We start from the raw sequence: 57,671 nt of genomic DNA on the forward strand, positions 1-57,671 counted from the left end.
AAACTCTAACTTCCGGGGGTCACATCATTCTCATGGCCCATTTTTTAGAAAAGTTAAGAATAAATAATGAGGAGGAACTACTATGATGCCAACTAATTTAAAAGATACTGTTACCTTACATAATGGAGTGGAAATGCCATGGATGGGTTTAGGTGTTTTTAAAGTAACCGACGGGGAAGAGGTTATACAGTCTGTTAAGGCTGCAATAAGAAATGGATACATTAGTATCGACACCGCTTCTTTTTATAAGAATGAAGAAGGTGTTGGACAAGCGATTCGGGAATCTGGTGTTCCACGTGAAGATTTGTTTATTACAACCAAACTTTGGAATTCTGATCAAGGCTATGAATCAACCTTAAAGGCCTTTGAAACAAGTCTCGACAAGCTAGGGCTAGATTACTTGGATCTTTATTTAATTCACTGGCCAGGGAAAGATAAATACAAAGAGACTTGGAAAGCCTTTGAAGAGCTTTATAAACAGGGGCGTGTACGTGCCATCGGTGTATGCAACTTCCAGGTTCACCATTTAGAGGATTTAATCGCCTCTGCCGAAATTAAACCGATGGTCAATCAGGTAGAGTTCCATCCACATTTAACACAAAAAGAGCTTCTAGCGTATTGTAAAGCACATGGGATTCAACTTGAGGCATGGTCACCGTTGAAACAAGGACAACTTCTAAATCATCCTGTCCTTGAAGAGATTGCTCAAAAGTATAATAAATCCGTCGCTCAAGTTATCTTGCGCTGGGATCTTCAACATGGGGTCATTACGATTCCAAAGTCTGTTAAAGAACAACGAATTATTGATAACGCAAATGTTTTTGATTTTGAATTATCCGCAGAAGATATGGAAAAAATTGATGGACTCAATCAAGATAGTCGTGCAGGTTCACATCCAGACACAATGAGCGTTGGTTTTTAATGAAATGAAGCACGGGTATGGCTCCCGTGCTTCATTTTTACAAATCGATTAGTCTTTGCCTATGTTTTATTTGAAATACTTTGGAAAGTTCCCCAATTCTCCTGTCTAGCGAATTGTGGATAGGCGGAGTTAAAGTTAACGATTATTGCTGCATGATTCAAATGAGGATAAGTGTTGAACAGAAACCTATCACCATAGTGAATAGCTTTTAATGCTAGAGGTAATTCACGTTTAAAGACTTCGACGCGTTTTGCTGCGGCATCATGGCTATATTCTCCCTGGTCAATATATAAATAGACTTTATAGTATAGGGAATTCATATATATATTCCACTCCCCTAATACCTCATCTCTTTTAGGATTGATTTTATCCCATGCATAATGAAATCCAATACTTAAAAATAATTGTCCTGTTAAATCAGAGTGAGTAAGAGTGTAACATCTTGGAAAAACAGGCTCATTAGCCGTAACACCGTCCATATATTCTACAGATAGTTTTTCTGGAATAAAATTGCTCAAGCAATCAACTCCAATCAGCTTTTTTTATCATTATGCTGATTTGATTTTATTCATTCTTAATATAAAAATAGTACTGTAAACCTTCATATAATAATCTTTAGAAAGCTAAGGCTTTAAACCATTTGAACAAGACCAAAGACAACCCAATACGCTGCAATGCCAGTGACCTTCCATGCCGATTTTCTGCTAATAATGGCAATTGCCAAACAGAGTAAAGTGAATAAGAAGAAGCCGACTGTTCTAAATTGACCTTCAAGCGGACCCGCCGAATTTAACATAAGAATAATGACTGAAACAATAAAGAATAGAATAAACCATTTTTTGGTTTTGTCTGAATGCTTCAAAGTTTGGCCCCCTCATATTTTCCTAATATGAATATTATAACTATTTAGAATTTAAAAATACACACAAGAAGCAGTCGTTATAGAGGATAATAATGATAATGGACAATTGATAACCTTTGAAAATGTGGTTTTACCACCCTGCATTCGAAGAGGCCATATAGAACATGAATATACTTATTCGTAAATATGATTATATAAAAGGAGGCGAAGTATGAAGCAGCTTTATATTAAACAGAAGGTATTCAGTCTTAGTGGCAAATTTACGGTAAAGGATCAGGAGGAGAAGGATGTATATTACGTGGAGGGCAGTTTTATGCAAGTTCCTAAGACTTTCTCCATTATGAATACAAAAAGAGATGAAGTAGCACTTGTTACGAAAAAGGTGTTCAGCTTTTTACCGAAGTTTTTTGTCGAGGTGAATGGTCGAGAAGTACTGACGATTAAGAAAGAGTTTTCTTTCTTTAAAGCCCGCTATACGATTGATGGTGCAGGCATTGAGGTACATGGTAATTGGTGGGATATGGATTTTCAGGTATTACAGCATGGTGAAATCGTGGGTAAAGTGAGCAAGGAATGGTTCACTTGGGGTGATAGCTACAAGGTCGAAATATTGAATGAAGAGATGGAGACCATAATTATTGCACTTGTTGTAGCAATTGATTGTGTGAAGGCTGACCAAGCAGCTGCCTCCTCAGGAGCGACTACGTAACAACAAAGGTGCAGATTAATTTCTGCGCCTCTTCCGAATTTCAAGCGAATATTTCCTCCAAAGGAAATTAAAAATCTAGGAAAATAAAAAATCCTCAATCCTTAATTTCCATTTAATTATTATGTTGCCATAATAATGGATATGGTATAGTTGTCAGGGTGTAAAGTTTCAAGATTAGAGGGGAAATTATGAGAAGAGAATGGATTCTTCGCTGGTCGTTTTTTGTTTTTGGACTTATTATTCTAGCATTTGGTGCAGCTTTAACAATTGAAGGAGAGTTATTGGGAATAGGTCCTTGGGATGTGCTGCATTATGGACTATTTTTGCAGCTGGGACTGACGATTGGTACATGGTCAATCATTATGGGATTTCTATTGCTGACTATTGCCTCCATTGTAACGAAAAAGTTACCTAAAATCGGCGCTTTTTTAAATATGTTGTTAATTGGTCTATTTATGGACTTCTTTTTGTGGCTATTACCAAGTATCGATAGTTTAATAGGATCCGTATTATTCTTTATTTTAGGTGTTATTCTAATGGGGTATGGAGTTGGACTCTATGTTTCGGCAGATTTGGGTTCTGGACCACGAGATAGTATTATGCTCCTGATTGTGGACAAAACCGGATGGAGTATACAATGGGTTCGTAACGGAATGGAAATTCTCGTACTCATTCTAGGTTGGGCGTTAGGCGGCCCGGTTGGGATTGGAACAGTAATCATTGCCTTTTTATTAGGTCCAATCGTAGGCCTTTCCTTGCCGCAATGTAAAAAACTACTAATATATTTTCTTGCAAAAAAAGAACAGCAAACACTGGCAGCATAAATGTACTGTGGGGATGGTTCTCATGGAGAACCTTCTTCTATGGGAATCTGGAGATTTTTTAAGGGTAAGTAATATACGCATAAGTACACAAATGAGTATCCAGGTTTTGGATTGTATTTTGCAAATTAGAGTAGTGCACATTTTATTCAGTAAAGTTAACTCAATGGTCATTCTTTTTTTTTAGTGTTTTTATCTTATTAGCGATAATGTCTGTTGCTTTTTTCGGATTTAAGCGATATAAAAAGTCCATTATTTTTGCATCGTTTCCGGCTAATACTCGGTATTTTTTATTTTCCATACCTTTAATAATGGCTGCAGCTGCTTCATTAGGGCTGAGCATTTTATATGAATGGCTTTCAACCCCTACTATTTCAATTCCAGCATTTTGAACGATGTTCGTGTCGACACCTCCAGGGAAGACGACGGTAACCCCTACATTGGTATCTCTAAGCTCTAAATGAAGACCTTCAGTTAACATTTTTACGGCTCCTTTCGAAGCTGCATAAATCGATTGAAGCGGCACGGGAAGAAACCCACCCATACTTGATACATTCGTAATATGAGCTTCTGGTCGATTTAAAAGGTGTGGTAAAAAGGATTTGCACATATAGAGCGTACCGTAAAAGTTTACATCCATGACCTTTTGAATTTGTTCATAATCAAGGTCATTCACGCTTTGGAAATGTTGAATGATTCCTGCATTATTAATAATTCCATCTATGCAGCCGTGAACAGCGATGATTTCTTCTGGAAGCTTTTCTACATCATCTCTGTTAGCTAAATTAGCAAAGTGTGTTGAAATCTTGTCACCATAGACTGTTGCTAATGATTTTATTTCCTCAAGCCCAGATTTGTGGAGGATGGCTGCGACTATAGCTCCTTTTTCTAAAAGTTGACCCACAAGCTCTCTCCCAATCCCGCCGCCAGCACCTGTTACCACAATGACTTTATTGCATACTTTCATACTATTCCCCCACATTTTAGTAATAAAAAGCAACTGATTAAATATACATATGAGAGTTAAGTATATATAAGTCTACTTTTGTAAACTTCTGTGGCAGTACGCATTTGGATATATGGTGGAGACCTTATGATAAAAAGTGGCGATTTAAAAAAACATATGGATCTATAGAAGAAAGAAGAAAACATTTCTGAGTGAATAAAAGTGTTTTCTTCTTCTTTTTTTTTGTGAAATATCCTAACACTGTAATATTAGTTATTTTAGGATTACATCGATCAGTGTAAATTCATTGGTCTGGTTTAGCGCATCCTCTAAGGCTTGTTCAAACTCATTTATTTGATTGGGTCTTACTCCTTTTATTCCAAAGCTTTCAGCAAGCTGCACAAAGTCAGGGTTTCCAAAGTCCGTACCAAACTTATGTCCGAATTTTTCCTGCATCATTTGTTCTTCTAGATTTAAGGCAGAATTGTTTAGAACGATGACGATAAGCGATAGGCCTAATCGTTTTGCTGTCTCTAATTCGGAAATATTCATTAGTGCCCCGCCGTCCCCAGTGATACAAATAACCGGAGCGTCAGGACAAGCTAATTTAGCGCCAATGGCACCAGGTAAAGCAATTCCCATTGAGGCTAATCCATTTGAGATGATGAGCCGCCCTGCTTGTTTTGGTTGATAGGTACGGGCAATGGATACCTTGTGGGCACCAACATCAGAAACCACGATGGTCTGTTCTGTTGAAAGTTTTTCAATAACACTTAAGATATTTTCTGTCGTGAATGTTTGAGTTCCCTGTTGACCAGAATTAATTTGATAAGAGGTCTCAATCTGTTCTTTTAGCTTCCCACTCGGAACCCATGGTTTAGGTGAAATAGCCACTTTATTAAGGGCCTGCAATGTTTCATTCAGATCACCGACTAATTCACCCTGAACAGGATAGTATTCGTCCATTTCGGCTGGAAGTGGATCAGTATGTAAGATAGGACGCATCTTTTTATTCCAGTCCTTAGGGAGTTTTTCAACAAAATCAAACCCAACGACAATTAATAAATCAGCATCCTCGATAATCGGCAATACCTCATCCTCTTTGTTAAAACCAAATGTAAAATAATTAAGGTGATGGTCCTTAGGCAAAATTCCCTTTGCCATAAAACTATGGATCACAGGTGATTGAAGGTTCTCAACAAATGTGAGAAGCTCTCCTGCAGCTTTTTGCCTTATTACCCCGTTTCCGACAACGACAACTGGTTTTTGGCTCTGATTAATCAGAGAACGCGCATCCTCAATAGCTTGAAAACTAGGTAAACTTTTTGGAATAGGTGTTACCGGTAATGGGCGGGCTGGAATCATTTGAGATGCTAAGTTCTCTGGCAGTTCAATTAAAACAGCACCCGGCTTTTCCATTTGTGCAACCCTAAATGCCTTGCGAATAATGGTCGAAATAGTTTGGGTATCTTTTATTTGAGCACTCCACTTTGTTGCTGGTTCAAATACTTTAACGATATCTAAATATTGGTGAGATTCTAGGTGCTGCCTTTCAAGTCCAGCTTGTCCTGTAATGGCAACAACCGGGGAGTGGTCCAAATTTGCACTTGCTATCCCGGTCAAAAGGTTAGAGGCTCCAGGTCCTAATGTTGCCAAGCAAACGCCAACTTTCGTGGATAACCTCCCGTAAACATCTGCCATAAAAGCGGCTCCTTGTTCATGACGAACATTCACAAACTTGATTTGTTTAGATTTAGACAATGAGTCCATAAGATCAAGAGTTTCCTTCCCCATAATCCCAAAAATAAACTCAACACCCTCATTTTCTAAGCACTGAACAAGTACATCTGTTGCCTTCATAATACATCCCTTTCAAATTGCATTTTTTCCTATTTTCCCCAAATACTAATGAATCATGTGCCGTGGGTGTGCCGTGGGGACGGTTCTCTTGGTCATAAAAGCCATCAGAACCGTCCCCACGGTCTTACCCACGGTCTTAGTAATCGTAAGATAAGTTCAATCCAGAACCAACAATATAGTAGTGAAAGTGAGTAAATAAGGATGATATTCCATACTTTAAATTCTATTAAAAATGGGCCTAATACAGGAAATTGAAAGATATAGAGTAAGAGAAAAATTCCTAAAGATAAAAACAAACTTGAAAAGGTTATTACTTTCCAACCCTTGTTAAACAGTATTAACCCTAGACCAATTCCAATCGCCATTGAACCGGTTGTAAATGGAAAGATAATAAGTTCAGAAGGCTGAATAAGCAACAGTAGGAAAATCGTAAGGAGATAGCTCAAGAATCCAAACAATGGCGAGATCAACATGCTTATGATGATTGGAGCGGTGGAAAAGGGGCTTATAACCATCCCGATTCCTGGGATGACTCCGCCTGCCGCCTGCAATATAGCAGCGATTAAACCCATTAATGCGGCAGCAACTAATTTAAAGGGAAAACCTTTCCGAGTGCTTACTACAGTGATGACGGGTATGATGAGTTCTTTTAAATCCTTATTCCAAATCATATAGAATCATCCTTTTTGTACAGAAAATTAGGGAAAACAGCGACTGTTCCATAGTGGAACAGGGCTCGGATATTCAGCCGCAAGTTCGCAATGTATTAGAGGGTTGGACAATAGTGCCTACTTGGATATATTTATAATATAATAATAGTAAAAATCGAAAAATTTAGAATAATAGAGGCAAAAAAACTAGGTGCAATTTAGATTATAGTTAGAGGGGGTTAAAGGTACGTGGATTTTAAAAACTTTGAATTAGCTAAACAACTGCGTCGTGAATTACACCAGCATCCTGAACTTTCTAATGAAGAGGTTTGGACTAAACAGCACATAATCAGTTTTCTAACAAAACATACAACATTAGAAATCGTTGATAAAGGCCGATGGTTCTATGCGATTTATCGAGCAGGTGATGGCAAAAAGAATATTGCGTACCGTGCAGATTTTGATGCACTTCCAATGCCGGAAGTGATTGACATTCCACACGCTTCCAAGAATCCAGGGGTATCCCACAAATGTGGACATGACGGGCATGCTGCAAGTCTGGCCGGTTTTGCACTGGAAGTCGACCAAAAGGGTGCTGACAAAAATATCTTTTTCCTATTCCAGCATGCGGAGGAAACCGGAGATGGTGCTATCCAATGTGCCACATTGATTAAGGAACATAACATTGAAGAAATATTCGCCTTTCATAATATGAGTGGAATGGCCTTTAATTCCATCAATGTTATCGACGGAACTGCTCATTGTGCATCTAAGGGTATAACCGTTCATATGGAAGGTTCTCCTGCTCATGCCAGCCAGCCTGAGAATGGAGTAAATCCTTCCTTTGCGATTGCAAATATTATTGATGCTATTCCTAAGCTAATCTCTCCTGAAAAAAATGAAGGTTTGGTGCTTTGTACGATTGTCCATGTAAACATAGGGGAAAGAGCATTTGGGTTAGCAGCAAGCAAAGGTGAACTTCTTTTAACCATCCGTGCTCTGTATGAAGTAGAATTGGATAAACTTCAAAAAAGTCTTGAAGACCTTGCGCGAGAGCAAGCAGAAAAGTACGGACTCAAAGTGAGATTTTCCTTCAACGATGAATTCCCAGAAACAGTAAACCACAGGGGAAGTTCTGACAAAATCCGTAAGGTTAGCCGGGAAAAAGGATATCAGCTGATTGAAATGAAGGAAGCCTTCCGTGCCTCAGAGGATTTCGGACACTACACGAAGCTGACAAAGGGTGCGATGTGCTACATCGGAAACGGAGAAAATTATCCGCATATCCACACCTATGAATATGATTTTCGTGATGAAATTATTGAAACCGCTGTTGAGCTTTTCAAGGGACTTGCGGAAATATAGTTCTCTTCTTAGCAAACGGTGCCCCGCAGCGCACAGTGACAGCTAAAGGCCTGCATTATAATACAACAACTTTTATCTTGGGTCAGCTGTAATCTTATTCGCTGAATAGTGGAAGCTGGCTGAGATGAGAGCTTCACGTCCGGTCCTGAGAGAGGCGTATGAATTTTTCACGCGCCTGCTCTATTTGTTTTAATTATGGAATTTTTATTTTAAGTCAACAAGAATAAAGGTTTCGTCATCGCTCTTATAATCTACATTTTTTTCATGATTTAGGCACTGTAAAATTTCCTCTTTCAATTTAAATAAAGATAATGAGACCGTTTTCCTTACTAATGGAGCGAGATAGTTTGAGATAAGGGGATCAATACCATCTGTATAAAGGAGCAGTCTGCCTCCTTTTCTATAGGTAAACGTATTTGTTTTAAATACAACACCCTCAAATGTTCCAAGTGGCGGGGCTGAAGAACATAATTCATATTGTGTTCCATCAGGGTCCTGCCATATAGCAGGCGGATGACCTGCATTGACATACTCAACTTTTTGTCTTTCTGTATCAATTAATAGATAGATAGCGGTAGAATAATGCCTGGCTTCCTCATTGCTATTAAACAATTTGTGAAGGTGGCTATCTAATTCTTTCATTACAAGATCAACAGGGTATCCTGCTGAAATTAATCTTTGAAACAGAGAATGAAGAGTCATCGTAATTAAAGCAGAAGAAATTCCATGGCCCATCACATCAAGCAGAATGATTCCATACCGATACGGGTCGATTTGGTAAATCCCGTAGATATCACCGGATAATTCACCAGAGGCATTATAGTAAACTTCCATTTGAACTTTATCATTGTTAATCGGATTGGTTAATGATGTTTCTTGAATGATTCTAGCCAGCTCTAACTCTTTCTTTGTTTCTATTTTATATTTTTGATTTTGTTGGTTCAGTTCAAGTAACTCTTGTTTTTGGAATTCCAGCTTTTTTAGGGTAGTTTTTAATTCCATAATCGCTTTATGTTTTGCTTTTAACGCTTCTTCGGTGTCCTTCTTTGCTAGAAGTAGTTCGTTTTCATACTCGTTTCGTTTACGCATTGGTATTAGAATACACTCTAGTACAGTTCTCTCTTTTTCCCTCCTTAGGAGAGCGTTAATAAGAACGGGAATTTCTTCACCCTTACTGGTCTCGAGTGAAATATACATTTCCTCTACCCGATGTTCAAGTTTAATAAGCGGGAAAAAATAAAGTTGTGAAAACAGACGGGCAGGGACAGTGAGGATAAAATTGACATGTTGTCCTATTAATGAATCTTGGCTGTAATTGAGTAATTTGAGAAAGGTTTGATTACTATCTAAAATAAAACCATCTTCTGATAGAGTAAGAAATCCACAAGGTGCATGATTCAATTGTTCGTCCATTAAAGATTAACTCCTCTACCCGCTGGGCTGCCTTCTACTGATACAGATTCCTCATTCAGGTATTGGCTAATCAGGCGAATAGTCTCCTCGGGATGACTCATATGCGGGCAATGACCCGTTGCATCCATTATTTTTAGCAGACTATTAGGAAGATGATGATGAATATACTCTCCCACTGCTAATGGAGCAATAATATCATTTGAACACTGTAAAATAAGTGCTGGTACCGTTACTTTTTTTAAATCAGAGCGGTTATCGGCAAAAAATGCAGCCTCTGCAAATTCGCGGGCAATAATAGGGTCAGTGGAACAAAAACGTTCTTCCAGTTGACGTTTAACCTCGTGTCTCTCCGGATTATTGGTTACCGTAGAAGCAAAAACATTCGCCCATCCTATGTAATTTTTATCCATCATATCAATTAAGCCTAAAAGCTCTTCTTTTTCAAAGCCGCCGTAATAATGCGGAGGGTCATTTAGGTAGTATGGAGATGGACCAATCATTACGAGACGTGAGAAGTACTCAGGATGACTCAATGAGGCTAGTGCACCAATCATACTGCCAACAGAGTGGCCAACAAATATAGTATCTTTTAAATCTAGTGCTTCACAAACATCAAGTACATCTTGTGCGTAGCCAAGAAGACTACTATATCGTTTCGAGTCATATGCATGTATGTCTGAACGACCCAAACCTACGTAATCAAATAAAATAACTTGGTAATCTTTCTCGAATGCTTCGGCAACTGACTTCCAAACACTTTGGTCACAGCCAAAGCCAGGAGCAAAAATGATAGATTGTGTACCTTTACCGTTAATCTTCACATTATTTCGAAATAGAATGTTCTGATCCATCCTGATGCTCCTTCCTATTATTAGTTAATATCTATATCATATCACTTACATCCAATAAATGGGGTTTTCTGATGTAGTGCTTAAGACCTCACTTTAAAAAGTGTTATATTAAACTACTCAATTAAAAATCCTCATAGACCTGATAGATTGATAATTATTTTTGTAATAGTAGTCAGGTATGTGAAAAAGACCCTGTACCAGCAGCAAGTTGTATAATAAAAATAGACGGAGGAATTCCGCCTAATTCGAAAATAGTATTAAAACTAGCCTAAATAGACGGAGTGATTCCGCCTATTAACTTTAAAAACGGGGAAAATGAGGGGTTTTGCTTTGTATAAGCGGAAACGCTCCGCTTATTTACCCCGCAAATGAACTCTATTCTGCAAATAACCGGAAAGTCTCCTCTTATTATATTCGCGGATTACTCAATAAGATTTCATATTTAGTAGCATTAAGTTGTTCTTCGGCATAACTTCTTATGTCAGCTTGAGGTTTGCCAGCAATTAGTTAAAATAGATAATACTAGGCAGCAGAAATGAAAGTATCATAATAACCACTCCAAGTATCATCACCAGGCTATACTTTTTCCATATCCCCAGATGTAAGACAGCTAAACCAAGGAGAAAACCAATAAAAATAATGGTGCCGCTTGCTCTTATAATGATGTATCCTCCGAGTAAAGAAAACACCAAAAAACTTATGATAATCAACAATTTCATACGCCCTTTCGGATAGGAATCATGTTAGACCTTTTTACCATCTATATAATACCATTGATAAAGTTAAGATAATGTAACTCAGATTCGAGGGAGGTATACCTATGAAGCAACTATATATAAAGCAGAAGGTATTCAGTCTTAGTGGTAAGTTTACAGTAAAGGACCAGCAGGAGAAGGATGTATATTACGTAGAAGGCAGTTTTATGCAGATTCCCAAGACATTTTCCATTATGAATACAACCAGAGATGAAGTTGCACGTGTGACGAAAAAGACGTTCAGTATTTACCGAAGTTTTTTGTTGAGGTCAATGGACGAGAGGTGGTAACGATTAAGAAGAAGTTTTCCTTCCTTAAAGCACAGTATACCCTTGAGGGTGCTGTAGGCTCATTAACCATTACTCCTACATAATAGTAACCTTCCAGGTGGCCGGCATCCCTTTTAGGTTCGAAAAGTGCTATTTCAGTACCTGAATGTTTATCAATTTCATCTAAACGATTTAGAAATTGTTGGGCAAGTTTTGGAATCTCAGTGCCAAAATTAGAAAATGCTCCACTACCCTTTATGCCCACAACTCTGAATGTCTTCTTAACTGTTTTACAATCCATCAACGATCCTCCCAATGTTAAAAATCACTTGTATTCTAGTTTTCTTCCATTTTCTATTAAACTAGCCTAATTTGTTCGTTACTATCTTGGTCTAACGATGATAAATAGACGGATGAATTCCGCTTAATTTGAAAAAGGCATGGAAATTAGCCAAAATAGACGGAGAGATTCCGCCTATTGACTCAATAAACGGGAAAAATGGGCAATTTTGCTTTGCATAAGCGGAATTCCTCCGCTTATTTACCTCGAAACGAGCTCCATTCTGAACTTAACCGGAAAGTCTCCGCTTATTTACTTCTCTGGTTACTCAATAGAGGGCTAATTTAAATGTTTTTTTTATTAAACAGCCTTTTCCAAAGAGAAACTCATTTTGATACGTCACGGTGAACCGTACTATATCGAAACAACAAAAAAGGGGACTGTCACAAAGTTTTGTGTCAGCCCCAGACTTACGTACGTAAGAACCTCTTATTGATTGCTATTGCAACCCGTAAGGCTGCAAACCTTTCTTTTTGACCTTGATTCGCCAGACTTCGTTTTTCAATGACTCTGTTACATAAAGGTATCCATTATGAAAAGTGAGATTGGTCGTAAAAGTCCCTGCATCCTCAGGCAGGCGAATGGTGCCGTATTTAAATCCATTAGCATCGAGTACGACAACTTCACCAGCCTGGAAATGGGCTACATAAAGATTACCCTCTGTATCGACGGCCAAGCCATCTGGACCAATTCCGCCTTCAAATTGACCGAAGACAAAACGGTGTTTCACGCGCGTCCTTCGCCTCTTTTGAAGGTACAGAGATAATTCGATTTGTAGCGAATTCAGAGATATAAACACGTTGACCGTTCGCTGAAATCGCAATTCCATTAGGATAAGCAATACCTTCTAGGAAGAGGATTGGTTCTCTATTATTCGGCGGCAGGTAGAAGACACGGCCCACTGGTTTCGTTGCACTGGATCCCATTGGCTCAGTAAAGTAAAGTCCGCCAGATTGGTCAAATATGAGGTCATTTAGTCCATTTAAAGGTTTGCCATCGTAAGAATCAACAATAGTCGTGCGCTCTCTCGTCACAGGGTCATAGGACCGTGGGGACGGTTCTCATGGTTTTTTTTGCTAGATTTACCGTTATGAACCGTGAGAACCGTCCCTGTGGATATACCTGCGGATAGTTGATTAATGAGCGGAATATAGTTTATAGTTTATTTGTTATTAAAATTGAGCAGTTCAATAGTTTATTTTAAAGGTGTGTAAGAGAATGAATATTAAACCGGAGGATCTTCAAAAAACCAAGCGGCCATTGTTTGCGGTTGTTTATGATAAATTGTATAAACTTATTACGGATGGAACTTTTCCTCCTGACAGCAGGCTCCCGACAGAACCGGAATTGGCCAAGCTTTTTGGCGTCAGTCGGATGACACTGCGGCATGCATTATCACGATTGCAGGAAGATGGTTTGGTTAAGAATATCCATGGAAAAGGAAATTTTATTACCAAATTTCATGATAATAAAAACATGACTGGCTTAGAAAAGCTCGGAAACCCCATATATAAATGCCTTTCAGGAAAAATTGATGATGTCGAAATGCAATTTCGAATTGAACTCATAACCGATTACGCTAAGCAGGTTCTAAATCGGAATATGACCGCCGTCGTTGCGATTGAACGTTGGTATAAAAGAAATGATCAAGCCGTAGCCTTTGCTTTTACAGTCATGGCCATTGAAGCGGTATCGGAATTACATTTAGATTTACAAGATGAACAACAATTATTAGATATGATAGACAAAAGGGTATACGAGCTGGCAAACTCTGCGACCATTGAACTGAAACGTTCCGATTCCATCCCTTCACTGAAATATAAGATAGCTAACGATAAAGATTGTGATTTAATCGTTGAAAGTGTCTATATAAGTGATAAATATCCCGTTGTTTATAATAAATTCTACATTCCAACAGAATCTAGCCAAATAACCATTAATGCAGCCAGATAGAGACAGTGGTACGGTTTCATTAAATAAGAAGCAATTTCTCATCAAAATAAGGATGAGAAATTGCTTTTTTTTGTTACAAAAAAGACAAATTTAGTAATTGTGAACCAAATGATAGTGTGCTATTCTTTTATTGTTGATATATAGACAAGTTTTTATACAACTATACAATGTTATGTAATTTTTAGATGAGTTTTGTACAATAGGTTGTAAGCGGAAACAAGTGGGAGTTTTTTCGCTATTCCGTGGACGGACCAAGAAAAAAGGAGAGAATACAGATGAATACAAACGGACATAAAGAAACCGCGCATATCAAACCAAATGGAGTAGAGATTGCTGAAACGATACTTTTACCAGGGGATCCATTAAGAGCAAAATTTATTGCTGAAACCTATTTAGAGGATGCAGTCCAATTCAATTCTGTCCGCAATATGTTTGGGTACACAGGTACGTATAAAGGAAAGAAAATATCCGTTATGGGAACAGGAATGGGTATGCCGAGTATGAGCCTTTATTCTTGGGAACTGATCCATGTGTTTGGTGTGAAAAACTTGATTCGCATTGGTACCTGCGGTGCGATGCAGGATCATATGAACTTATATGATATTGTTTTTGCTATGGGGGCTTCGACGGATTCACGGTACGTACATCAATACAATCTCCCTGGACAATTTTCTAACATTGCCTCTTTTGCATTATTGGAAAAAGCGAAAAAGGTAGCGGATCAAAAGGAACTTCCCGTTCATGTTGGAAATGTTCTGACAAGCGACATTTTTTATAACGCCGATGAAACAGCGGTGGAAAAGTGGCGTAATATGGGGATTCTATGTGCGGAAATGGAGACAGCTGGTCTTTATATGAATGCAGCTCATGCAGGGGTTAATGCGCTTACAATTTTAACAGTAAGTGACCATATGATTCGTCATGAACAAACCACACCGGAAGAACGACAAGTTGCCTTCACGAATATGATGGAAATCGCTTTGGAACTGGCTTAAGCACGACATCAAGTAATTGAGTACGACACGAGGCAAGAATAATGCCAGACGTATACGATATAGACATTGATCAAAAGAGAGGGAAGCGGCAATGACAACCATTAGCGCAAATGCGAGCATGACAGATACTCAGGAATATAGTGTTAAGAAAGCTGTGCCTGTGATGCTTCTGTTATTTCTATTATGTTTAATCATTGATAATTCATTTAAAATTATTTCTATCGATATGGCGAAAGATTTTAACATTTCTGCAACAACCGTGAGCTGGCAGGCAACCTTAGCCGGGCTAGTCATTGGAATAGGAGCAGTGGTATACGCTGCTTTGGCGGATTCTATTAGTATTCGAAAGCTATTAAGTATCGGAATTATATTAATTTGTGTTGGCTCCGTAATGGGTTATCTTTTTCAACATTCATTTTTACTCGTAGTTGTTTCACGAATCATCCAAACAGCAGGTTTGGCTTCAGCCGAAACCTTATATGTAATCTTTGTAACCAAACATTTACCTGTACATGAACAAAAGAAGTTCTTGGGGTTAAGTACAAGCAGTTTTGCTTTATCACAGGTGATTGGTGCCTTAACGGGGGGCTATGTTTCTACGTATTTTCATTGGACAACTCTTTTTCTAGTTCCATTGGTCACTCTCTTCACCCTTCCGTTTATTTTGAAATACCTTCCTAAGGAAGAGACGAAAAACAGTCATGTGGATGTAGTAGGATTATTTCTAGTTGCAGGCATTGCCGCATCCCTGCTGTTATATATTACCGATTTCAACTGGGTTTATCTTCTAGCTTTTGTTGCCGCGTTTGCTTTATTTCTTACTTATATCAGCAAGAATTCAAGAGCATTCATTGGTATAGCATTCTTTAAAAATAAGCAGTTTATCTCTTTGCTGGGTGTCGCTTTCGTGATTTATTCTGTCCAATTAGCTTATATTTTCTTGTTTCCGTTTTTGCTTGAAAAGCTATATGGCTTAAAGTTGGATACGATTTCACTACTATTGATTCCAGCGTATCTATTGGCTGCGATCGTAGGAGCGCTTTCTGGAAAAATTGCAAAGGTACTGGGAAGCAAACAATGTATCACGATTGCCATGACTGGAATTATCGGCAGTCTGTTGTTGGGCGGTTTCTTTGTAAAAACCTCCGTCATTATCTTTGTCCTATCCATGATTATTTTTTCAAGTTCGTTCGCATTCATGTATGCACCAATGCTAGATTCCTGCATTGGCACAATTGGAAAAGATAAATCAGGGACAGCCATTGGATTTTATAATTTAACACTAAATGTCGCGATGTCAATTGGAATTGCCTATACTGCGGCGATGATGGACCATTCCGCAATGAGGTCTAACATTCTTGGTTATGTAAGCCAACCGGATGCTTCCATGTTTAGTAATATCCTATTTGTTCTCGTACTCATTACTGCTTTCAGCTTATTCCTGTACTGGATATTGGTTGGGCGAAAAGTGAAAATGACTGCTCGTGGTATGTAGAAAAATCACCGGGTGTAATGCTTTATTCAAATGAATACCATTTGAGCCTCTCATTAAAGAGAGGCTCTTTTATATACTTCTGATTTCCTATCTTCGACAACTTCCTCTCCAGAAAATATGTGAAAACGCTAATAACAATGGGGTTTAAACACTAGTTAATCAAACGTTTGATTAGTAGAAATGGAGTTAACTAATCGATTGATTAGATTTCCCTTACATGCTTGTAAATGCTGCATTTTCTACTCCGTTTGAGTAAGAAAACTGTCGAAAAAATGGGGCCCTTAAACTAGTGGATAGGAAGAGGGTGAGTTCTGCATCTGGGGTCATAAGGGGACGCTCTTATCGGTTGGGGGATCAGGTTAGTCTGAAAAATAGACGGAGGAATTCCGCTTATTTTTTAAATAGCATGGAAACTAGCTTAAATAGGCGGAGGGATTCCGCCTATTGACTTGAAAAATGGGAAAATGGGGGGTTTTGCTTTGCATAAGCGGAATATCTCCGCCTATATACCCCGAAACGATCTCCATTTTGGAAATAAGCGGAAAACTTCCGCTTATTTTTTTTCGCTGGTTACTCAATTGAGTCAAAGACTTCTTAATTAATAGGATGATTTATCGGTAAATCAGTTCCGTGGAAACTTTTAACAAGGGCATTGTCGAAAATGAATTGACAAATTTAAGGACTCTATTAAACTGAAACTAGTTCTATCTTTATATTAGCTGCGCCCCTCTTCCTTTCTCCTGTTTAAACCACAAGTAAACCTCTTATTTCAATCGCATTCCATTATTTATTCATTTAAACGTCAACTTTTTTATTACGCCAAATCTATTGAGAAATATACCAGAGAAGAGTGAAGGGCATATTGGGAAGCAAAGAATATAATTGAGCTGTGAAAGACTAGAACCATTAGATAGGAGTAGGATGCTATGGGATTTGAAGAAGAATACCAGGTCTTTATGGATGCTCACTTGGGAGCAAGAACCGGTGAACGGCTCCGGCGCTTACAAGAAGGTCACAACGAGGCAGAAATGTTGTTTTTGAAGCAAGTGTGGTGGCCCTCATTTTCCCACTTTCGTTATCTCCATCCGGAGTATGAAGTTGATGATTTCAAAGATGGAAAAAGGTATTTGGACTTTGCTTATATTCGTCCCGCCATCCGGATTTGTCTGGAAGTCGACGGGTACGGCCCTCATCTAAGGAACATAAGCAGATGGCAATTTTCAGACAACCTGGAACGTCAAAACCAGCTGGTGATTGATGGATGGACTGTGATTCGTTTTTCTTATGATCAAGTTAATGAAAAGCCTCGTCGCTGCCAACAGGTTGTTCAGCAAGTGATTGGCCGGTGGCTGGGTGATGAATGGGACCAGACCTCTTTGTCCTTTCACGAAAAGGAAGTGCTTCGGCTGGCAATTCGAAAAGGGGAAGCCATCTCCCCTATAGAAATCGAGAAATATTTACAGCTAACTGACAAGACGGTAAAAAAGGTACTATCTCAACTAGTCGATAAGAAAATGCTGATTCCGGCATCTGGGAACATGAGGGTCCGCTCCTATCGATTGGGAGATCAGGTTAAGCATCCGATCTGAAAAATAGACGGAGGAATTCCGCCTAATTAGAAAATAGCATGGAAACCAGCCTAAATAGGCGGAGAGATTCCGCCTATCGCCTCGAATAAACGGAAAAATAGTGGATTTTGCTTTGCATAAGCGGAAAAACTCCGCTTATTTACCCCGAAACGAGCTCCAATCTGCAAATAACCGGAAAACCTCCGCTTATTTTTCGCTGGTTACGCAAGCTCAGAACCGTGAAGCCTCAAAGTGCTGAACCGTGACGCCTCAAAGTGCTAACTCCTTCTTAGCTAACAGGCAAAAATACTCTCACTTCGGTCCCTTTATTTACTTCACTAGTAATCTTTATCGTACCATTATGTTTTTCAATAATACGGTTGGAAGTTAATAGTCCAAGTCCTGTGCCCTTTTCCTTTGTTGAGAAAAATGGTTCACCTATCTTCTTTAATCGTTCTTCCTCAATACCGCATCCATTGTCAATAAAGATAATTTCTACACCGTTTTCGATGGTATTCTGTAAAGAAATAAAAATGTCCCCATTATTTCCAATGGCTTCAATAGCGTTTTGGAATATATTAATCAAAACTTGTTTAATTTCATTGGGGTTACACATGATTTGGTAAGAATGATCTAATTCTGAGTGAATAATAATATTTCTCAAGTTTGTTTGACTCTCAAAAAGAGTAATTACATTTCTAATAAGATTATCAATACTTTGAAGAGACTTTGGTGAGTTTTGGTTTGGTTTCGCTAATGATAAGTATTCGGAAACGATAGATTCAATTCTAGATATTTCACTTAACATTATTTGTACATACTGACGATCAAATTCTCCGTCTTGTTCAGCTAACTGTATAAACCCTTTTATGGAAGTTAGAGGGTTTCGTATCTCGTGTGCTACACCCGCAGCAAGTTCACCTACCACAGCAAGTTTTTCTGATCTTAAAAGCAGATCATTGGCCCTCTTTTGTTCTGTAATATTACGTCCTATCACCAATAAATTTTTCCTGCTGCCGTCTGCAAAAAAAGTAGGAACCTTGATAATATCAAATATAGCAGAGAATTGCCCACCTATAGCAATATCCAATTGAAATCTATAGGGAGTGCCTTTCTCCCAAGAAATTTCATCGTTGGAAAAGCAATTTTCAAAGTTTCTAAACCATTCATTTTGGGAAAAAAGTTCGTCTAAATGTTTATTCCTATAATCAGTGTCTTTCAATTTAAATAAATCTTTAGCATACTGATTCATTTCAATAAATCTTCCTGTGCTATCCTGAATATAAATTAAATCTGGCATTGAATTTATCAGCGCTAGTATTTGTTGTTCATTGTCCTTTCTAACTTCTTCCTTTTTAGCATTATCATCTTTTTCTACTGCTCTGCTATAGCGAATTTGCAGGAAGGCTACTAGAAAGGTAACAGAAAGTGTAAATAAAAAGTAAGAATAGTCACCTTCGTGATATGAATAATTAAGACGTTCTTCGTATCTATAAAAATAGGCACCAATAAAAATACTCAGTATACTCATTAAAATGACTGGGCGGTAATCCTGATATAAGGATAATATAAAAATGACTAGAAAAATGAGGTAGAAATTAGATATAACAGGCTCATTTTCAATAAGTACAAATGTAACAAATGACATCCCCAGTACACATAAATACATGGTTTGTTTAATAAAAACTTTCTTGAAAATGAAAATGGATATGGTGCCGCATACTAATACTCCACTGCCAAAAAGGATACTCATAAAAGCAGGATCCTTATGTTTTAAGACTTGGACCAGCATACATAGAATAAAACAACCCCATAAAATACGGATTAACAAAATATTTTTACTATGAATTTTTTGTATATTCACCTTTTATTTCACCTCTAAGAAATGAACTGCAAATTAGATAACAAAATATTATGACTCAAATAATAAACACATTTCACCTGTAGAGGCTATTAAGGACCATTTAGAATCATCAAAAAAACTTTAAAACATATATTATTACAGCAAATTTAGACAGTAATTACAATGGAAATCATATACACAGGTCTATTAGTTCAACTGAATTTTACCATAAAAAGTATTATTAATAGTACCATAGTAGGAAATGTTAATATACTGTGTTTGAAAAAAGAACCTTTTACGTCTCTTCCACTGTCATTTATATGAATTTATAGATTTATGTAATTACATTACTAACAACCAGACACACTGGGCAGCAAAAAGCTGCCTTTTTTGCTTTCTTAAATATTGAACAGATTTTTTTGTAAAAAAAGATCGTTAAGATAAGAAAATAGGAGATTATACGATAAAAAGAACGATTTTTGTTCTTTATTGAGGAAATCCAGCGGTTTTTGAGGTTTTATTATTATATTTAAATAATCTATACTTTAATTAAATTGTTCTATAAAAAGAACGTAGTTTCCTGGCTTGTTCACTGAATCGAATTTGTGGGAGTGAGGATCATCAAATCTACTACTAGATTAAGAGTATTAATAAGAAATAATAAAGGCAATTTTGTAATTTTAAACATTGGATTTTTATGGATATTAATGATAATTACCTCACTACATGTACAGATGACAACTACCAATGCTCTTTTTACCAGTCAAACAAAAATCAAAACAACCATATCTATAGAGATTCCTTTCGATAATAGTGCCTTATCTTTTGTGAATATTGGCAGAGAAAAAAATGAAATATTTGCCTATATCCAAAATGAGGGTACAGGTGATATGGCAGCAGACTCAAAATACTACATTTACTATAGAAGGAATGGAAATCCTGTGAGTCCTAATGGTGAAACGGGTGAATTAGTATATCAGGGTGTAATTCCTAAAATGGCAGCCAAAGCTGCACCAATTAAGCTTACATATACTCCAAGTAAGAATGGCTTTTACATGTTTGTAGCTTTTCAAAATCACGAAAAACCGATAGGAAAGGATCTAATAATAGAAGGGACACCAGTAATGGTTAGTAACAAAATTAATGTTAATCAATAAAATAGCGGGCACAATTTATCTAGTAAACTAGTAAGTCAAAAAAACATGGCAGGTGAAAAAAATGAAAACATTTAGAAAATGGGCAGGTAGAATTTCTTCAATAATTATCTATGGATTATTAATCTGCATGGTTATGACTGTGATAACCACAAAGGTAAATGGCGGAACGGCAAAAGTTTTCGGTTATGAGATTATGACGGTTTTATCAGGGTCAATGGAGCCAAGTATCAAGACGGGTTCAATTATCGCTGTAAAACCAGTTCCTGCTGCTTCCGAACTTAAAAAAGGTGATGTGATTACTTTCAAGGCAAGTGATAATCCCAACACCTTAATTACTCATAGAATTGTTGAGGTAGAGCGGGTAAACGAATCAGTCCAGTTTATTACCAAGGGTGATAACAATGACACCAAGGATACAGCACATGTAAATAGTCAAAACATAGTCGGGGCATATAGTGGTTTCACGCTTCCCTTTATAGGAAAATTACTGGCTTTTATCCAGTCAAACAACGGTGCAATTTTCCTGCTTATTGTACCTGGTGTTTTAATGATACTTTGGTCTGTTATTAATTTTTGGAGAGAAATTTCAAAAGTTAACCCAAAAGAGGTAAAACCAACTGGTTGATTCTCCTAAAAAGGAGTTCACATACTATTATTTATCCAAATATGTATCAGGATAGTAGACAAAAAAGGGAGGCTAGGAAGATGAGTTTAAAAAGAAAAATGGGAGCATTCTTACTTACATCAGCCATGGGAGCATCACTTATTGGTGCAGGCACATTTGCATTGTGGACAAGTGAGGGTGCATTCGAAGGCAGTAATTTTAAGCCAGGAAAATTAGAAATCAATGCTGTAAACGGAGGGCCAGTTTTAGCAGAATCACTCCATATGGAAAATTTAGCACCAGGGGATTCTGAAACAGTTAAAGTTAAGGTCAAAAATGATGGGAATTTGAATGCTTGGGTTACTTTCGATCAAGAACAATCTAATTCAACTAAGCAGGGTGAATTATTTGAGGCGTTTGAGGGCAATAATACACCTCTAACAATCACTTATGATAATGCAGTAAAACTAATTAAACCAGGTGAGACTGCAACATTAGATTTAACTTACACATTCCCTAGAAACGCACCGAATCATTATCAACGGGCAAAAAATGGCTATATTGATATTTATGTTAAAGCGGTACAATCACGTAACAATGGTGATGCAAATGATAATGGTGTCATAGATTCTGGTGATGCAGTCCAAAGTTGGAACGATTAATAATATTTAGTAAAGAGGTGTTGGTCTATGTATCCAACATCTTTTTTATTGGTCCAAAAAATTAATCAATTACAAAAATATTTGCGGTACGATGAGAAACGGAAGATGGCGCTAAGCATCTTCTAATTAAGCGTTCAGCCAATCATAGTACATGACTTCTCCAGACTCAAGCACATAACGGAACGGCTTACTCTCACATTGATTTTCAAACAACTGTCCGAGATAAAATTCTTTTATTTTGTTGATTAAAATGCCATAAAAGAAGGCAATCGGTTTTACTACAGTTTTATTAGATTTTAATTTACGGACCAGCTGCTTAAAGGACTGAATAGCAATAGCGAGAATCTCTTCTGTGTTTTTGTCACATTCAAATCGAAAAGCTGCGATTTGGACCATATGCCAGTATTCTTCAATCGTTTTTGCATCAGAAAAGAAGTATTTTACAGCTTGAACAAAAGCTTGAGGAACTTGATCACAAACAAATGTGTAATCGAGTTCAATCGGCGCTTCGTTACGTTTATTATTCTTTTGATTATTAGTTTTTAAAAGATTATTAGTTTCTTTAGGCTGGTCCAATTTTTTCACTTTGGGTGGTTCACTTTGTGGGAAACGCTGAAAGCTATATAAGTTACTAGATTGTGAACCATTTTTTCGTTCTGTTTCATAGATGGCAAGGATACCTAAATCCTTCGCCTTGATGATCATTCGTTTAAAAGTAGAGCGGGAAATTCCATTCCCTTGATACTCTTCATTAATCGCTTTTAGCAAAGTTCCAATCTTTGCATTGCAAACCCCAGGAACTTTTGCAGAAAAACGAACCAGTCGTTTCAATCCAACTAGCTCCCCCTTCGAAAATTCCTGTTTTTTCACCGCTAACCACATCTCCACATGTGTATTAAACTCCTTCACACTTTCAAACTGAGAATACCGTTCAAACCCTTCAATTCTGCCTGATTTCAAATTCATAAAAATGCACCACCCTTTCTACCCTCTATATATAAATCCAGAGAGCAAAAGGACACGGTCGATTGCCGAAAGTTGTTACAGAATTGTGTACTTAGTAGAATGAAAGTAATATCGAGTAAATGCCGAACTAATTTTTGCTGGATCAATGCTTATTGGTGCCTGGCACCGTTTGTATTTTTTATGGTGCAAAGATTTCTATACTTATAATTAAAATTAACGAACTTGAAAAGAGAGTGAAAGAGAATGGCAATTTTAAAAAATGATTGGGCTCTTTTATTGGAGGAGGAATTTGAAAAAACATATTATCGACAATTAAGAGAAAAGTTAAAAACGGAATATCAAACGAAGGTTATTTATCCCGATCAACAGGATATTTTTAATGCGCTCCACTACACATCTTATAAAGATACGAAGGTAGTCATCATTGGTCAGGATCCCTATCATGGCCAAGGACAAGCTCATGGTTTAAGCTTCTCCGTTAAACCCGGAGTAAAGATTCCTCCATCTTTACGCAATATCTATAAGGAGCTTCAGGAAGATACGGGTTGCTCTATTCCTAATCATGGTTACCTAGTGGATTGGGCAAAACAGGGGGTATTGATGCTGAATACGGTACTCACTGTCCAGGCTGGAAATGCAAACTCACATAAAGGTCTCGGTTGGGAGTTGTTTACCAATAGAGTGATAGAATTACTGAATCAAAGGGAGACACCTGTCATTTTCATCCTGTGGGGGAATTTCGCACAGCAAAAACAACAATTGATTACTTCACCTCATCACTACATGATTAAATCTCCACACCCGAGCCCATTTTCTGCCCATAATGGCTTCTTCGGCAGCAAGCCGTTTTCTAAAGCGAATATGTACTTGAGGGAAATTGGGAGTAATGAGATTGATTGGCAGATAAAAGACCTGTAGGTTAAAGTAAATAATTTTTACACATAGAAATCTTATTCATTGGAAATTATGATACGGTTACCGTATCGTAAGTAAATGAGGGTTAATAAATAGATAAAGGAATGGAGTGGTTTATAATGAATCAATTTCTCCAGATGGGAGCAAATACAGCTTTAAGTTCGCCAAAAGGTAATGTTACGGTCAGCTATGAGATTTCTAATTCGATCGATGTCTCTTTAACAGCTTTTCTTTTAACTGATTCAGACGTGGTACAAGGAGATAGCGGGATTATCTTTTATAACCAACCAAATAGTCCTTCTGGTGTAGCGACCCTTTTACCATCTGAGACAGCAAGTAATACAAAAGTACATAAATTGAATTTTGATATGAGTAAAGTTCCTGCAGGTATTACGAAAATAGCGATCACTCTTACAGAGGATAATAACACGGGATTTTCTAATGTTAAGAATTTAAAGGCAGAGGTATCTGCCGATAATAGTACTATTCAGTTAACCCCATCAAGTTTCACAAATGAAAATGGAATTGTTGTATTAGAGTTATATCTAAGGAATGGCCAGACAAAAGTAAAATCAATCTGGCGCGGATTTAATTCGGGGCTTGAAGGGTTATGTAAAAATTACGGTGTTGAGGTTGAAGCTGATGAGCAAAGCAAGCCTGCTGAACCTCAACCTATTCAAAAACAAACCGCAAAAGAACCTGTTACGGCTCAAACTGCTCCTGAAAATAAGTCACTGATCAGCCTTGAAAAGGTAAAGGGTAAAGTAAGTCTCGAAAAAGGCCAAAGACCAGTGATGATTGAAAAGACACCAGAACTTACGGCTACGGTATCCTGGAAGACTGGGACAGATTATGATATCTATGCATTAGTCTATACAAAGAACGGTATGCAGATAGATGTTGCTATGTTTGGGGCAAAAGGAACACCTCCGCTCAGAAGTTTTGGCAACGGAGCAGTAGAACATATGGGGGATGTTAGGAGAAATAGCGGACCCACTAAGACGGAAGTAATTAAATTAAGGTTAAATAATGATATTCTAGCAGTTGTACCTGTAGTTTATTCTGCACAGTCAAATGGGACAGGTTCATTCTATAGATACAAGGTGTCCATGAGTATCGATAATCATAATGGAACCTCCGTTACCATATCTGCAAAAAATGCAAACAACAATGATAGAATTTATACTTGTGTACCCGGAATCCTTCATAACACACCAGATGGAGTAATGATAAGCCCATTGGAGCTTTATAGCTCACCGAACTCAGAGAATAGACCTAAACTTAAGATGGGTTCTTCCAATATGGTAGAAGTTATAATGGATAAAGGACCAAAAAATGATTACAAGTAGAACTTATTAATAGGTGGATAACTATATTAAAGCGAATGGTGCCTGGCACCGTTCGCATTTTTTATGTTTCAAGTGTCCCTAACTCTCCTAAGGGAATAAGGAGATTTATTGGCAAGTAAATAAATAATATTTGAATAAAGGAAAAGATGAGCGGTTAAATTAATCGCTCATCTTTTCGCTGCAGAAAGGTTAAATCTATAACGATTAAAATACTCAATCACCGTAAAAAGTGGAATGGTTCACATGGATAAAATCTACAATTCTCTGTTATCGAATATGAGTGTCATGGTTGGTTTGCTTGCAATTTTAAAATTGAGGATAAGCTCAGAATAGTGCCTGGCACTGTTCGAATTTCTATCGCTCCTTTTTTCTAATCTTTTAATATGCCTCATTTAATTAAAAGGTTCGTATTTAGGGCTTCTAAATAGCTAGAATGGATATTTATGTTAATATTAACTGAGTATATTAATATATTTACAAAGATTTATATAGAAGAAAAGAAAGGATATATATATATAATTTGTCTACTCTTCTCAATCAACTATATATATAATCTTTTTAAAACTGCATGATCCTTATGGACAAGTTAATAATTTATTTAATTATACATGATAGGGAATGAATTATATGATTACAACTATACCAGAACATATAAGATGGTTTAAAAACACGGGGCATACTATTACTAACTCAAATGGAGATAATATTGAAATTTTGGAATTTAATCATGAATTTGATGAATCAGTATTATCAATGTGGGCAAAGCACTTTCGAGAACATTATTGTTTTGATGATGAAATTGATTTCTTCCGAGAAGGTTATAATTATACAAGGGCTGAGTATTTAAATAAGATTAAATTTCCAGACTCTTCAAAAGCTCCTGGACCCAGTACACGTGCGGGAGATTTTGGTGAAATATTAGTCGCAGATTATCTTGAGTTTATACTTGAATATTGGGTTCCACGTACTAGATATGGTAACAAAACGGTTCGTAATGAATCGACTAAGGGTAGTGATACTTTGGCTTTCAAGATTATTAGAAATGGACAAGATTCACCTAAGGATACTCTAGCAATTTTTGAATCTAAAGCACAATTTTCTGGAAAAAATGCTAACCCGAGACTTCAAGATGCTGTTAATGATTCTATCAAAGATGAAACTAGAAAAGCTGAGTCATTAAATGCCATTAAACAAATACTATTTAATAGAAATAAACTACAAGAAGCTAAAAGTATTAACAGATTTCAAAATCCAATAGATCGACCATATAAAGAGGTTTCTGGAGCTGTTGCTTTATTTTCAACTAATCTGTACGACCCGGGATTGATTACGGATACTATGACAGATACACATCCTAATAAAAAAAATCTTAAATTACTTGTAATTCATGGAACTGATATGATGACACTTGTTCATGATTTATATAGGAGAGCTGCCGATGAAGCCTGAAAGACAATCCAAACTTTTACTAGGTGCTACTAGGTCAAAGGCAAAAATGAATGAATATGGTGTTGAAGAAGAGCACCATATAAACCTTACAAGAGATCCAGCAAATCTCTTTACTTTGTCGATAGGTTTATTAGGTGAAATATCTGCTCAATTAAACCAAGATTCTCCCAATGAGCAATATTTAAAGGAATTGCGAGAGGATCTGCATTTTTCAGCTTATTTCTTTGATGCGTATTTACAAACCAAATTACAATCTGATATGGATGACTATGTTTTATTACTTGGTTCTGCCTCTTACTATTTATGTGATTTACCAGGAAGTTCTATAGTTTTAGTAAATCGTATTAATAAAAATGAACTTAACTTGGAGTGTTCTAATTTAGAAAAATTACTCATATGGCTTCTTGTTGGGGATTTCACAATTGATCTAAAAGTAGTTGAAGGGTCATATACTAAGGAAATAGAAGATATATCAATGTTGTTAATTAAATATTATACTGAAGGTCATGAACAAGATATTCAAAAGGAAATTTCAAAATTAAGATTTAAAGCATATAGCGATGGAACTCCGAGGGAGTTACTATTTTCAGATGTGATAAGTGCAGTTGTGAAAAAAAGAATTGCCAACTCAAGCAGGAAATGTTTACCTGTCTATTCTGGTATTGATATTGAAGACTGGGAACCTATTTTAAGAAATAAGTTCTTTGTAAGTGAATTCTGGCCAGCACAACATTTATTAGGAAAACAAGGTGTTTTCAAAGGACAATCCGCAATAGTTCAGTTGCCAACTAGTGCTGGTAAAACAAAAGCAACAGAAATAATAATTCGAAGCGCATTTCTTTCCCAAAGAACAACCGTAGCTGTAATTGTAGCTCCATTCAAAGCCTTATGTCACGAAATTAGCGAGAGTCTCAACAAGTCTTTTAATGGTGAATCTATTTATGTTAACGAATTGTCAGATATACTTCAGATTGATTTTGAAGTATTCTCAATACTTAGTGATGATCAAATACTGGTTGTAACTCCAGAGAAGCTTATTTACATACTTCGTCACTTTCCGGAGTTCGCTAAGAAAATAGGTTTACTTATATATGATGAAGGTCATCAGTTTGATAGTGGTAATCGTGGAATAAATTATGAGTTACTTTTAACGTCTCTGAAAGGTATGGTGGCGGGAAGTATTCAAAAAGTTCTAATATCTGCGGTAATAAGTAATGCTGAAATTGTAGGGGACTGGCTTAATGGGGAAGAGAATAAAGTTATTTCCGGAATTAATTTGTCACCTACTTTTCGAACTGTTGCTTTTACAAGTTGGCTTGATAGTCTAGGAAGACTTGAATTTATTAATATAGAAAACCCAGACGAACGTGATTTTTATGTGCCTAGAATTCTACAACAACAACAGTTAAATTTAAAGGGACAGGAGAGAAACGAGAGAATATTTCCAGAGAGAAATGATGGAAGTACCGTTTCCTTATTTTTAGGATTGAAACTTGTTTCAAATGGAAGTATAGCAATATTCGCTGGGAAAAAGAATATAGTTTCAAGTCTTTGTGAAAAAGTTGTAGATGCATATGAGAGAGGCTTAGCATTAAAGAAACCTTATGATTATTCAGATGAAGGTGAAATGAAAAGTCTATATTATTTATATAAGAGTCATCTTGGTTCTGATGAAGCAATCACAAAAAGTGTAGAATTAGGTATATTATCACATCATGGAAATATACCTACGGGTATTAGACTTGCGGTTGAACATGCGTTAAAAGAAAATCTAGCTAAATTTGTTATTTGCACATCGACATTAGCTCAAGGGGTTAACCTTCCCATCAGATATCTAATTGTATTGAGCCTTTATCATGGAACTGAAAAAATAAAGGTTCGCGATTTCCATAATTTAATTGGACGAGTAGGTAGATCTGGTATGCACACTGAGGGCAGTATTCTTTTTGCAGATCCTAGTATATATGATAAACGAAATATTAGAAGAGACAAATGGCGTTGGAACCAAGTAAAAGAAATCCTAGACTCGAATAACTCAGAACCTATTGGGAGTTCAATCCTAAGAATATTTGATCCATTATTTAGTGATAATAAGAGGAAAAAATATACCTTTGACAATATGAAGTTTTTTAAAGCATATATTGAGGAACCGGATAGAATCTTTGATGGGTTAGAATCTATTGCAACACAATATGCAACTGAAGGATATACATTAGATGGTCTTACTAGACAAATAATGTTTAAGATAGAAGCCATTTCTTCAATTGAAAGTTATCTGATGGCTAATTGGGAGCATGTTAAACAAGGTAATGTTGAGATTAATATAACTACTCTTGCTGAAGGTACGTTTGCTTACACCTTAGCTAGTAACCAAGTAAAAAGTCAGATTGTGGAATTGTTTAGATTGCTTGCTCAAAACATTTCTTCAAAGATACCTCAAGACTCAAAAAAGAAACTCTTTGGAAAAATGTTATACGGAGTAAAAACAAGTTTAGATATTGAAAATTGGTGCAATTTGAAATTAGAGGAAATTAAAAATTGTGATAGCATGGAGAAACTATTATATCTGCTTTGGCCTTTACTATCAAATAAAATTGATAATAGTACTTTTAATAAGTGCGATAAACCCGATGTTTTAATGGAAATAGCTTTAAAATGGATTAATGGTAGACCATATGTTGATTTATTGAAAGTACTTATAGAAAATGATGTTAGAATTAAAACTAAAAAACAAAGAAGGAAATTTAAAATAGAACAGGTTGTTGAAATTTGTGAAAGTGCATTTGCGTATGAATGTATGCTCTTAGTTGGAGCGGTTGCTGAAGTCACTAAATCAATATTAGGCGAGGAAAACGAGGTTACTTTTAAACTTAATCAGTTGCAAAAACAGATTAAATATGGTTTACCTAACAAATTAACTATAATGCTATATGAATTAGGTTTCGCTGATAGAGTAATTTCTTTAGACTTATCTCTTAGTTTGGAAAAATACATAAAACCAAGAAGCAAACTGGTCTTGAAGAGACTAATCAGAAGAGAAAGAGAAGAAATTACTGATAAACTAAAAAAATACCCATCATATTTTACACATGTATTATACAATATCTTGAATTGATGTAAGAAAACTTTAACCAAAATACACGCATCTTAAAGATAAGTGTATTTTGGTTTTATAGTCGGACTAAGGAATTATCTATAAGGAACTTCAGGAGGATGTGGGATGCCCTATTCCTAATCAGGTTTACCTAGTGAAATGGACAAGCAGGGGGAATTTATTTTAAATGCGTTACTGACTGTCTTTCCGGGTTGGAAATGCAAACTCCCATAGAAGTCTCATTTGGAGGTTGTTTCCAATAGAGTCATAGAAATATTGAATCAAAGGAAAACACCTGTAAATTTTTTTGAGAAGGTAGTGCTGAATGGTTGAAATAATAAAAGAAGTATTAGCTAAGTTTGGGTTACCTGGTATTATTTTCTCGCTTATTTATATTCTTATGAAAATGAATCCGATAACTCTAATATCTGCCAGTCATGTTGAATTTAAATTTTTTACAAAGGAAAAGAGATTCTATATTAAAGGAATAAAGACTCTATCTGAGATTCTTTTTTATCTGCTTTTATTATGGATGATAACTGACCAGTTCTTTTCAGACAAAGAATTGTACAATCCTAAGCTAATGATGACCATTACAATTATTACTTTTGTGTTATTTAGTGTAATTTTTGTATTTGATTTTGTGGGAAAAAGTTTTATTGATTTATTTGGAGAAATAAAAAAAGGTTATCAAATAATAGTTTATATTTTATTTTTATTTTATGGGTTCTCTTGGCTATTATTACCCGCCTATTATATCGGCACTCAGATTTATTCAGAGTTTTATAATGAGAAATTAACCAACATTGAGCAATATGGTGTTTTAGTAGCAGTACTATTTTTTTATCTAATATTAATAATATTTGTATATTTTACAGTAATAAAAACTCTTTATAACTTTTTAGATTTTAACTCTGATAACATACAGAGCTTAACAATAGAAGTCAATGGAAAAAGGTGGTATATATTCCACCCTACTGAAAATGAGTTTTTTTTATTGGGAAATAAGCCAATCTTAAAACAGTGTACTGAATTTTCATTTATTGAGAAGAATGAATTAATGACAAATATAATTATGGTCGAGGAATAAGTGTTATTTAATATTTGTATACCCCACCTAGGGCTAGGCGGGGTCATTTTTTTAATTATTTCGACAGTACTGGAGCATTGTCTTTAATAGTATCGATATTTTCCTTAGCCCAAATAGCAAGAGGCCTAGCCATTGCTTTAGCTAACAAAACAGGCACAGCATTTCCAATTTGTTTGTACTGCTTATCTAACCGGTTATTTTTTTGCACATTCATATTTCCACCATCGAAGAACTCAAACCAATCTGGAAATGTCTGTATACGTGCAATTTCTTTTACTGATAACCGGCGATGTTGAGATTCATCCCCAGGTAACTCCCATTTATCTTTATCCAATTTTACCATTTCTGGTCCGCTGGGATGTAGTGGAGCTTGTCTCCCAGAGGCCTGAATAGTAAAGCTTTGCTCATTCCATTTTTTCTTGCGATTACGGGATAAATAGATAGGAGAAAAGCCACCTTCAAACCAATCTCCAGGATTAATTTCTAGATCTTTTATAGCATCTTCTAATGTGACATATGGTAATTTATCTTTTCCATGTGTAGGTTTAGGATGTTCATATTTAAAGTTTAAATCTTCACGAATTCCAACAATAAATACCCTTTCTCTAAGTTGTGGTACCCCATAGTCCCGTGAATTAACTAATTTGACCTGTACATCGTAACCAGCTGAGGCAAAATCCTCTGCAATTTGATTAATAACTTCACCCTTACCTAATGTCATCATGCCTTTAACATTTTCAGCAATAAATGCAAATGGTTTGGCTTGGAGTAGGCAACGGATAAAATGTATATAAAGAAAGTTTCTTTCGTCATCAATTAAGCGTGGACCTGCTTCGCTAAAGCCAGGACAAGGGAAACCGCCCAGAACCAAATCAGCCTTAGGGAAACTTTTTACTTTACGAATATCTAATTCATGTTGATATACATGAGGGGGGAAGTTTATCCTATATGATTCATTTGCTTCTTTAAAAAGATCATTGGAATAAATAGTATGAAAAATACTATTGCCTCGAAGGTCATTGAAATTCTTTTTGTCTTTAAAAGCTTCTAGAGCTTCATCTTCTCCAATAATTGCAGATAGTCCAGCTAATTCTACTCCTAAGTCGAGCCCTCCACAGCCAGAAAAAAGGCTTATTACATTAATTTTATCATCACGATAATCAAGATTTGGTAATTCAAAGTCAGATTCAATATTTTGAATTAGTTTTTCTTCTTCTTTTATCTTATCAAATAGGAGTGCTTGTACTTGTTCTTTGTCGTAGTCTTTTAAGGGGCGGTATTTAGCTCGACCTCTTTCTTCTAGTTTCATTTCTACATACCTCCCAAATTTATATATAGATATTTTAACATTTCTTAAAGGACAAGGCCAGTATTTTGTAACATCCAGTAATTAACAGTTCTATTTGTTTGCAGTATAATTAATGGGAGGTGAAGAATATGGGGAAATCTCCAAGATTTAGTGGTGACCAACACGTTAAGTCCGTTTACCAGGCTTTATTATTACATATAGGAAAGAATTCTTTTGATTACTTTCCAAGTACTGTTACAAAAACTGTTAATTTTATTACTTCCCAATTTCCAAATATTATATCTGTAACTTCAAAATTTGAGACATCAAACCCAGATCAAGCAAAGGACCTTACTTTGTATTTGAATGATAATCGTAAAATATCAATAAATCTTTTTATTATAAAGAAAGGAGGAAGAATTCAACCTAAGAATCCTGGAGCCAAAAGTTTTCTAAAAAAATACTTTTTATCAGAAAAGTTACAATTGATGTTCAACCAAACATTCGAGCGTTATTATCAAATTTTTCTGGAAAAATTAGTAGAGATAAAAGAAGGAACACACTACTTTTCAGACAAACGAATGTTAAAGAAGCTTGTATCAGAATATTTTCCAAAATTCACAGAAACTATTAACCCTTACAGAGATGATTTTTTATATAGCTTACGTGAAACATGTTTTCATTTACTAAAGAATACTTTTAATGAAAGAAACGATGGCTTTTTCAACGCATACAATGACTTTTTCATGACAGAGGATTTCAATGTAATAACAAGTTATGGAAAAGGTGAAAACGATGTTTATGTTGAAGAATTTAGTCCTGGCACGCCTCAATTTGGAGACATACAAATTTATAAAATAGGAAAAAGTACAGTTGGAATTAAATATGGTAAGGTAGCGTTAACGTTGCGATTCAAATTTGAAAGTAGCCCGACCTCATCAATTAAGCTTGCCGCGAGTTATGAAAGTTTCAGAGATGTAACTGAAATAGAGGATATGAATAGCAAAACAATACAAAAGATGATGGACCTAATAAGTGTACATCAATACATTCACTCATCAAACTCTAGCAATGCAATTGGAAAATGTCATGAAGCATTAACCTATTACTATTTTCTAAAAGAATACCCTAATGTTTTCCAAGTTGAGGCTGATGAATGTGTAAAATTAATGGATAAGTATTATACCTCCGTTAATCCAGAAGCATTAGAAAAATTGTATAAATCAACTTCTACCGTGGTAACTGTTATTAGGGAAAAGTTGAGTGAGAAGTATATTGACTTTAAAATTGAAAGTGTTGAATTAGTTCCTGATAGCTATATTATCGACCCCTTAAATACAGGTGATATCCAGTTAATTCTTACGGTAAACGAAGAATATGTAATAGAAAGTATATCTTTAAAGGCTCTTGCCAAAAAGAGTAGCAAAATTACCACAAAGAATCCTGGTATAGGAACAATACTTGGACCTACATATTTTAATGCGGGCAATATGACTCATATTGTAAACGAAGTTAAAGAAAAATTTCAGATTGGTGAATTAACACATATGGAAAGTCTGGAGGTTCTTGCTAATGAACTTGGATTGCACCTTAAAGAGGCAACTCAAGAACAATTAAAAAATGGAATAGAAAATCTTCTAGGAAAGGCTATAATGGCTGTTACTTATTATGAGGAAAGTATTAGTTATTGTAAAGAACATTCAAATATTGATAGTGAAATTAAGGTCTACGTGAAAAAACCTTCTCTAATACAAAATACATTAGCCTGGAATGATGATCTCGAAACATTAAGCCTCAGAGTCAAATTTAGTCGTGGGCAAAAACATGGCTGGTCCACAATTAAATTAACATCAGAATATCAGTTGCATTAAGATTCTTTTAAATAGATATTCTTTTTCGTTACCAATTTAAATAACAATCTCAAGCTGCTTTAGCTTACTAAGAAAAATCACAATATTATATAATTTACATCTAAATTTCGGAAGTATGGTGGGACTCCTAAAAAAGAATATGAGTGGGGAATTAAACATGGACAAAGATAATTTTATTAAGTGGTTGGAAGATACTACTGAGCTTTCCTCCTATACAATAAATAGATATGCTGGTGCAATTGATACTCTATCTACAGAGTTAATTAAATATGGTTTGAATGAGAATAATTTATTTAACATTACTGACAAAAATATAATTGATAGTATTTTAAACAACCAATCGTTTCAAGATAAGAACAAAAGGGGTAACAGAATGTATAGTGCTGCCTTAAATCACTTCACTGAATACATAGAACATAAAAAAAGTAGTAACTATTTACCAGTTAAAAAAGGAAAGCCAATCTTAAGAGACCCATCAAGTCCTTTTTTAACGAATAAAGAACTCATTAATCATGTCCACTCCTACATAAAATTCAAAGGGTTTCATTATTCAATTGAAGAAGTAACAAATCTCTTTTTATCAATTAAAACCAAGCCATTCGTAATTCTATCTGGTATTTCTGGAACTGGAAAGACAAAGATTGTCCAATTGTTTGCAGAAAGTATTGGGGCAACTGAAAAGAATGGTCAACTAGCATTGATTCCAGTTCGACCTGACTGGAATGATAGTTCAGATTTACTAGGTTATGTCGATATTAAAGGTGATTTTAAGAAGGGTCCACTTACCAAGGTGATAGAAAATGCTGAAAAAAATCCTGACCTCCCTTTTTTCGTTATACTGGATGAGATGAACCTGGCAAGAGTGGAGCATTATTTCAGTGATATTTTAAGCGTTATGGAAAGTCGGAAATGGCAGGATGGTAAAATTATATCTTCTAATTTACTAACTGAGGAAATCGCGAAAAGGAATATAAAGCTTCCTGCAAATCTATATATAATTGGAACAGTCAATATGGATGAAACTACACATCCTTTTAGTAAAAAGGTACTCGACCGTGCAAATACAATTGAGTTAAATCGCGTAGAGTTGTCCAATTTATCTTTTCTTGAGGAAAGTAAAATTGTCGAAGCCATTTGTGTTCCAGATAGTAAATTTCGTTCAAGATATCTTCATCTAAAGGATTTATATAGTGCAAATAAAGACCTTGTCTTAAAGGTTACGGATGAACTGGAAAAGATAAATAAGCCGCTGCAGCTTATTAATGCACATGTAGGTTATCGCGTTCGCGATGAGATTTGTTTTTATTTGGATTATAACGAAGATGGAAATCCTTTAGAAGAAAAAAAAGCCTTTGATTATTGTATACTCCAAAAAATATTGCCCCGTATCTCTGGTAGTGATAGGCGTGTTGAACAATTATTATCGGAACTCTACCGCCTATTTACTGGTAGAGTTTATAAAGAAGGACAAGATAGTTACCAACAAGAAATTGACGAGGCTAAATATCCTAATAGTGCTGCAAAGGTATTAGAGATGCTTAGGAGGTTAGGGGATGATGGATTCACTTCCTTCTGGATCTCGTGAAGATGTTGAATTAGTCAAAATTGAAACAACGGATTTTTCTTTAGTGATAAAAGGGAAGCCATATCATCATCGCTATGAAGGACTCCTGCAGTACCGAAAGTTAGATAATCATGACGTCATGAAGTTTTCAGCAATAGGAGATTCTATTGAAACCATAAATGTCTATAATATTGAACTTGGTGAACTAACATCTGAACAACAGGTAAGGCCGATTTTTTTTGAAAATGGAATTTACCAAGTGATTATTGTACCTAAACAAATGCAGGAATTGTTTTTTTATCATGAGCACCCCATTCTACGTAAGTCAATATCAAATACTGATATGGCTGGAATCCCTGTATTAATGGGGAATCTTCAGTTTCAAAATGAGGTTGGGTATTCGACCTTTGAGGTTCGGTATAAGGAGAAAACGTTATTAGAGGTAACAATTGAGATATTTCCTTCCAAGTTAGATTATCGAAACGATTATGAAAGACTATTGAGGGAAGTAAATGATGAAATTTATAATTTGGCCTTCCACTTCATAAGAAAAACATATTTGGGAGCAAATATTAAATTGGATGGTAATCCGAGCCGTGCCGAATTTTACCGATTAATGGAAAAGCATTTTCAACAGTTTATACAGGCGATAAATAGGATTGAACGGCAGCCGCATCATACACTGGAAACTATGTATGTTAGGGCACGAGGGGATCAGCTTAGTAAAACAGATAATTATATTCGTAAATACCTTCAAAGACGAACTCAGTTTGTTGATGTAGAGAACGGGTTGAGTATTACCGGTAGGGCCATTATGCCACGTGAAGGTATTAAAGCAAAGAAGGAACTAGTTTACGATACCATAGAGAATCGATATGTAAAATGGATGATTCAGAGGCTCGGAGATAAAGTAGAAGATTTAATCCAAACAATTGAAAATCCAAATAAACGATGGAAGATTGAACCTGACAAAGAATTAATTGACCGGTTAGTAAAAATGAAAGAAGCTCTTCAATCTAAGATAAAAAGTCACTTCTGGCAGAAGATTGGCAGACTTGACCGATCAGTAATGAGCCTAGTGCTGCAAATGGCACCGGGTTATCGGGATGCGTTTCAGATTTACTTGACTGTTTCCAAAGGGTTAATGCTTCAAGGTAGACTGTATCAAATGTCAGTTAAGGATGTAGCCACTTTGTATGAATATTGGACGTACTTAAAGTTGGGGCAAATACTTAGCAGGAAGTATACAATGTTAAGTCAGGATATCATTCAAGTAAATCGTGATGGGTTGTTTGTTAATTTAGACACAAATCAAAAGGCGGAAAGAAAATTTGAACATCCAATTACAAAGGAAAGCATAACGCTAACCTATCAGAAGTATGAGGGACGTCTTCCTACTATTTCTCAAAAACCTGATACGATGCTGACAATATCTAAAAAAGGCAAGGATTATACTTTTAACTATGTTTTTGATGCCAAGTATCGAGTCGATTATGCTCAGGAAGGTAGTTATTACAAGTCACGCTATCAAACTCCAGGTCCAATAGAAGAGGATATTAATACAATGCATCGGTACAGAGATTCATTAGTTGTCATGAATAATGGACCGTATGAAAGGACGGCATTTGGTGCTTATGTGTTATTTCCTTGGGGTAATGAAGAAAGTTATCGTGAGCATCCACTTTATAAAAGTATTAATCAGGTTAACATTGGAGGATTACCTTTTTTACCACAGGCAACCGATTTAGTTGAACAATTTGTTGAACGTTTAATCGAAAAAAGTCCTGAGGAAATTCAACAAGAGGGAATTCTACCAAAAGGTTCAAAAGAGGAATGGGAGTCCAGTCTCGTTGAGAAGGTATTAGTAGGAACTGTATCAAATCAAGATGCCTATATTAATTTTATTCAGAATAGTTATTTTCAAATGCAGGAAAGCAAATTGAAAAAAGGATGGCAGGAAGCCAAATATGTCGCTCTATATACAACAGCAGAAGTTCATAAACAAAATGGCATTGCTGAGTATGGTAAGATTGACAGAATTTCTTTAGAAGATGGATATGTTATATTTCACATTCAAGGATGGAAACAAACGAATAGGCTAATTAAACCTGTTAAGTATGGAATAGCTACATATATGCTAACAACACTAACACAGTTGGAGGAATCTAACGAACTACCAGAGCTTTATTTGAAAAATAAACAAGAAACCACCCTTTGGAAAATGTTACGAAGGGTTTCTGACAAAATTAATATTAAACTTAATGATCAAAGCCTAGATAAGGCATCAGCGGTCGAAACCTTCTCTTTTGATAACATTGAAATTTACTTAAATAGAGAAAATAATACTGTTTCTATTAAAAATAATGAGGTAGAGCAGATAGTAAGCTATGATTCACTGTTGAAGCAGCCTTCGGTAGTTTTTAAAGAAGTGCTATCTATATTTAACCATTAGAAAGAATGCTACATTTCTGTAAAAAAATGTTGTGGTAATAATAAGACTTACTCTAAAAGCTGGTTAACACGCTTGAGTAAGTCTTATTTGTCCTGTATTAACTGTTGGACTGCAGGAATGTCTGCCGGAGCCCATTTTAGGGATTCTAAATTTTCTCTTTTTAACCAAATAAGCTTGGAATGTTCACGCGGAGTTGGATTACCAGATATCACATTACACTTAATTGATAGTAGATTAATGATAAATGTATCGTACTCATGAATAGTGTTATTGAATATTTCCTTGGACGTCTTAATCCTACAACCCAATTCTTCATCAATTTCTCTCACGAGAGCTGAATAAATATCCTCATTCTCTTCAACCTTTCCACCAGGAAACTCCCACATATTCGGCATAGACATTTCAGGTGATCTTAGTGCACATAGGATTTCATTTTGTCCATTTTCAATAATGGCTCCGACTACTTTCATTATCTTTTTCAAGGATAGCCTCCTAAAAGATTCGATTGGTTGTGGTTATATTTTTTCTATAACGGATTTTCTTAAACCAAAAGAAAAATTATTTTTAACTTAACAATGCAGATTAAGCCAGGAATGTTTTTGCTATAATGTTAATAGAGAATATTTGGAAAACTTATGATTTTGAGAGGAGATAGAATATATGGATGCAGCTGTTTTATGGGAAAATCTTAGAGAGAGAGCATTAAAATCGGAATACGAAATACATACGGTTCCTCAAAATAAGAGTGTACCATTATGGTTTTTAGTAGGTGTTAGGGAAAAAAATCTCATCATTAAAAAGGCGAGGAACCATACACCTAGTGTAAACATTTCAATGGATAGAATGATCACTTTTAAGGATTTTGAGTATGTTTATCGCTATTATGACCGTTGGCAAAAGGGTGAAACAAGCAGCCGTCAAGAGGCAGCCAAGAAATCGCAGAATACAGCATACATTTTTGGGTTAATTGATGAAGCGTTGAAGGTTGCGGTTAAGTAAAGCTAAAAACTAATCAAACGTTTGATTGAAACCGCTAAACCCTTGGTACTATTGGGCTAGGCGAACTAATCAAACGTTTGGTTAAATTTTTTAAACCTTTTTATAAGCTATTTTTATTAGTGCCTCCAAAAGCTATACAATAGTTATCTGGATCAGAAATAGCAAACTCCTTCCATGGTCCTGCTTCTTCGTCAATCCACGGTTCAATAACAAATGTTGCTGCTTTTTCTTTAAATTCCATATATAGTTCATCCAATGCTGCCCAGTTTTCGACATAGCAATATATGTCTGGAGCAGGTTGTGAAAATCCTTTTTCAAGTCTATTAGGTCGCACATCTTCGGTTGAATTTGCTTGAAGTAATTTAATACCTAATCCAGTGAAACCTTCCCGGATTACCCACCAATCCGTTACTTCACATCCTAAGACATTTCGATAATACTGTTTCGATTTTTCTAAGTCTGAAACGAGTAAAACTTTTAATGAACTATGAATTTGTCTGCTGTTCAAGACAAGTCCTCCTTCAAATAATCGCTCTGTAACTAGTTGGTTTGAAATAGCTTAACGTGAAATCCTGTCATTTCCCCAGTTTCTGAATAACTGCAGTTGTATACTTTTGGTTCACTACTGATATCTAATACATCTTCAATAAATAATGGGATATTCTCAACAACATCCCTTGAGGATAAGATCCATTCCATACTCTTCCACTCAAGGCTTCCTTCCTCAGAGGGTATTAGATCTCCTTCAAAGTCATTGCTGACGAATACATAAATGCATTCATTGCCATTCAATGCTATAAGGCCCTTGAAAATCTGCTTTCTTAAAATCAATCCTGTTTCTTCAAGAACTTCTCTTTTGCATCCTTCATCAGGGGTTTCACTGATCTCAATCTTTCCGCCAACACCATTCCATTTTCCCTTATTTGGTTCCTTTGCCCGTAATAGCATCAAAACCTCATTTTCCTTTTTTAAAAAACATAAAGTATATTTCACATCGTTGACCCCTTAGTTAAAAAGATTCCTATCAACAGGTTAATCTTTATCAATAACAGATTCAATAAATTTAATAAGCCAATTCAAGACTACCCTGTGAGTATAGAACAGGAATTAGTTTTGCTCATTATAGGTGGCATTCTTTTTGATATAATAGAGAAAAAATAGCATTAGAAAAGTATAGGTTATTTCAGAACATAGCTTGATTAATGGTTAGAAAAAACTAATCAAACGTTTGATTAACAAATACAGCGGTAAAAGGACGGAAGGGATATCATGAAAGAGATACAAACTTTTGCGAAACAGTATCAAAAAGATATGGGATGGGAAATCTCTGAGGAGAGCTATGCAAAAAGCAGAGATTCTCTTTTAAATAATTACATGCTGCTAACGACTGAGGTTGCCGAGGTAGCGGAGGAACTACGTAAGGCGTTTAATCTAACAGCTTCCTATGTTGAAGATGGCATGGATGAGAATCAGGCATTTGAGTTAGCAAAGATTAAGATTAAAGAGAATGTAGGCAAGGAATTATCAGACTGCCTGGCTTACATGCTGAAATTTTATAATTATTTTGGAATTGACGCAGAAGAAAGCTTTTACGCTAAAATGGAAGAAGTTAAAAACCGAAAGAATAAGGATTTAGTTAAACCATTGAAATGAATTATTCATATAGGAACATGAATTATATTGAAGATTTTTTAAAAAATTTATGTTGATAAAAATTGACTGAAATTGCTTTTTTGAAATATCTAAATTATGAAGAAATTAAAGAGATTTTGCACCTCTGAGGTGAAGGGAAAATGGACAAATAGATAAACTTTAAACCTTAAAAAGGCAACATCAGTCATTGCAATGTGCAGATTAATACGCTATGGTACTTTAAAGGATGAAAACTTTATGGTAATGTTGAAAGTGGCATGAAAACTGAGTTTAGTGGACAGGCTGTCGGTAAAATTACCAAAAACGCATTTATTTTATTAATAATGGAGGAAAGAGATTATGAAATTTTTCATTGATACTGCAAACCTAGAGGAAATTAAAAAGGCCTATAAAATCGGCGTGTTATCAGGAGTAACAACTAACCCATCTTTAGTTGCTAAAGAAGGTGTGAAATTCGAAGATCGTATCGCTGAAATTCTTAATGCTGTACCTGAAGTAGAGTCTGTTTCTGCTGAAGTTACACCTAATGCCTTGACAGCTGAGCAAATGATTGCGGAAGCAAACGAGCTTATCAAGATTAATGGCGGCGATAAGAACATTACCATCAAACTTCCAATGAATCTTGATGGGCTAGAGGCTTGCCGTTATTTAACAAAAAAAGGTGTTAAAACCAATGTAACGTTAATTTTTAGTGTTAACCAGGCGTTACTTGCTGCACGTGCAGGAGCTACATATGTTTCACCATTCTTAGGCCGTTTAGATGATATCAATGAAGATGGTGTTGAACTAGTCGCAAAAATCGCTAAGATGTTCCAAGTGCAAAAGTTGGATTCACAAATCATTGCAGCATCTGTTCGTCATCCAGATCATGTTACACGCGTGGCGTTGGCTGGAGCTCATATTGCAACGATTCCATTTAAGGTTATTGAGCAATTATCAAAACATCCATTAACTGACCAAGGTCTAGAGAAATTTGCTGCTGACTGGAAGACTGTTTAATAAAAATTAAATAATATCAAAAGCACTCTCATTTCATGAGGGTGCTTTTTTATTTTTGCAATAGCAATTTATTGTAAGCAAGCTGTATCAGGTAGCAATTGATTCTTTCAAAGGATTCAAATGAGAAAAAAGAGGAGATTAATTAATGAATGGAAATGTAAAAAGGAAGAAATAATAGGTGGTGTTACAAATGGATTATCTTATCTAAATTATTTGGAAATACAACAGAAAAGGAGGAAGGAAAATGACAAATGTAAAACTGGCAGTAATTTTTTACAGCATGGGTGGAACAAATTATCAATTAGCGAAATGGGCTGAAGAAGGAGCAAAGGAAGCTGGTGCTGAGGTTAAGGTATTAAAAGTACAAGAATTAGCTCCTGAGTCAACTATTGAGAGAAATGAAGTGTGGAAGAACACAGTGGAAGCAACGAAACATGTTCCAATTGCAACAGGGGATGATATTGAATGGGCAGATGCGGTGATCTTTAGTGTTCCGACTCGATTTGGAAACATGCCTTCACAAATGAAGCAATTCCTTGATATTCAAGGAGGACTTTGGGCAACAGGTAAAACAGTAAACAAAGTAGTCAGCGCAATGACTTCTGCACAAAATCCACATGGCGGCCAAGAAGCTACACTTCTTTCATTATATACTTCCATGATGCATTGGGGCGCAATTATTGCTGCACCAGGTTATACAGATCCCGTTCTATTTGGGGCAGGAGGAAACCCTTATGGAACAAGTGTCACAGTTGGCCAAGATGGAAAAATGATTGAAGATGTTCAAGCAGCGGTAAAACATCAAGCAAAACGTACGGTAACCGTTGCAGAGTGGGTAAAAAAAGCAAATCAATAAAATCTTAACCAATATATAAAGCTAATCGGAAACCTTCGATTAGTTTTTTTTTTTTTGTTTTTCATCCTTATGTCTTAAAGGAATCGAGGGAATTAATTAAATTTCATGTCTACTAATTAAATAGGAAATATCTACTATGGACAAGAATGCTAGTTTAATATATTATCAATTCGAGATATATGATTTAAAAATAACAAAATATAGGATAAAAAGGGGATTTATATATATGAATGTTTTAGTAGTAAAAGCAAACAACCGTCCAGCTTCAGAAGCAGTTTCAAGTAGAATGTATGAAACTTTTATGGAAAACATAGAAGGTGTGAATGTGACAACTTTTGATGTTTTCGCTGAAGATATGCCTTACTTTGGCCAAGATTTATTCAACGCTTTCGGTAAAATTCAATCAGGCGAAGAAATGACTGACCTGGAAAAGCGTCTTCTAGCAGCAAAACAAAAAGCAATGGACGCTCTTACAGCTGCTGATTTAGTTGTATTCACATTCCCTTTATGGAACCTAACAATTCCAGCGCCATTACAAACGTTCATTGATTATGTTTACCAAGCTGGTTTCACTTTCAAATATGATGAAAATGGTCAACTTGTACAATTAATGAAAGATAAAAAGGCAATTATTCTAAGTGCACGCGGCGGTGTTTACTCAACACCTGAAGCAGCACCAATGGAAATGGCGGCTACTTATATTAAAAACGTTGTTGGCGGCGTCTTCGGTATGGAAATCGTTGATGAAGTGATTATTGAAGGTCATAATGCAATGCCGGCACAAGCTGAAAATATTATTGCTGAAGGATTAGAAAAAGTAAAAGAAGCTGCAAAGAAACTATCACCAGTAGCAGTATCATAATGAAGTAAAGAAAAAAGAAAGGCGCATGGACAATTCCAGCGCCTTTCTTTTCTCTTTTACTTGAAGTGTCAAGTATGCCGAAGTACGTGAATAACAAAATGGAATTGTTCCCTTGGACAGCAAAAATGAGGGATCTAGGGAACGATACTTGGAGAATCGTTCCCTTCAACGGCAAAAACCAGGGTTCAAGGGAACAATACTTGTAGAATCGTTCCCTTCAACGGAGAAAGCTAGGGTTCAAGGGAGCGATACTTGTAGAATCGTTCCCTTCAACGGCGAAAGCTAGGGCTCAAGGGAATAATACTAGCAGAATCGTTCCCTTCAACGGAGAAAACTAGGATTCAAGGGAACAATACTTCCAAGAAGTTCTTGATTACAAACTTTCGCTTTTCCTAACTAAAGTGTGTTATTATTTTCCATAATACTAATTAGGAAAGGATGGACAGGATGTCAATCGAAAGTGTAAAAGCCCATTTCAGGCAATGGGACAGAGAACAAGATGTGATGGAATTTGAAACATCAAGTGCAACGGTGGATTTAGCAGCCGAAACAATTGGGGTTATTCCGGCCCGTATTGCAAAAACATTATCTTTTAGAGTAGGGGACAAAGTCCTTTTAATTGTTGCTGCCGGAGATGTGAAAATTGATAACAAGAAATTTCGACAAGCCTTTGGATTTAAGGCCAGAATGCTGACTCCGGAAGAAGTGCTGGAGCAGACCGGTCATGCAATTGGTGGAGTATGCCCTTTCGGATTAAAAAATGAACTAGATGTTTACCTTGATGTTTCCATGAAAAGATTTGATACTCTTTTCCCGGCATGTGGCAGCACCAATTCAGCGATCGAACTAACGAATGAAGAAATTTATCGATACTCGTATGCAAAAGACTGGGTGGATGTTTGTAAAGGTTGGGAAGAGTCTGAGCAAGAAGAGAAGGTAAGTTGAAATAATAAAGAGACTTCAAGAATTCTTCCACCTATATATTAGGTGATAACTCAATCAAACATACGGTTATACATGAGGAGGTACAAATCGATAAGGTTTAGTACCTCTTTTTTTAATGCCTTTTACTTTTTACAATTAATCAAAGCTGGAGCGGTTCTACTATTTGGTCACCATTTATCCCTGTGTAAACAGCTTTTCTCTCATTAATATTAACGGTATAAGAGACGATTCCTGCGTTACCAAGCTCTCTTAGAAAGTCTAAAAAAGGAAGGGTAATGTTTGCGATTGATTGTAAGGCGTGGTCCCTATCAAATTGATTTGAAATCACAAAGTTAACTTGAGGTTCTGTGTTTAACTCTGAGTTTTCTGCTTTGTAAGTGGCCCGGCCTGTGGCAACATCGATATCGTATTGTATAATCCCGATAGTGTGCAGCTCCTCCAAAAATTGTGCAAAGCTGGTTTTTCCTGTACTTCTTCTTTCAATAACCTCATGTACATCTTTTTCACTTGGTTTTTTATTCATAATGCATCCTCCATCGCGTGTTGTTCTTTCCTCATTTTAACCGTTGAGTGAGTTCTTATTCCCTTAAGCAATTTTTGTGAAAAGTGAAAGTCTACTCTGTTGGATGGAATCATTTTTTTATAAAATAAGATAAATCTTAAAAACTTCCCTTCAGGGCAATTCGTCTAAATAAGGGAAGGGGGAAGAAGTTGTGGAAGAGATGATATTTGAAGGAAGCATCACAGAGGATAAAGACCTCCTGATTGATGAAATTATGAATCAATATGGACAAGAGATCCTCCAGCTGGCTTATTCCTATGTAAATAATAAAGCGATTGCGGAGGATTTAACGCAGGATATCTTCGTTAAATGCTATAAAAACCTCCATACATATAACGGTAAATCTAAATTGAGGACGTGGCTGTGGCGGATTGCTATCAATCATTGCAAGGATTTCCATAGAAGCTGGTACACCAAAAATGTGGTTATTGCCGGTGAAGAAATGCCCAGTAACGGTACCAAGAAAGAGCTTGTTGAGCAGGCTGTGATCCAAAAGGAAGAAGATGATGAATTAATTGCAGCGATTATGAAATTGCCGATTAAATATCGAGAAGTGATCTATCTCTTTTACTATGAAGAACTGCCGCTTAAGGAAATTGCACTGGTAACGGGCAGTGGTCTAAATACGGTTAAGACTAGACTAAGGCGGGCCAAAGAACTTCTGAAGGAAGAATTGGAGGAATAGATGATGGAGGACCGTTTAAAGAATTTAAAAAAGAAAATGGATAAAAAAACATTTGCTACCGTGAAATTTTCAGAAGACCATCAAAAGGAGATTCACAGAAGAATAAACCAACAGGAAGAACGGGATGAGGACATCCTGTTGTCAGTTATGCAGCTTCTCGTTCAAGAGAAAACAGGCCATGAATTAACTGGGCTTCTGCGGGGACGAGGAATACAAAAATTTGAGAATAACGAAGGATTTTTGTATACCATGTTACATCGTTTAGAACAGACAGGGTGTATCGATACCAAATGGGATGAGTCAGGAGCCAAATATTATTGGTTAAAAAATAAAGGCAGAAAATTATTAAGCAAAGCAGAACAAAAACGAGCAAAGCATGTGTTGGTATTAAAGGAATTGCTAGGGAGGTGAGTGTTCATTGACGAATAACAAAAAACATATTTTCCTAAATGAAGTTATGAATCAAATTCGATCAAAGGAAGCAAAAAATTATGTAGCCAACGAATTAAATTATCATGTTATGGAAGCAAAAAAGGTATGGATGGAAAAAGGTTTACCAGAGAGTGAGGCGGAAGACAAAGCGGTCGAACAAATGGGAAGCCCAACAAAACTGGGTATCCAGATGAACAAGCTGCATCGCCCAAAGGTGGACTGGTGGCTGATTCTTCTTTTAGTCGTGTCCATGGGTTTAAGCTTCCTGCCGATGTTCTCTCTCGGTTATATGAAAGACACTTACCATTTTATCATTTCTAAGTTTCTCATTGCTCTTATTGGATTCGCTGCAACTGTAGGCGTCATGCTGGTGGATTACCGAAAGTGGAAAAAGCAGGGCTGGCTATTTTACATAATCGGAATGTTCCTGCTATTCATCTTGGCTTTTTTCTCGAACACGATGATAAACGGGCTGAAGCTAATAAAGTTTGGACCGGTTACCATTGAAAGTCTGATGGCGTTGCCGTTCTTCTATCTTGCGTGGGCTTCGTTTTTCAATAATGGAAAATTAAGAATTTGGCAGTTTCTATTATTGTTTCTCAGCCCCATTCTGCTATTTCTTGCACTACCATCTATTTCAACCATCTACCTTTATTCTGTGATGGTGTTCGTGATGCTTTGGTGGAGTAAATTCTCTAAAAAGGTTAAATGGATGATCTCTGCGGGTACATTTGGAACCATTTTGTTGACGGCCTTAGTGATTTGGCCATTTATTAAGCCTTATCAAATTGTAAGACTGCTGGCGTTTCTTAATCCAGAGAAGTATGCGGACACGGAAGGGTTCATTATACTTCGGATTCAGGAGATTATGTCAAAAGCTGGCTGGTTTGGACATTCCGGTGCAAGAGAGTTCATACCGGAAGCACATACGAATTTTGTTTTTGTGAGTTTTACCTATCATTACGGATGGATTTTTGGCGTTTTACTGGTTATGATTCTCCTGCTGTTTGCAGCTAGGATGATGGTGATCCAACCAAAGATTAAAGATTCTTATGGACAACTGCTTCTAATCGGCGGGGTTGCCCTTTATGGTATTCAGCTAGTCAGTAATATCGGTATGGCCTTGGGGTTATTCCCCATGACTTCAATGTCACTGCCTTTCATTAGTTACGGTTTAATGCCAACCTTGCTTAATGCGATATTAATAGGGGCTGTGTTAAGTGTTTATCGTCGGAAAGACTTGTATGGAAATGTTAATCAATAGAGAACATTATAAAGGTAACTTAAATAGATTGTATTACCTTCAACGAACGGGTGCTTTCCTTTAGAGGATAAGCACCCTTTTTTATAGAACTAATAACAGTTTTTCGGCAAATGTAAACAAAAGTTGATATTGAATTTATATTCCATTAGTAAACTCATAAACGAACAACATTTAAGGAGGTTTATATTTTGCAAAAACTATTACATCCAATTACAGATTGGGTTTCCACTAAACGTGGGATGTGGGTTACGATTATCACTTGGCTCGTCCTGATGGTCGGACTAAGTGCGGGACCAAGACTTGGCGATTATCAAGTAACGAATTTTCAATCGCTTCCTGATGAAGCACAATCTATAATAGCTGAGAAAAAGACAGAAGAGATATTTCCTAATGAGCAAGGGACACCAGGAATCCTTGTATTCCATAATGAGAATGGAGATATACGTACCGATGAGGTCATACAAATACTAAATGGAATCGCAGCAGAAGATATTAACGGAATTGAGACAATCGTTGATATAAGCGTCCTTCCGCCTCAAGCGTTAACAGGCTTTATCTCTGATGATGGTTCAACGATGATAGTTCCGATGGAGTTAGAACGTGGTCTAGGCAGTAGTGAGTATTCCGAAATCAATGACAAGGCATCTGAGATAGGTAATAAGATGGCAGATAAGTTTGAAAATATGTCCTTTTATATCACCGGTCCAGCAGGGATTGCGGGGGACACACTAAAGTTATTTGAACAAGCGGACTTTGTGTTATTACTTGCAACAATCGTTATTATTTTAGTTTTACTTATAGCGATTTACCGTTCACCTTTACTTGCATTTATACCTCTTCTTGCAACAGCTATTGTCTATCAGGTCGTGAATCAAAGTATTGCATTACTGGGGGCAGGCGGGTTAGAAATCAATAACTCAACCACCTCCATCATGAGCATTTTACTTTTTGCTGCAGTGATTGACTATTCACTATTTGTATTCTCTCGTTACCGTGAGGAGCTTAACAAGGTAGAAAGTAAATATGAAGCGATGAAACTTGCTATGCGTGCAACTGGAGAGCCTGTATTTTTTGCAGGGGGAACTGTGTTAGCAGCAATGCTAGTCTTATTTTTTGCTAATTTCCGTGACTATCAAAATTTTGCTCCCATATTTGGGCTTGCCATGTTCTTCATCATGTTAGCATCGATCACATTGGTTCCAGCTTTATTTACCCTATTTGGCCGTAAAGCATTTTGGCCGAAAGTTCCAAAGTACGGCCAAGAAAAAGAAGTTAAACACGGAATTTGGGGGCCAATTGCTAAGTTTGTCGTGAATAAGCCAGGCTTTTCTGGAGGCATTGTTGGTATTTTCCTTCTCATTACTGCTTTCAATATGTTTAATCTTGACTTTGAATTTGATACAGTCAAAAAGTTTCCTGAAGATCTGCCTTCTCGAGTGGGTTATGAAATTGTAGAGTCAAGATATGATAAAGGTGAATTAGCACCTGCAACACTGTTAATCGAAAGTGATAAAACTATAGACCAAACTGACGTAACTGCTTTTACAGAAAAACTACAAGAATATGATAAGATTGCATCTGTACGTTTGACTGCACAATCTGAAGACGCTAAGGCTTTAAAGTTAAGTGTTGTGTTAGCAATGAATCCATATTCTACGGAGTCTATGAATTTTATTAAAGATTTACGTGAGGATACACCCAATCTATTAAAGGATCTTTCCATATCTGGAGAGCCCTACTATAGTGGAGTAACTGCAAAGCTAGTAGATGAGCGTGATGTAAATACGAGAGATATCTTTACCATTGTGACACTTGAAACATTACTAATACTCGTTCTCTTATTTGCCCTAACTCGTTCCATTAAAATGCCAATCTATATGGTGGCGACCATTTTACTATCCTATTTATCTGCACTAGGTCTAGGTATATTCCTTGTTGATATCTTGTTTGGTTTTGATGCATTAAGTACTCGAGTTCCTGTATATGCTTTCATCTTCCTTGTGGCTTTAGGTATCGATTATAACATCATCCTTGCATCAAGATTTATAGAAGAAAGGAAGGCACATCGAGTAAAGGATGCTCTTGAAGTGGCAATCCGTAATACTGGTGGAGTAATATCTTCTGCTGGTATCATACTAGCTGCAACTTTTGCAGCTTTGACAACGATGCCTATTGCTGACCTTTTCGTATTTGGATTCATCGTTTCAATTGGAATCTTACTTGATACTTTCTTAGTTCGTGGGATGCTCCTCCCGGCATTGATACTGTTATTTGAAAAAGATAAGCAAGCATCTCATAATAGACAGTAAATAGAAAACATTGGCTTCCTTTGTATTCTACTTTTAGGAGGTATGATTATGAAGATTCTTGTTGTAGATGATGATGTCTATATTCAACAGCTCGTATCGATCCACTTAAGTGGAGAAGGTTATCTAGTATATAGAGCTAATCATGCTGAGGAAGCATTAGACCTGTTGGAAGAAAAAACAGTGGATTTAGCGATTGTCGATGTAATGATGCCTGGGATGGATGGGTTTGAATTGACAAAGATATTGTCAAACGACTATGATATCCCAGTTATTTTGCTGACTGCCAAAGGGCAGATTGGTGATAAGGAACAAGGCTTCTTATCTGGTTCTGAGGACTATATCGTTAAGCCTTTTGAGGTGAAGGAACTCCTATTCCGTGTTGCTGTTGTTTTACGACGTTTCGAACGTGCCATGGAAACGGTAATTAAAGTGGGAAATCTCGTATTAGATCGAAAGAATTTTGAATTAATTATCAATCAAGAAACCGTCCTTCCGCCATTAAAGGAATTTGAACTATTAAGTTTATTAGCTTCACGTGTAAATAAGATTACACCTAGGTCACTTCTAGTTGAACAAGTATGGGGAGTTGATTATGAAGGTGGAGAACAAACGCTAAATACACATATAAATCGAATCCGGGAACGCTTAAAAAAATACGAAGCATCGGTGGAAATTCAAACGGTTCGAGGAATTGGCTACAAGCTAGAGGTTACGAAATGAGAACTTTAAATCGGAAATTCATTGTTGCAACACTACTGATTCTGACGATTAGCATCACGATTGGAATGATATTAGCCAATTTTACTTATTTGACATCTACAAAACAGAAGATTGATCAGCAAAATGTAGAGATTGCACAAAGAATTACATTAAACCTTGAGAGTATGCATGCTGATCCTTCCTCCTTTGAGCCTTTTTTGGAATCAATCGGAAATCTCGGATATCAATTATATGTGCTCAACGAACACGGGAAAGAAGCTTATTTTGGCAAGCCTTTTACTAAGAATGAACCTCCTAATGAAGCTAAGAAAGTTATTACAGAAAAAAGGATTTACCATGGCATGAGCAACTTTTCCCATAAGTTTTTATTGATGGGGCACTTTTCGAATGATGTAAGGAATACAGTAGGTGTTCCATTCACAATGAGCGGGGTAGAATACGGTTTGTTTATACGTCCCAATAATAAACTGCTTTTTTCTGATATTCATATGATTTTAGCATGGTTTTTTGTAGCGGTTGCTGTTGTTAGTATTAGTGGTGTAATCCTATTCGCAAAGCATCTTATTAAGCCGATTACAAAGTTAACCGAAGCCACCAAAGAGATCACACGTGAGAATTTCCATTATCCCTTAAAGATTGAGCGTAATGATGAGATTGGACAATTAGTAGAAAGCTTTAACACCATGCAGAAGCAGTTACAGCATAATGATGAAGCCCGAAAATCCTTCATCAATAATGTGTCACATGACTTTCAGTCGCCATTAATGAATATTCAGGGATATGCGGAACTTCTATTGTCACAAAAAGTAAATGAACGTGAATATAGAGAATACTTACAGGTTATTGATCATGAATCAAAGCGGCTTTCCATTCTAACAAAGCAGTTATTACTATTAACATCCCTTGATCAGAAAGCTTATCCGATGATGATATCAGAGGTCCAATTAGATGAACAAATAAAACAAACCATCCGCAGGTATCATTGGCGGCTGCAGGAGAAGGAAATCGAAGTTTCTTATAAACTGCCCCCTGTTCGGATTAAGGTTGATGCGGAACTTATGAGCAACGTCTGGGACAATTTGATAACAAATGCGATAAAGTACAATATTAACGGAGGTAATATTTGGATCAGCTTATCTAGAAACGAATCCTTCCTAAGGATCATTGTCAAAGATACAGGGATTGGAATGTCCCAGGAAGCGCTCACCCAAATTTTTGATCGTTTTTATCGTGTCGATTCATCTCGAAAAAGTGGCGGTACAGGACTGGGTTTATCGATCGTTAAACAAATCATTGACCTGCATGGAGGAGAAATTAAGGTTGATAGCAAGGTTGCTAAAGGGACAACCTTCACCATTATCCTGCCTTATATGAATAAAAAATTGGAGGAATAAAAAATGGAACAAACTTGGAGTATACGGCTCATTCGATTCTCAGCTATTTTCGGTATTATCGGCACTTTTCTTGGCTCTCAAATGTCAGGAAGTATGGATTATTCAATGAGACCCATCCATGCTCATATTCTATTAGTAGGATGGTTATCAGTGTTTGCCTGGGGGATCTTTTATAAAGTATATAGTATTAAATATAAAAAACTTGTACCCATTCACAGTATACTCGGAATGCTAGGTGCTTTAGGTTTGACCGTAGGAATGTGGATGTACAATTTAAATCCATTCAATCTTAATGAGACCTTTGTAATGCTGTTCTTTATTGTGGGCGGTAGTTTACTTTTACTTGCTTTTTTATTATTTGTGCCAATTACCTTTCTCATTAATAAACAGGAAAATTAGAAAATGATTTAATAGGGGGGGAAATTTGCCTCCGAGATATTTAAGATACTCTATATTCAATATCAGCGGCGATGCTTCAAAAACGAAGTGTCGCTTCTTTATTCAAGTAAGTTTTAAAAATTAATAACTTAATAGGAAAATAGGCAACAAAAAAAAACACCGCGTATACGGTGCAAATGTGTTTGCCGATTTAGTTATAAATTCTTTTGCTGATTCTTTCTTTTGCTAGTGATTTATTTCAGTGGAATCCAAATTTCTGAATAATAATCAGGGCTGGATGGATTCCCATTTGAGTAGACTTCTAAGTCTGGAGTTCCGGCATGCTCATAATGACTAGAAGGAAACCATTCTGAGATGATTTGTTTCCAAACCTTTTGCATAGCATCAGGCATGGCACCGTGAACTTCAAATACTCCCCATTTTGAAGCTGGAATCTCTAGTTCCATCAGACCTTCTGGTGTTTCGCCAGTATGTGCGGCGGCAATCCAGTAATCCATTAACGGAGAACCAGGTGCACGTTTATCGACACAAACCCCAAGGACGCCTTTAATTTGCCCGTTATTCAAATCAAACAATAAATCATTTGTTCCATCAAAATGAACATCATCCCACATTTTAGGGATGCCAGCTAAATTCTCCCCATTCTCGCAAGAAAACTCCCGCTTCACCCCAACAACTTTAAAACTCTCTTTTTCCACAACTTTGTAATTCATAGGTTCTGCCCCTTTCAAATTTACCTGAATGCTCAGGCGGTTATAGGATTTCAGCTTTCCTGTGTAAGTACGTGCTTGACTAGGGGTTATTCCATGCTGCCTGCGGAAAGCCTTTGAAAAAGATTCGGGAGTGTCGTAGCCATATTTTAGGGCGACATCAATAATTTTGCTTTCAGTTGTAGAAAGCTCTTGTGCTGCCAGTGTTAACCGTCTGCGCCGGAGATATTCACCTACAGGAATATCTGTAAGCACTGAAAAAATCCGTTGAAAGTGAAATTCCGACACATTTGCCTGCTTCGCTATACTTTCGATTGTTATATCCTCGAGCAAATGATCTTCCATATAGTCTATTGCATGCTGTAATGATTCTACCCATCCCATATCGCTCACTCCTTATGTATATCGTAACAACTGCTGTAATCATAGTCCTGTCATTTTCTGCTCTGTTTTAACAGATAGCATAGTTAACTGAATAATATTTCTGTTAGTAATGATACTTTTCTGAAATATTTGTTAAAAATGTCCGGGTTTTTAAATGCTGTCAACCCTCCACTTTTATATAATTACTGGGAATATTTCTAGAAACTAGTAGATTAGGATTTGACCTGTTCTATCTATTAAATATTTGCAAACGCTAATAGTATAAGCTGAAATCAATATTCATGGCAGTAAAGAGTGATATTCGTGTTTTGTCTGTAAAATCCTTCCTAAAATATGACAAAAATCATGTGATACGATGGATTTGCAAATAACGGCAATTTTCAAGGAGGATTTCAAAATGAACAAAAAAGTACTCTTATCCGTAGCAGCTGCAGCGGCTTTGGTAATGGCCAATCCAGCAGCGAATAAAGCAGATGCCGCTTCCTTTAAACCAGTAGTGCAGGAAAAGGTCTATGTATATCAAGGAACTAATATAAATGAAATTAATAGTGTGCTAGAAAAATATCTTGCCAGCTTTGGATTTACAATGCCAAAAACAACGGTAAAACAGCCTGTCCAAACAGCACCAAGTCAACCAGTACAACAGCCAGCAGAGACCACTGCTCCACAACCCGTACAGCAGCAGCCTGTAGAGCAGCCGTCAGAGACATCAACTCAGCCAGCTGAAACACAAAATACTAGTACTCTAAGTGCTTATGAGCAAAAAGTGGTCGACCTTACCAATCAAGAGCGTGCAAAAAATGGGCTGCCAGCGCTTAAAGTTGATTTGACGCTTAGCAAAATGGCACGTGAAAAATCTCGTGATATGTCTGCAAATGGCTATTTCAGCCATACAAGCCCAACATATGGTTCTCCATTTGACATGATGAAAAAATACGGAATTTCATACCGTTATGCCGGCGAGAATATTGCCATGGGGCAGCGAACTCCTGAAGAAGTGGTGAAAGCTTGGATGAATAGCGAAGGTCACCGCAAGAACATCCTTAGCGCGAACTTCAACCATATTGGTGTTGGGTATGTTTCACAAGGCAATTATTGGACACAGGAATTTATCGGTAAATAAGATTATATTTTATAAGAAGGTCTTCAAGAGGCTTCTGTTTTCGGATGCATTCTTATTAATAGACACAAGAATTGACGTATGAATTGACATACGTCTTTTCTTTTTTATCAAGCTTTCTACGGAAATTCATTATCTATTCCCGCCTCTAGGTTAAAGAGGGTACTCATTTATAGGTTGGGGGTCAAGTTAAGAATCCGAGCTGATAAATAGACGGAAAATTTCCGTTTAATTATTAAATATAATTAAAAAAATGATAAATAACCGGAGAAATTCCGTCTATTGACTCAATAAATTTGAAAATAGGCGATATTGCTTTGCATAAGCGGAAAAGCTCCGCTTATTTACCCCGAAACGAGCTCCATAATACATTTAACCGGAAAAACTCCGCTTAGTATTCTAAGGTCACAATACGACTTTCATTTCGGCATCTATTTTAAGAAAAGCACCTCGACACGGACCCATTATTGAATTCAACAGGCTTTTTTCCTGTCTCATTGTTTGAGAGAATGTCCGTTTTTTATTGTATTGCTAGAATTCTAACTTTTTTGAGGTTAGTCTCCGGATGACTCATCTGTAGAAGTGAATTGTGTGATTACCAAGGATGGTCCAAAGCCTATATCGGTTGGCGATCTGCCGGTTGCTGTCAGGTGCCTCGTCCAACAAATTAAATCATTTGAAGTGATTTCTGAAGAAGCAGCAGTTACTGGAGATTATAATACAGCACTTCTAGCGATGACTATCAACCCATTGGTGCCTTCTGATAAAATTGCAAAGCAACTATTAGACGAAATGCTTGAAGCACATAAAGAGTATTTACCACAGTTTTTTTAAAAACAAAAAAGTGAAGTTTAAGCTTATTTATAGTAAAAGACATTCGGTAACCTGATTAATGGACACTAAAAAAAGGTGTCCCTTAATCGGGTTTTTCAATGTCCCAGATTGACATCAAAGTTAAGGGTGTGTAAAGGAATCTCATAAAGGGAAGGTAGTTTTTTATTAAAACCAAAATTTTCCCAATTTTTCATTTGATTTCTCATCCTTTATGCATGAAACTAAACTCAAAATGACTATTTAAACTAAGTGACAAAATGAATGAAAGCCTAAAAGTCACTAATTAATATCCCAATTGTTGCTCAAAGAAATTCAGATTATTATAAAAGTGAAGCCTTTTTTAATAATATTGATAAATTATCACGGAAGGGTGTTCTTTTAACCAAGAAACATTTTTCCTGTATAAACTCTCATCACGTTATAAATTAGCCGGGTGGATCCCCTGCAGTGGGGGATAAAAAGAATAGGGGTTATCTCATGCGCTTTTATTTATGTTCTAACTGTATGCATTATGTTGAAGATACTTCGGGCGAGTGGGTCGATGGTACGTTTTATTGTATGGATTGTGCTCCGCATGATTACGAAACTGATGAAGGCGAAAAATAGAAACAAACGAGGTTCGGTTCTTCCTATGGCCTTTTCTGAAAGTTTTATCCATTTTTGTTTGGGGGTCGCACATTTAAAGGTACTAAAGGTACTGCCATCTATATAGTACCTTGTATCTCAAATGAAAAAGGCGTTTCGAAAAAATCGGAACGTTTTTTTTCATCACTAACGAAACAAAATCCGACAAAATTTATTTAATCAAACGATTAATTAGTATCTAAATCAACCCTTTTATGACGAACTTTTTAATTATTTCCGAGAAAATATTTTGTCGATGTGAAATTTCACTATCTGCTATTAATCTACAGATTCCATTAAAATATGTAAAATAAATAACAATAAATCGACATGTACTTGTAATTCCATTGACACAACTCTTTGGTATCCTAAGTATAAAATGCTGATTTTATTTAGGAGGACCATGAAATGAGAAGGCGAAAAAGGAGGAGGCTTAACTGGCGGAATATAATAGGCTTATTTTTGTTTATTATACTAATAGCCGGGAGCCTCTATGGGTTCTCAGTATATCAATCTTTTAACAAGGCAGTAGCGACTATGCATGAACCGCTCGATAGCAAACCAAATAAAGAGAAGGTAACTGAAGCTTTAAAAAAGGAAGAACCTTTCTCCGTTTTGATGCTGGGTGTGGATGAACGAGAAGGAGATAAAGGGCGATCTGACACGATGATTGTGTTAACGGTGAATCCAAACAATCAATCCGTAAAAATGTTGAGCATTCCAAGGGATACTCGAACGGAAATTGCAGGTAAAGGGAAAGAGGACAAAATAAACCATGCTTACGCTTTTGGCGGTGTTTCAATGGCGGTAGATACAGTAGAAAATTTTCTTGATATTCCAATCGATTATTATGTGAAAATCAATATGGAGGGCTTTAAGGATATTATAGATTCCGTTGGCGGGATTAATATCGAAAACGATTTTGCATTTAAAGTGGACGAATATAATTTTCCTGCGGGTCAGATTCAATTAAGTGGCGAGGAAGCCTTAATTTATATAAGAATGAGATACGACGACCCGAATGGAGACTTCGGCCGTCAAGCACGTCAGCGCCAGGTCATTCAAGCAGTGATTAAAGAGGGCGCAAGCCTATCAAGTTTATCGAAAGCACCAGAAATCTTCCAGGCAATTGGCAGTAATGTCAAAACGAATCTTACTTTTGAAGAAATGATGGATATCCAAAAAAATTATAAAGAAGCAGGAAGAAACATCGAACAGCTGGTGGTACACTCAGAGGGGAAAATGATTGAGAATATCTATTATGGACTTGTCACACTAGCAGAACAAAAGCGTTTACAGGATGAGTTGAAATCACAGTTAGAAATGAAGCAGGAAGGTTAATTTGGTCATATTAGGAATGAATTAACAAGTTAACGTTGTCAAATAACAAGCAAGGCCGTATTGGCCTTGCTTGTTATTTGACGATTACCTGCCCAACCATTCCTTCTCTGAAATGGTACTGACATATCAGTTCATAGGTACCAGGCTTTTTGGGGGTTACGGTAATGGTTTTTTCTTGTCCCGGCTGAACTTCGGCGTCAATTCCAAGCTCTTTCACGGTGAAGGTGTGTTCTCTCTGACCAACATTTTTCAAGATCAACGTTGTCGTTTTTTCATTGGGAATACTGATGACTTTTGGATTAAAGAAATCATCGTTTAACTCGACCTTAAGCGTGTTCACCGTCTCCATAGGCTGTGCTGCAAATACGCCGAGTGAACCTGTAGTTGTCATAACCAATATCAATGCAAGCAAAATAACCAAACCTTTTGACCACTTTTTCATTGACATTCTAATCCCTCCTTTCCTAATCCCTATTTTTTACTAATTCATTCCAAATTATT

The 57,671-nt window shown here is 36.4% G+C and carries 52 protein-coding genes and 2 pseudogenes; 36 read left to right on the forward strand and 18 right to left on the reverse strand.

The features are described 5' to 3' along the window. Nucleotides 1-85: 85 nt before the first annotated feature. Nucleotides 86-922, forward strand: a complete 837-nt coding sequence (locus H0184_RS22885; protein WP_221829028.1) for an aldo/keto reductase — start codon at nt 86-88, stop codon at nt 920-922. 59 nt (nt 923-981) lie between these two features. Here H0184_RS22885 and H0184_RS22890 read toward each other — a convergent pair whose 3' ends face one another. Further along, nucleotides 982-1,440: a staygreen family protein gene (locus tag H0184_RS22890; protein ID WP_221828823.1), complete on the reverse strand. Its 459-nt coding sequence runs from the start codon at nt 1,438-1,440 to the stop codon at nt 982-984. A 113-nt stretch (nt 1,441-1,553) separates the two neighbouring features. Continuing rightward, nucleotides 1,554-1,784 carry a hypothetical protein gene (locus tag H0184_RS22895; RefSeq protein WP_221828825.1) on the reverse strand — a complete coding sequence of 77 codons (231 nt, stop codon included), beginning with the start codon at nt 1,782-1,784 and terminating at the stop codon, nt 1,554-1,556. 211 nt (nt 1,785-1,995) lie between these two features. Here H0184_RS22895 and H0184_RS22900 point away from each other — a divergent pair, with 211 nt between their 5' ends. Further along, nucleotides 1,996-2,493 (forward strand): LURP-one-related/scramblase family protein, encoded by a 498-nt coding sequence (locus H0184_RS22900; RefSeq protein ID WP_221828826.1) that lies wholly within the window; start codon nt 1,996-1,998, stop codon nt 2,491-2,493. Nucleotides 2,494-2,681: 188 nt separating this feature from the next. After that, nucleotides 2,682-3,317 carry a YczE/YyaS/YitT family protein gene (locus tag H0184_RS22905; RefSeq protein WP_221828827.1) on the forward strand — a complete coding sequence of 212 codons (636 nt, stop codon included), beginning with the start codon at nt 2,682-2,684 and terminating at the stop codon, nt 3,315-3,317. A gap of 160 nt (nt 3,318-3,477) precedes the next feature. On the opposite strand, the gene H0184_RS22910 is transcribed toward H0184_RS22905, so the two are convergent. From H0184_RS22910 to H0184_RS22920, 3 genes are all read right to left on the reverse strand, one after another. After that, entirely contained in the window at nt 3,478-4,281 is an 804-nt protein-coding gene (locus tag H0184_RS22910) for an SDR family NAD(P)-dependent oxidoreductase (protein ID WP_221828829.1), read from the reverse strand. 252 nt (nt 4,282-4,533) lie between these two features. Further along, nucleotides 4,534-6,120 carry an acetolactate synthase large subunit gene (locus H0184_RS22915; protein ID WP_221828831.1) on the reverse strand — a complete coding sequence of 529 codons (1,587 nt, stop codon included), beginning with the start codon at nt 6,118-6,120 and terminating at the stop codon, nt 4,534-4,536. 104 nt (nt 6,121-6,224) lie between these two features. Next, nucleotides 6,225-6,791 carry a hypothetical protein gene (locus tag H0184_RS22920; protein ID WP_221828833.1) on the reverse strand — a complete coding sequence of 189 codons (567 nt, stop codon included), beginning with the start codon at nt 6,789-6,791 and terminating at the stop codon, nt 6,225-6,227. A 228-nt stretch (nt 6,792-7,019) separates the two neighbouring features. Between H0184_RS22920 and H0184_RS22925 the strand changes: the two genes are divergently transcribed. Then, complete coding sequence (locus H0184_RS22925) at nt 7,020-8,135, forward strand: M20 metallopeptidase family protein (RefSeq protein WP_221828835.1); 1,116 nt, start codon at nt 7,020-7,022, stop codon at nt 8,133-8,135. Between the two features lie 204 nt (nt 8,136-8,339). Here the strand turns inward: H0184_RS22925 and H0184_RS22930 are convergent, their stop codons facing one another. Further along, on the reverse strand, nt 8,340-9,548 hold the full coding sequence (locus tag H0184_RS22930; RefSeq protein ID WP_221828837.1) for a SpoIIE family protein phosphatase: 1,209 nt from the start codon (nt 9,546-9,548) through the stop codon (nt 8,340-8,342). Further along, nucleotides 9,548-10,399 carry an alpha/beta fold hydrolase gene (locus tag H0184_RS22935; RefSeq protein ID WP_221828839.1) on the reverse strand — a complete coding sequence of 284 codons (852 nt, stop codon included), beginning with the start codon at nt 10,397-10,399 and terminating at the stop codon, nt 9,548-9,550. The genes H0184_RS22930 and H0184_RS22935 overlap by 1 nt, the downstream gene beginning before the upstream one ends. 820 nt (nt 10,400-11,219) lie before the next feature. Between H0184_RS22935 and H0184_RS22940 the strand changes: the two are divergent. Further along, a pseudogene (locus tag H0184_RS22940) lies at nt 11,220-11,497 on the forward strand (LURP-one-related/scramblase family protein); the annotation flags it as partial. 705 nt (nt 11,498-12,202) lie between these two features. On the opposite strand, the gene H0184_RS27840 reads toward H0184_RS22940, so the two are convergent. Together H0184_RS27840 and H0184_RS27845 are read right to left on the reverse strand one after the other, a co-directional pair. Continuing rightward, nucleotides 12,203-12,493: an SMP-30/gluconolactonase/LRE family protein gene (locus H0184_RS27840; protein WP_396953617.1), complete on the reverse strand. Its 291-nt coding sequence runs from the start codon at nt 12,491-12,493 to the stop codon at nt 12,203-12,205. Beyond that, the gene (locus H0184_RS27845) at nt 12,462-12,797 is read right to left on the reverse strand and encodes an SMP-30/gluconolactonase/LRE family protein (protein ID WP_313771818.1); all 336 of its coding nucleotides are present in this window, start codon (nt 12,795-12,797) and stop codon (nt 12,462-12,464) included. Before H0184_RS27845 ends, H0184_RS27840 begins: the two co-directional genes overlap by 32 nt. Nucleotides 12,798-12,981: 184 nt before the next feature. Between H0184_RS27845 and H0184_RS22950 the strand changes: the two genes are divergently transcribed. The 4 genes from H0184_RS22950 (at nt 12,982) to H0184_RS22965 (ending at nt 17,795) form a co-directional block, all read left to right on the forward strand. Beyond that, the gene (locus H0184_RS22950) at nt 12,982-13,716 is read left to right on the forward strand and encodes a GntR family transcriptional regulator (protein ID WP_221828841.1); all 735 of its coding nucleotides are present in this window, start codon (nt 12,982-12,984) and stop codon (nt 13,714-13,716) included. Between the two features lie 275 nt (nt 13,717-13,991). Further along, nucleotides 13,992-14,711, forward strand: a complete 720-nt coding sequence (gene deoD / locus H0184_RS22955; protein WP_221828842.1) for a purine-nucleoside phosphorylase — start codon at nt 13,992-13,994, stop codon at nt 14,709-14,711. A 118-nt stretch (nt 14,712-14,829) separates the two neighbouring features. Continuing rightward, nucleotides 14,830-16,206, forward strand: a complete 1,377-nt coding sequence (locus H0184_RS22960; protein WP_396953620.1) for an MFS transporter — start codon at nt 14,830-14,832, stop codon at nt 16,204-16,206. A gap of 956 nt (nt 16,207-17,162) precedes the next feature. After that, the gene (locus H0184_RS22965) at nt 17,163-17,795 is read left to right on the forward strand and encodes a DNA-binding response regulator (protein ID WP_260631750.1); all 633 of its coding nucleotides are present in this window, start codon (nt 17,163-17,165) and stop codon (nt 17,793-17,795) included. A 268-nt stretch (nt 17,796-18,063) separates the two neighbouring features. Here the strand turns inward: H0184_RS22965 and H0184_RS22970 are convergent, their stop codons facing one another. Further along, nucleotides 18,064-19,422: an ATP-binding protein gene (locus H0184_RS22970; protein ID WP_221828848.1), complete on the reverse strand. Its 1,359-nt coding sequence runs from the start codon at nt 19,420-19,422 to the stop codon at nt 18,064-18,066. A gap of 806 nt (nt 19,423-20,228) precedes the next feature. Here H0184_RS22970 and H0184_RS22975 point away from each other — a divergent pair. The 3 genes from H0184_RS22975 to H0184_RS22985 all read left to right on the forward strand — a co-directional run bounded on the left by H0184_RS22975 (nt 20,229) and on the right by H0184_RS22985 (nt 22,040). Further along, nucleotides 20,229-20,774 (forward strand): hypothetical protein, encoded by a 546-nt coding sequence (locus tag H0184_RS22975; RefSeq protein WP_221828850.1) that lies wholly within the window; start codon nt 20,229-20,231, stop codon nt 20,772-20,774. Nucleotides 20,775-20,835: 61 nt separating this feature from the next. Continuing rightward, the gene (gene sipW, locus H0184_RS22980) at nt 20,836-21,399 is read left to right on the forward strand and encodes a signal peptidase I SipW (RefSeq protein ID WP_221828852.1); all 564 of its coding nucleotides are present in this window, start codon (nt 20,836-20,838) and stop codon (nt 21,397-21,399) included. Between the two features lie 80 nt (nt 21,400-21,479). Beyond that, on the forward strand, nt 21,480-22,040 hold the full coding sequence (locus tag H0184_RS22985) for a TasA family protein (protein WP_221828854.1): 561 nt from the start codon (nt 21,480-21,482) through the stop codon (nt 22,038-22,040). Nucleotides 22,041-22,166: 126 nt separating this feature from the next. Here the strand turns inward: H0184_RS22985 and H0184_RS22990 are convergent, their stop codons facing one another. Next, on the reverse strand, nt 22,167-23,006 hold the full coding sequence (locus H0184_RS22990; RefSeq protein ID WP_260631751.1) for a hypothetical protein: 840 nt from the start codon (nt 23,004-23,006) through the stop codon (nt 22,167-22,169). Between the two features lie 243 nt (nt 23,007-23,249). Here H0184_RS22990 and H0184_RS22995 point away from each other — a divergent pair, with 243 nt between their 5' ends. From H0184_RS22995 to H0184_RS23015, 5 genes are all read left to right on the forward strand, one after another. After that, complete coding sequence (locus tag H0184_RS22995; RefSeq protein WP_221828856.1) at nt 23,250-23,924, forward strand: uracil-DNA glycosylase; 675 nt, start codon at nt 23,250-23,252, stop codon at nt 23,922-23,924. 116 nt (nt 23,925-24,040) lie between these two features. Next, entirely contained in the window at nt 24,041-25,270 is a 1,230-nt protein-coding gene (locus H0184_RS23000) for a TerD family protein (RefSeq protein WP_221828858.1), read from the forward strand. Nucleotides 25,271-25,897: 627 nt separating this feature from the next. Continuing rightward, on the forward strand, nt 25,898-26,719 hold the full coding sequence (locus tag H0184_RS23005) for a Hachiman antiphage defense system protein HamA (protein WP_221828860.1): 822 nt from the start codon (nt 25,898-25,900) through the stop codon (nt 26,717-26,719). After that, complete coding sequence (locus tag H0184_RS23010) at nt 26,709-29,834, forward strand: DEAD/DEAH box helicase (RefSeq protein WP_221828863.1); 3,126 nt, start codon at nt 26,709-26,711, stop codon at nt 29,832-29,834. The genes H0184_RS23005 and H0184_RS23010 overlap by 11 nt, the downstream gene beginning before the upstream one ends. Before the next feature lie 304 nt (nt 29,835-30,138). Then, complete coding sequence (locus H0184_RS23015; protein WP_221828865.1) at nt 30,139-30,903, forward strand: hypothetical protein; 765 nt, start codon at nt 30,139-30,141, stop codon at nt 30,901-30,903. A 55-nt stretch (nt 30,904-30,958) separates the two neighbouring features. Here the strand turns inward: H0184_RS23015 and H0184_RS23020 are convergent, their stop codons facing one another. After that, nucleotides 30,959-32,212: a DNA cytosine methyltransferase gene (locus tag H0184_RS23020; protein WP_221828867.1), complete on the reverse strand. Its 1,254-nt coding sequence runs from the start codon at nt 32,210-32,212 to the stop codon at nt 30,959-30,961. A 128-nt stretch (nt 32,213-32,340) separates the two neighbouring features. Here H0184_RS23020 and H0184_RS23025 point away from each other — a divergent pair, with 128 nt between their 5' ends. The 3 genes from H0184_RS23025 (at nt 32,341) to H0184_RS23035 (ending at nt 38,078) form a co-directional block, all read left to right on the forward strand. Continuing rightward, nucleotides 32,341-34,062: a hypothetical protein gene (locus tag H0184_RS23025; protein ID WP_221828869.1), complete on the forward strand. Its 1,722-nt coding sequence runs from the start codon at nt 32,341-32,343 to the stop codon at nt 34,060-34,062. 157 nt (nt 34,063-34,219) lie between these two features. After that, nucleotides 34,220-35,647 carry an McrB family protein gene (locus H0184_RS23030; RefSeq protein WP_396953618.1) on the forward strand — a complete coding sequence of 476 codons (1,428 nt, stop codon included), beginning with the start codon at nt 34,220-34,222 and terminating at the stop codon, nt 35,645-35,647. Continuing rightward, complete coding sequence (locus H0184_RS23035; RefSeq protein WP_221829032.1) at nt 35,619-38,078, forward strand: restriction endonuclease-like protein; 2,460 nt, start codon at nt 35,619-35,621, stop codon at nt 38,076-38,078. Before H0184_RS23030 ends, H0184_RS23035 begins: the two co-directional genes overlap by 29 nt. Before the next feature lie 83 nt (nt 38,079-38,161). Here H0184_RS23035 and H0184_RS23040 read toward each other — a convergent pair whose 3' ends face one another. Next, nucleotides 38,162-38,560 (reverse strand): (deoxy)nucleoside triphosphate pyrophosphohydrolase, encoded by a 399-nt coding sequence (locus tag H0184_RS23040; protein ID WP_221828873.1) that lies wholly within the window; start codon nt 38,558-38,560, stop codon nt 38,162-38,164. Between the two features lie 178 nt (nt 38,561-38,738). Here H0184_RS23040 and H0184_RS23045 point away from each other — a divergent pair, with 178 nt between their 5' ends. Next, complete coding sequence (locus H0184_RS23045; RefSeq protein WP_221828875.1) at nt 38,739-39,077, forward strand: hypothetical protein; 339 nt, start codon at nt 38,739-38,741, stop codon at nt 39,075-39,077. A 100-nt stretch (nt 39,078-39,177) separates the two neighbouring features. On the opposite strand, the gene H0184_RS23050 is transcribed toward H0184_RS23045, so the two are convergent. Further along, nucleotides 39,178-39,585 carry a VOC family protein gene (locus H0184_RS23050; RefSeq protein ID WP_221828877.1) on the reverse strand — a complete coding sequence of 136 codons (408 nt, stop codon included), beginning with the start codon at nt 39,583-39,585 and terminating at the stop codon, nt 39,178-39,180. A gap of 32 nt (nt 39,586-39,617) precedes the next feature. Then, the gene (locus H0184_RS23055) at nt 39,618-40,070 is read right to left on the reverse strand and encodes an NUDIX hydrolase (protein ID WP_221828879.1); all 453 of its coding nucleotides are present in this window, start codon (nt 40,068-40,070) and stop codon (nt 39,618-39,620) included. 276 nt (nt 40,071-40,346) lie between these two features. Between H0184_RS23055 and H0184_RS23060 the strand changes: the two genes are divergently transcribed. The 5 genes from H0184_RS23060 (at nt 40,347) to H0184_RS23080 (ending at nt 44,392) form a co-directional block, all read left to right on the forward strand. Beyond that, complete coding sequence (locus H0184_RS23060; RefSeq protein WP_221828881.1) at nt 40,347-40,730, forward strand: MazG nucleotide pyrophosphohydrolase domain-containing protein; 384 nt, start codon at nt 40,347-40,349, stop codon at nt 40,728-40,730. A 339-nt stretch (nt 40,731-41,069) separates the two neighbouring features. Next, complete coding sequence (gene fsa, locus H0184_RS23065; RefSeq protein WP_221828882.1) at nt 41,070-41,729, forward strand: fructose-6-phosphate aldolase; 660 nt, start codon at nt 41,070-41,072, stop codon at nt 41,727-41,729. A 244-nt stretch (nt 41,730-41,973) separates the two neighbouring features. After that, nucleotides 41,974-42,585, forward strand: coding sequence for an NAD(P)H:quinone oxidoreductase (wrbA, locus tag H0184_RS23070; RefSeq protein WP_221828884.1), 612 nt, complete (start codon nt 41,974-41,976; stop codon nt 42,583-42,585). Nucleotides 42,586-42,811: 226 nt separating this feature from the next. Then, on the forward strand, nt 42,812-43,447 hold the full coding sequence (locus tag H0184_RS23075; protein ID WP_221828886.1) for an FMN-dependent NADH-azoreductase: 636 nt from the start codon (nt 42,812-42,814) through the stop codon (nt 43,445-43,447). Between the two features lie 447 nt (nt 43,448-43,894). After that, complete coding sequence (locus H0184_RS23080; protein WP_221828888.1) at nt 43,895-44,392, forward strand: YbaK/EbsC family protein; 498 nt, start codon at nt 43,895-43,897, stop codon at nt 44,390-44,392. A 139-nt stretch (nt 44,393-44,531) separates the two neighbouring features. Here the strand turns inward: H0184_RS23080 and H0184_RS23085 are convergent, their stop codons facing one another. Continuing rightward, on the reverse strand, nt 44,532-44,915 hold the full coding sequence (locus tag H0184_RS23085) for a DUF1398 family protein (RefSeq protein WP_221828890.1): 384 nt from the start codon (nt 44,913-44,915) through the stop codon (nt 44,532-44,534). 190 nt (nt 44,916-45,105) lie between these two features. Here H0184_RS23085 and H0184_RS23090 point away from each other — a divergent pair, with 190 nt between their 5' ends. The 7 genes from H0184_RS23090 (at nt 45,106) to H0184_RS23120 (ending at nt 52,157) form a co-directional block, all read left to right on the forward strand. Then, nucleotides 45,106-45,639 (forward strand): sigma-70 family RNA polymerase sigma factor, encoded by a 534-nt coding sequence (locus H0184_RS23090; RefSeq protein ID WP_396953619.1) that lies wholly within the window; start codon nt 45,106-45,108, stop codon nt 45,637-45,639. A 3-nt stretch (nt 45,640-45,642) separates the two neighbouring features. Further along, nucleotides 45,643-46,050: a PadR family transcriptional regulator gene (locus tag H0184_RS23095; RefSeq protein ID WP_221829036.1), complete on the forward strand. Its 408-nt coding sequence runs from the start codon at nt 45,643-45,645 to the stop codon at nt 46,048-46,050. Between the two features lie 46 nt (nt 46,051-46,096). Next, nucleotides 46,097-47,335, forward strand: coding sequence for an FtsW/RodA/SpoVE family cell cycle protein (locus tag H0184_RS23100; protein ID WP_221829038.1), 1,239 nt, complete (start codon nt 46,097-46,099; stop codon nt 47,333-47,335). Between the two features lie 188 nt (nt 47,336-47,523). After that, complete coding sequence (locus H0184_RS23105) at nt 47,524-49,644, forward strand: MMPL family transporter (protein ID WP_221828892.1); 2,121 nt, start codon at nt 47,524-47,526, stop codon at nt 49,642-49,644. A gap of 48 nt (nt 49,645-49,692) precedes the next feature. Then, nucleotides 49,693-50,364, forward strand: a complete 672-nt coding sequence (locus H0184_RS23110; RefSeq protein ID WP_221828894.1) for a response regulator transcription factor — start codon at nt 49,693-49,695, stop codon at nt 50,362-50,364. Beyond that, entirely contained in the window at nt 50,361-51,758 is a 1,398-nt protein-coding gene (locus H0184_RS23115) for a sensor histidine kinase (RefSeq protein ID WP_221828896.1), read from the forward strand. Before H0184_RS23110 ends, H0184_RS23115 begins: the two co-directional genes overlap by 4 nt. Before the next feature lie 3 nt (nt 51,759-51,761). Further along, entirely contained in the window at nt 51,762-52,157 is a 396-nt protein-coding gene (locus H0184_RS23120; protein ID WP_221828898.1) for a hypothetical protein, read from the forward strand. A 233-nt stretch (nt 52,158-52,390) separates the two neighbouring features. Here the strand turns inward: H0184_RS23120 and H0184_RS23125 are convergent, their stop codons facing one another. Then, a complete protein-coding gene (locus H0184_RS23125; RefSeq protein WP_221828900.1) occupies nt 52,391-53,251 on the reverse strand; it encodes an AraC family transcriptional regulator in 861 nt (286 codons plus the stop codon). A 397-nt stretch (nt 53,252-53,648) separates the two neighbouring features. Between H0184_RS23125 and H0184_RS23130 the strand changes: the two genes are divergently transcribed. From H0184_RS23130 to H0184_RS23140, 3 genes and pseudogenes are all read left to right on the forward strand, one after another. Beyond that, nucleotides 53,649-54,374, forward strand: a complete 726-nt coding sequence (locus H0184_RS23130) for a CAP domain-containing protein (protein WP_221828902.1) — start codon at nt 53,649-53,651, stop codon at nt 54,372-54,374. A 558-nt stretch (nt 54,375-54,932) separates the two neighbouring features. Further along, nucleotides 54,933-55,205, forward strand: a pseudogene (locus H0184_RS23135) (family 4 glycosyl hydrolase); the annotation flags it as partial. A 1,032-nt stretch (nt 55,206-56,237) separates the two neighbouring features. Beyond that, nucleotides 56,238-57,170, forward strand: coding sequence for an LCP family glycopolymer transferase (locus H0184_RS23140; protein WP_221828904.1), 933 nt, complete (start codon nt 56,238-56,240; stop codon nt 57,168-57,170). Nucleotides 57,171-57,243: 73 nt separating this feature from the next. Here H0184_RS23140 and H0184_RS23145 read toward each other — a convergent pair whose 3' ends face one another. Further along, nucleotides 57,244-57,618, reverse strand: a complete 375-nt coding sequence (locus H0184_RS23145; RefSeq protein ID WP_221828906.1) for a cupredoxin domain-containing protein — start codon at nt 57,616-57,618, stop codon at nt 57,244-57,246. Nucleotides 57,619-57,671 lie beyond the last annotated feature (53 nt).

It is taken from the genome of Neobacillus niacini, from assembly GCF_019749295.1.
In the GTDB taxonomy this organism is placed as follows: domain Bacteria; phylum Bacillota; class Bacilli; order Bacillales; family Cytobacillaceae; genus Neobacillus; species Neobacillus niacini_D.

What these genes read in the sequence shown, in the direction of transcription:
- H0184_RS23115 (WP_221828896.1), top strand. Translation starts at nt 50,361, where the DNA reads ATGAGAACTTTAAATCGGAAATTCATTGTTGCAACACTACTGATTCTG.
- H0184_RS22965 (WP_260631750.1), top strand. Translation starts at nt 17,163, where the DNA reads ATGGATGCTCACTTGGGAGCAAGAACCGGTGAACGGCTCCGGCGCTTA.
- H0184_RS22970 (WP_221828848.1), bottom strand. Translation starts at nt 19,422, where the DNA reads ATGTCATTTGTTACATTTGTACTTATTGAAAATGAGCCTGTTATATCT.
- H0184_RS22910 (WP_221828829.1), bottom strand. Translation starts at nt 4,281, where the DNA reads ATGAAAGTATGCAATAAAGTCATTGTGGTAACAGGTGCTGGCGGCGGG.
- sipW (WP_221828852.1), top strand. Translation starts at nt 20,836, where the DNA reads ATGAAAACATTTAGAAAATGGGCAGGTAGAATTTCTTCAATAATTATC.
- fsa (WP_221828882.1), top strand. Translation starts at nt 41,070, where the DNA reads ATGAAATTTTTCATTGATACTGCAAACCTAGAGGAAATTAAAAAGGCC.
- H0184_RS23025 (WP_221828869.1), top strand. Translation starts at nt 32,341, where the DNA reads ATGGGGAAATCTCCAAGATTTAGTGGTGACCAACACGTTAAGTCCGTT.
- H0184_RS23000 (WP_221828858.1), top strand. Translation starts at nt 24,041, where the DNA reads ATGAATCAATTTCTCCAGATGGGAGCAAATACAGCTTTAAGTTCGCCA.
- H0184_RS23010 (WP_221828863.1), top strand. Translation starts at nt 26,709, where the DNA reads ATGAAGCCTGAAAGACAATCCAAACTTTTACTAGGTGCTACTAGGTCA.
- H0184_RS22900 (WP_221828826.1), top strand. Translation starts at nt 1,996, where the DNA reads ATGAAGCAGCTTTATATTAAACAGAAGGTATTCAGTCTTAGTGGCAAA.
- H0184_RS22935 (WP_221828839.1), bottom strand. Translation starts at nt 10,399, where the DNA reads ATGGATCAGAACATTCTATTTCGAAATAATGTGAAGATTAACGGTAAA.
- H0184_RS23060 (WP_221828881.1), top strand. Translation starts at nt 40,347, where the DNA reads ATGAAAGAGATACAAACTTTTGCGAAACAGTATCAAAAAGATATGGGA.
- H0184_RS22915 (WP_221828831.1), bottom strand. Translation starts at nt 6,120, where the DNA reads ATGAAGGCAACAGATGTACTTGTTCAGTGCTTAGAAAATGAGGGTGTT.
- H0184_RS23140 (WP_221828904.1), top strand. Translation starts at nt 56,238, where the DNA reads ATGAGAAGGCGAAAAAGGAGGAGGCTTAACTGGCGGAATATAATAGGC.
- H0184_RS23030 (WP_396953618.1), top strand. Translation starts at nt 34,220, where the DNA reads ATGGACAAAGATAATTTTATTAAGTGGTTGGAAGATACTACTGAGCTT.
- H0184_RS23035 (WP_221829032.1), top strand. Translation starts at nt 35,619, where the DNA reads ATGGATTCACTTCCTTCTGGATCTCGTGAAGATGTTGAATTAGTCAAA.
- H0184_RS23045 (WP_221828875.1), top strand. Translation starts at nt 38,739, where the DNA reads ATGGATGCAGCTGTTTTATGGGAAAATCTTAGAGAGAGAGCATTAAAA.
- H0184_RS22930 (WP_221828837.1), bottom strand. Translation starts at nt 9,548, where the DNA reads ATGGACGAACAATTGAATCATGCACCTTGTGGATTTCTTACTCTATCA.
- H0184_RS22885 (WP_221829028.1), top strand. Translation starts at nt 86, where the DNA reads ATGCCAACTAATTTAAAAGATACTGTTACCTTACATAATGGAGTGGAA.
- H0184_RS23075 (WP_221828886.1), top strand. Translation starts at nt 42,812, where the DNA reads ATGAATGTTTTAGTAGTAAAAGCAAACAACCGTCCAGCTTCAGAAGCA.
- H0184_RS23095 (WP_221829036.1), top strand. Translation starts at nt 45,643, where the DNA reads ATGGAGGACCGTTTAAAGAATTTAAAAAAGAAAATGGATAAAAAAACA.
- H0184_RS23120 (WP_221828898.1), top strand. Translation starts at nt 51,762, where the DNA reads ATGGAACAAACTTGGAGTATACGGCTCATTCGATTCTCAGCTATTTTC.
- H0184_RS23080 (WP_221828888.1), top strand. Translation starts at nt 43,895, where the DNA reads ATGTCAATCGAAAGTGTAAAAGCCCATTTCAGGCAATGGGACAGAGAA.
- H0184_RS22905 (WP_221828827.1), top strand. Translation starts at nt 2,682, where the DNA reads ATGAGAAGAGAATGGATTCTTCGCTGGTCGTTTTTTGTTTTTGGACTT.
- deoD (WP_221828842.1), top strand. Translation starts at nt 13,992, where the DNA reads ATGAATACAAACGGACATAAAGAAACCGCGCATATCAAACCAAATGGA.
- H0184_RS23020 (WP_221828867.1), bottom strand. Translation starts at nt 32,212, where the DNA reads ATGAAACTAGAAGAAAGAGGTCGAGCTAAATACCGCCCCTTAAAAGAC.
- H0184_RS23015 (WP_221828865.1), top strand. Translation starts at nt 30,139, where the DNA reads ATGGTTGAAATAATAAAAGAAGTATTAGCTAAGTTTGGGTTACCTGGT.
- H0184_RS23110 (WP_221828894.1), top strand. Translation starts at nt 49,693, where the DNA reads ATGAAGATTCTTGTTGTAGATGATGATGTCTATATTCAACAGCTCGTA.
- H0184_RS23085 (WP_221828890.1), bottom strand. Translation starts at nt 44,915, where the DNA reads ATGAATAAAAAACCAAGTGAAAAAGATGTACATGAGGTTATTGAAAGA.
- H0184_RS23145 (WP_221828906.1), bottom strand. Translation starts at nt 57,618, where the DNA reads ATGTCAATGAAAAAGTGGTCAAAAGGTTTGGTTATTTTGCTTGCATTG.
- H0184_RS22995 (WP_221828856.1), top strand. Translation starts at nt 23,250, where the DNA reads ATGGCAATTTTAAAAAATGATTGGGCTCTTTTATTGGAGGAGGAATTT.
- wrbA (WP_221828884.1), top strand. Translation starts at nt 41,974, where the DNA reads ATGACAAATGTAAAACTGGCAGTAATTTTTTACAGCATGGGTGGAACA.
- H0184_RS22985 (WP_221828854.1), top strand. Translation starts at nt 21,480, where the DNA reads ATGAGTTTAAAAAGAAAAATGGGAGCATTCTTACTTACATCAGCCATG.
- H0184_RS23100 (WP_221829038.1), top strand. Translation starts at nt 46,097, where the DNA reads ATGAATCAAATTCGATCAAAGGAAGCAAAAAATTATGTAGCCAACGAA.
- H0184_RS22950 (WP_221828841.1), top strand. Translation starts at nt 12,982, where the DNA reads ATGAATATTAAACCGGAGGATCTTCAAAAAACCAAGCGGCCATTGTTT.
- H0184_RS23005 (WP_221828860.1), top strand. Translation starts at nt 25,898, where the DNA reads ATGATTACAACTATACCAGAACATATAAGATGGTTTAAAAACACGGGG.
- H0184_RS22990 (WP_260631751.1), bottom strand. Translation starts at nt 23,006, where the DNA reads ATGAATTTGAAATCAGGCAGAATTGAAGGGTTTGAACGGTATTCTCAG.
- H0184_RS23130 (WP_221828902.1), top strand. Translation starts at nt 53,649, where the DNA reads ATGAACAAAAAAGTACTCTTATCCGTAGCAGCTGCAGCGGCTTTGGTA.
- H0184_RS23125 (WP_221828900.1), bottom strand. Translation starts at nt 53,251, where the DNA reads ATGGGATGGGTAGAATCATTACAGCATGCAATAGACTATATGGAAGAT.
- H0184_RS22920 (WP_221828833.1), bottom strand. Translation starts at nt 6,791, where the DNA reads ATGATTTGGAATAAGGATTTAAAAGAACTCATCATACCCGTCATCACT.
- H0184_RS22960 (WP_396953620.1), top strand. Translation starts at nt 14,830, where the DNA reads ATGACAGATACTCAGGAATATAGTGTTAAGAAAGCTGTGCCTGTGATG.